General features: G+C 66.1%; 45 protein-coding genes and 1 CRISPR repeat array (1 of these 46 cut by a window edge). Of the genes, 22 read left to right on the top strand and 23 right to left on the bottom strand.

Annotation, left to right across the window (positions count from 1 at the left end):
* The 8 genes from ACOGXD_RS09145 to ACOGXD_RS09110 all read left to right on the top strand — a co-directional run.
* Nucleotides 1-746: the 3' portion of a nitrilase-related carbon-nitrogen hydrolase gene (locus ACOGXD_RS09145; protein WP_419914383.1), read on the top strand. 97 nt of this gene lie to the left of the window's left edge; 746 of the gene's 843 nt are visible here — the last part of the coding sequence; its start codon lies off the left edge, out of view; the stop codon is at nt 744-746.
* A 58-nt stretch (nt 747-804) separates the two neighbouring features.
* The gene (hydA, locus tag ACOGXD_RS09140) at nt 805-2,214 is read left to right on the top strand and encodes a dihydropyrimidinase (RefSeq protein ID WP_419914381.1); all 1,410 of its coding nucleotides are present in this window, start codon (nt 805-807) and stop codon (nt 2,212-2,214) included.
* Nucleotides 2,215-2,280: 66 nt separating this feature from the next.
* Complete coding sequence (locus ACOGXD_RS09135) at nt 2,281-3,282, top strand: TIGR03842 family LLM class F420-dependent oxidoreductase (RefSeq protein ID WP_419914379.1); 1,002 nt, start codon at nt 2,281-2,283, stop codon at nt 3,280-3,282.
* 43 nt (nt 3,283-3,325) lie between these two features.
* Nucleotides 3,326-4,321 (top strand): ABC transporter permease, encoded by a 996-nt coding sequence (locus ACOGXD_RS09130; protein ID WP_419914377.1) that lies wholly within the window; start codon nt 3,326-3,328, stop codon nt 4,319-4,321.
* Complete coding sequence (locus tag ACOGXD_RS09125; protein WP_419914375.1) at nt 4,318-5,106, top strand: ABC transporter ATP-binding protein; 789 nt, start codon at nt 4,318-4,320, stop codon at nt 5,104-5,106. The genes ACOGXD_RS09130 and ACOGXD_RS09125 overlap by 4 nt, the downstream gene beginning before the upstream one ends.
* Nucleotides 5,103-5,885: an ABC transporter permease gene (locus tag ACOGXD_RS09120; RefSeq protein ID WP_419914373.1), complete on the top strand. Its 783-nt coding sequence runs from the start codon at nt 5,103-5,105 to the stop codon at nt 5,883-5,885. Before ACOGXD_RS09125 ends, ACOGXD_RS09120 begins: the two co-directional genes overlap by 4 nt.
* 52 nt (nt 5,886-5,937) lie before the next feature.
* Nucleotides 5,938-7,062 (top strand): ABC transporter substrate-binding protein, encoded by a 1,125-nt coding sequence (locus ACOGXD_RS09115; RefSeq protein WP_419914371.1) that lies wholly within the window; start codon nt 5,938-5,940, stop codon nt 7,060-7,062.
* 230 nt (nt 7,063-7,292) lie between these two features.
* Nucleotides 7,293-8,288, top strand: coding sequence for a molybdopterin-dependent oxidoreductase (locus ACOGXD_RS09110; RefSeq protein ID WP_419914369.1), 996 nt, complete (start codon nt 7,293-7,295; stop codon nt 8,286-8,288).
* A 367-nt stretch (nt 8,289-8,655) separates the two neighbouring features.
* A CRISPR array of direct repeats spans nt 8,656-11,179; the repeat unit is 36 nt; unit sequence TCTTCAATGAAGGGCCGGAGATATCTCCGGCCAAAG.
* 170 nt (nt 11,180-11,349) lie between these two features.
* Here ACOGXD_RS09110 and cas2 read toward each other — a convergent pair.
* The 7 genes from cas2 to ACOGXD_RS09075 are packed head-to-tail and all read right to left on the bottom strand — an operon-like array spanning nt 11,350 to nt 20,663.
* Entirely contained in the window at nt 11,350-11,646 is a 297-nt protein-coding gene (gene cas2, locus ACOGXD_RS09105; RefSeq protein ID WP_419914367.1) for a CRISPR-associated endonuclease Cas2, read from the bottom strand.
* Between the two features lie 4 nt (nt 11,647-11,650).
* Entirely contained in the window at nt 11,651-13,291 is a 1,641-nt protein-coding gene (gene cas1 / locus ACOGXD_RS09100) for a CRISPR-associated endonuclease Cas1 (protein WP_419914365.1), read from the bottom strand.
* 10 nt (nt 13,292-13,301) lie between these two features.
* Nucleotides 13,302-14,699 (bottom strand): type I-U CRISPR-associated protein Csb2, encoded by a 1,398-nt coding sequence (csb2, locus tag ACOGXD_RS09095; RefSeq protein WP_419917382.1) that lies wholly within the window; start codon nt 14,697-14,699, stop codon nt 13,302-13,304.
* Nucleotides 14,696-15,649 (bottom strand): type I-U CRISPR-associated RAMP protein Csb1/Cas7u, encoded by a 954-nt coding sequence (cas7u, locus tag ACOGXD_RS09090; protein WP_419914363.1) that lies wholly within the window; start codon nt 15,647-15,649, stop codon nt 14,696-14,698. The genes csb2 and cas7u overlap by 4 nt, the downstream gene beginning before the upstream one ends.
* A 1-nt stretch (nt 15,650) precedes the next feature.
* On the bottom strand, nt 15,651-17,978 hold the full coding sequence (csx17, locus tag ACOGXD_RS09085; protein WP_419914361.1) for a type I-U CRISPR-associated protein Csx17: 2,328 nt from the start codon (nt 17,976-17,978) through the stop codon (nt 15,651-15,653).
* A complete protein-coding gene (locus tag ACOGXD_RS09080) occupies nt 17,975-20,362 on the bottom strand; it encodes a CRISPR-associated endonuclease Cas3'' (RefSeq protein WP_419914359.1) in 2,388 nt (795 codons plus the stop codon). The genes csx17 and ACOGXD_RS09080 overlap by 4 nt, the downstream gene beginning before the upstream one ends.
* Nucleotides 20,352-20,663 carry a hypothetical protein gene (locus tag ACOGXD_RS09075; protein WP_419914357.1) on the bottom strand — a complete coding sequence of 104 codons (312 nt, stop codon included), beginning with the start codon at nt 20,661-20,663 and terminating at the stop codon, nt 20,352-20,354. The genes ACOGXD_RS09080 and ACOGXD_RS09075 overlap by 11 nt, the downstream gene beginning before the upstream one ends.
* A gap of 191 nt (nt 20,664-20,854) precedes the next feature.
* On the opposite strand from ACOGXD_RS09075, the gene ACOGXD_RS09070 reads away from it, so the two are divergent.
* Nucleotides 20,855-22,072: an HNH endonuclease gene (locus tag ACOGXD_RS09070; protein ID WP_419914355.1), complete on the top strand. Its 1,218-nt coding sequence runs from the start codon at nt 20,855-20,857 to the stop codon at nt 22,070-22,072.
* 300 nt (nt 22,073-22,372) lie between these two features.
* Here ACOGXD_RS09070 and ACOGXD_RS09065 read toward each other — a convergent pair whose 3' ends face one another.
* Entirely contained in the window at nt 22,373-23,611 is a 1,239-nt protein-coding gene (locus tag ACOGXD_RS09065) for a cytochrome P450 (protein WP_419914353.1), read from the bottom strand.
* Nucleotides 23,612-23,754: 143 nt separating this feature from the next.
* Here ACOGXD_RS09065 and ACOGXD_RS09060 point away from each other — a divergent pair, with 143 nt between their 5' ends.
* From ACOGXD_RS09060 to ACOGXD_RS09050, 3 genes are all read left to right on the top strand, one after another.
* The gene (locus ACOGXD_RS09060; protein WP_419914351.1) at nt 23,755-24,333 is read left to right on the top strand and encodes a carboxymuconolactone decarboxylase family protein; all 579 of its coding nucleotides are present in this window, start codon (nt 23,755-23,757) and stop codon (nt 24,331-24,333) included.
* Nucleotides 24,334-24,462: 129 nt separating this feature from the next.
* Nucleotides 24,463-25,437, top strand: a complete 975-nt coding sequence (locus tag ACOGXD_RS09055; RefSeq protein WP_419914349.1) for a crotonase/enoyl-CoA hydratase family protein — start codon at nt 24,463-24,465, stop codon at nt 25,435-25,437.
* Between the two features lie 15 nt (nt 25,438-25,452).
* On the top strand, nt 25,453-26,307 hold the full coding sequence (locus tag ACOGXD_RS09050) for an alpha/beta fold hydrolase (RefSeq protein ID WP_419914346.1): 855 nt from the start codon (nt 25,453-25,455) through the stop codon (nt 26,305-26,307).
* Nucleotides 26,308-26,340: 33 nt separating this feature from the next.
* On the opposite strand, the gene ACOGXD_RS09045 is transcribed toward ACOGXD_RS09050, so the two are convergent.
* The 4 genes from ACOGXD_RS09045 to ACOGXD_RS09030 form a co-directional block, all read right to left on the bottom strand.
* Entirely contained in the window at nt 26,341-27,111 is a 771-nt protein-coding gene (locus ACOGXD_RS09045; protein ID WP_419914344.1) for an SDR family oxidoreductase, read from the bottom strand.
* Nucleotides 27,112-27,181: 70 nt separating this feature from the next.
* Nucleotides 27,182-28,432: an acyl-CoA dehydrogenase family protein gene (locus ACOGXD_RS09040; protein WP_419914342.1), complete on the bottom strand. Its 1,251-nt coding sequence runs from the start codon at nt 28,430-28,432 to the stop codon at nt 27,182-27,184.
* A 69-nt stretch (nt 28,433-28,501) separates the two neighbouring features.
* A complete protein-coding gene (locus ACOGXD_RS09035) occupies nt 28,502-30,052 on the bottom strand; it encodes an acyl-CoA carboxylase subunit beta (protein WP_419914340.1) in 1,551 nt (516 codons plus the stop codon).
* Nucleotides 30,053-30,157: 105 nt separating this feature from the next.
* Nucleotides 30,158-31,189 carry a zinc-dependent alcohol dehydrogenase gene (locus ACOGXD_RS09030; RefSeq protein WP_419914338.1) on the bottom strand — a complete coding sequence of 344 codons (1,032 nt, stop codon included), beginning with the start codon at nt 31,187-31,189 and terminating at the stop codon, nt 30,158-30,160.
* 98 nt (nt 31,190-31,287) lie between these two features.
* Here ACOGXD_RS09030 and ACOGXD_RS09025 point away from each other — a divergent pair, with 98 nt between their 5' ends.
* Nucleotides 31,288-32,073, top strand: coding sequence for an SDR family NAD(P)-dependent oxidoreductase (locus ACOGXD_RS09025; protein ID WP_419914336.1), 786 nt, complete (start codon nt 31,288-31,290; stop codon nt 32,071-32,073).
* A 104-nt stretch (nt 32,074-32,177) separates the two neighbouring features.
* Here ACOGXD_RS09025 and ACOGXD_RS09020 read toward each other — a convergent pair whose 3' ends face one another.
* Nucleotides 32,178-32,588 (bottom strand): acyl-CoA thioesterase, encoded by a 411-nt coding sequence (locus tag ACOGXD_RS09020; protein ID WP_419914334.1) that lies wholly within the window; start codon nt 32,586-32,588, stop codon nt 32,178-32,180.
* 99 nt (nt 32,589-32,687) lie between these two features.
* On the opposite strand from ACOGXD_RS09020, the gene ACOGXD_RS09015 reads away from it, so the two are divergent.
* Nucleotides 32,688-34,352, top strand: coding sequence for a Ppx/GppA phosphatase family protein (locus ACOGXD_RS09015; protein ID WP_419914332.1), 1,665 nt, complete (start codon nt 32,688-32,690; stop codon nt 34,350-34,352).
* On the opposite strand, the gene ACOGXD_RS09010 is transcribed toward ACOGXD_RS09015, so the two are convergent.
* Entirely contained in the window at nt 34,280-36,307 is a 2,028-nt protein-coding gene (locus tag ACOGXD_RS09010; RefSeq protein ID WP_419914330.1) for a 5'-nucleotidase C-terminal domain-containing protein, read from the bottom strand. The two genes, ACOGXD_RS09015 and ACOGXD_RS09010, sit on opposite strands and share 73 nt — an antisense overlap.
* Nucleotides 36,308-36,456: 149 nt before the next feature.
* Here ACOGXD_RS09010 and ACOGXD_RS09005 point away from each other — a divergent pair, with 149 nt between their 5' ends.
* Nucleotides 36,457-38,835 (top strand): MMPL family transporter, encoded by a 2,379-nt coding sequence (locus ACOGXD_RS09005; protein WP_419914328.1) that lies wholly within the window; start codon nt 36,457-36,459, stop codon nt 38,833-38,835.
* Between the two features lie 27 nt (nt 38,836-38,862).
* Here the strand turns inward: ACOGXD_RS09005 and ACOGXD_RS09000 are convergent, their stop codons facing one another.
* Together ACOGXD_RS09000 and ACOGXD_RS08995 are read right to left on the bottom strand one after the other, a co-directional pair.
* Complete coding sequence (locus ACOGXD_RS09000) at nt 38,863-39,378, bottom strand: YbaK/EbsC family protein (RefSeq protein ID WP_419914326.1); 516 nt, start codon at nt 39,376-39,378, stop codon at nt 38,863-38,865.
* A 9-nt stretch (nt 39,379-39,387) separates the two neighbouring features.
* Nucleotides 39,388-40,431 carry an LLM class F420-dependent oxidoreductase gene (locus ACOGXD_RS08995; RefSeq protein ID WP_419914324.1) on the bottom strand — a complete coding sequence of 348 codons (1,044 nt, stop codon included), beginning with the start codon at nt 40,429-40,431 and terminating at the stop codon, nt 39,388-39,390.
* A gap of 107 nt (nt 40,432-40,538) precedes the next feature.
* Here ACOGXD_RS08995 and ACOGXD_RS08990 point away from each other — a divergent pair, with 107 nt between their 5' ends.
* Together ACOGXD_RS08990 and ACOGXD_RS08985 are read left to right on the top strand one after the other, a co-directional pair.
* A complete protein-coding gene (locus tag ACOGXD_RS08990; protein ID WP_419914322.1) occupies nt 40,539-41,732 on the top strand; it encodes an acyl-CoA dehydrogenase family protein in 1,194 nt (397 codons plus the stop codon).
* Between the two features lie 94 nt (nt 41,733-41,826).
* Nucleotides 41,827-43,428 carry an FAD-binding oxidoreductase gene (locus ACOGXD_RS08985; protein ID WP_419914319.1) on the top strand — a complete coding sequence of 534 codons (1,602 nt, stop codon included), beginning with the start codon at nt 41,827-41,829 and terminating at the stop codon, nt 43,426-43,428.
* A gap of 74 nt (nt 43,429-43,502) precedes the next feature.
* Here the strand turns inward: ACOGXD_RS08985 and ACOGXD_RS08980 are convergent, their stop codons facing one another.
* On the bottom strand, nt 43,503-45,215 hold the full coding sequence (locus ACOGXD_RS08980) for an ABC transporter substrate-binding protein (protein ID WP_419914318.1): 1,713 nt from the start codon (nt 45,213-45,215) through the stop codon (nt 43,503-43,505).
* 173 nt (nt 45,216-45,388) lie between these two features.
* Nucleotides 45,389-47,098: an ABC transporter substrate-binding protein gene (locus ACOGXD_RS08975; RefSeq protein WP_419914316.1), complete on the bottom strand. Its 1,710-nt coding sequence runs from the start codon at nt 47,096-47,098 to the stop codon at nt 45,389-45,391.
* A 307-nt stretch (nt 47,099-47,405) separates the two neighbouring features.
* On the opposite strand from ACOGXD_RS08975, the gene ACOGXD_RS08970 reads away from it, so the two are divergent.
* Both ACOGXD_RS08970 and ACOGXD_RS08965 read left to right on the top strand, forming a co-directional pair.
* On the top strand, nt 47,406-48,323 hold the full coding sequence (locus ACOGXD_RS08970; RefSeq protein WP_419914314.1) for an LLM class F420-dependent oxidoreductase: 918 nt from the start codon (nt 47,406-47,408) through the stop codon (nt 48,321-48,323).
* 55 nt (nt 48,324-48,378) lie between these two features.
* Nucleotides 48,379-50,364 carry an ABC-F family ATP-binding cassette domain-containing protein gene (locus tag ACOGXD_RS08965; RefSeq protein ID WP_419914312.1) on the top strand — a complete coding sequence of 662 codons (1,986 nt, stop codon included), beginning with the start codon at nt 48,379-48,381 and terminating at the stop codon, nt 50,362-50,364.
* Nucleotides 50,365-50,374: 10 nt separating this feature from the next.
* Here ACOGXD_RS08965 and ACOGXD_RS08960 read toward each other — a convergent pair whose 3' ends face one another.
* Nucleotides 50,375-51,172 (bottom strand): metallophosphoesterase family protein, encoded by a 798-nt coding sequence (locus tag ACOGXD_RS08960; RefSeq protein ID WP_419914310.1) that lies wholly within the window; start codon nt 51,170-51,172, stop codon nt 50,375-50,377.
* Nucleotides 51,173-51,257: 85 nt separating this feature from the next.
* Between ACOGXD_RS08960 and surE the strand changes: the two genes are divergently transcribed.
* Entirely contained in the window at nt 51,258-52,073 is an 816-nt protein-coding gene (gene surE, locus ACOGXD_RS08955; RefSeq protein ID WP_419914308.1) for a 5'/3'-nucleotidase SurE, read from the top strand.
* An 81-nt stretch (nt 52,074-52,154) separates the two neighbouring features.
* Here surE and ACOGXD_RS08950 read toward each other — a convergent pair whose 3' ends face one another.
* Nucleotides 52,155-53,453, bottom strand: a complete 1,299-nt coding sequence (locus ACOGXD_RS08950) for an MFS transporter (protein WP_419914306.1) — start codon at nt 53,451-53,453, stop codon at nt 52,155-52,157.
* Between the two features lie 113 nt (nt 53,454-53,566).
* On the opposite strand from ACOGXD_RS08950, the gene ACOGXD_RS08945 reads away from it, so the two are divergent.
* Entirely contained in the window at nt 53,567-54,292 is a 726-nt protein-coding gene (locus ACOGXD_RS08945) for an SDR family NAD(P)-dependent oxidoreductase (RefSeq protein ID WP_419914304.1), read from the top strand.
* Between the two features lie 48 nt (nt 54,293-54,340).
* Here the strand turns inward: ACOGXD_RS08945 and ACOGXD_RS08940 are convergent, their stop codons facing one another.
* Nucleotides 54,341-55,294, bottom strand: a complete 954-nt coding sequence (locus tag ACOGXD_RS08940) for a sterol desaturase family protein (RefSeq protein WP_419914302.1) — start codon at nt 55,292-55,294, stop codon at nt 54,341-54,343.
* A 47-nt stretch (nt 55,295-55,341) separates the two neighbouring features.
* On the opposite strand from ACOGXD_RS08940, the gene ACOGXD_RS08935 reads away from it, so the two are divergent.
* Nucleotides 55,342-55,950, top strand: a complete 609-nt coding sequence (locus tag ACOGXD_RS08935; RefSeq protein ID WP_419914300.1) for a 5-formyltetrahydrofolate cyclo-ligase — start codon at nt 55,342-55,344, stop codon at nt 55,948-55,950.
* 21 nt (nt 55,951-55,971) lie between these two features.
* Here ACOGXD_RS08935 and ACOGXD_RS08930 read toward each other — a convergent pair whose 3' ends face one another.
* Nucleotides 55,972-56,616: a DNA-3-methyladenine glycosylase I gene (locus ACOGXD_RS08930; RefSeq protein ID WP_419914298.1), complete on the bottom strand. Its 645-nt coding sequence runs from the start codon at nt 56,614-56,616 to the stop codon at nt 55,972-55,974.
* Entirely contained in the window at nt 56,613-57,650 is a 1,038-nt protein-coding gene (locus ACOGXD_RS08925; protein WP_419914296.1) for a TIGR03617 family F420-dependent LLM class oxidoreductase, read from the bottom strand. Before ACOGXD_RS08925 ends, ACOGXD_RS08930 begins: the two co-directional genes overlap by 4 nt.
* Nucleotides 57,651-57,671 lie beyond the last annotated feature (21 nt).

Here is a 57,671-nt window from a genome sequence, read left to right as displayed (position 1 = left end):
CCGCGGCCGGTGCCCGGGTGATGTGCTTTCAGGAGCTGTTCTACGGGCCCTACTTCTGCCAGGTACAAGACGCCGAGTACTACTCCTACGCAGAAGCGATCCCCGACGGCCCGACCACCAAGCGCTTCTGCGAGCTCGCCGAACAGCACGAGATGGTGCTCGTGGTGCCCATGTACGAGCGGGAGCAGGCCGGCCTCCTCTACAACACCGCAGCCGTCATCGACGCCGACGGGACCTATCTCGGCAAGTACCGCAAGAACCACATCCCGCAGGTCAAGGGGTTCTGGGAGAAGTTCTACTTCCGGCCGGGCAATCTCGGCTATCCCGTCTTCGAGACCGCCGTGGGGACGGTCGGCGTCTACATCTGCTACGACCGTCACTTCCCCGAGGGCTGGCGCGCGCTCGGACTGGCCGGCGCGGAGATCGTGTTCAACCCCTCAGCCACGAGCCGAGGGCTGTCCGCATATCTGTGGCAACTCGAACAGACATCTTCCGCGGCGGCGAACATGTACTTCGTCGGGGCCATCAACCGGGTCGGCGTCGAACCGCTGGGCGACAACGACTTCTACGGCACGTCGTACTTCGCCAACCCCCGGGGGCAGATCGTTGACGGCGCCGCATCGGACCACGCCGAGGAGTTGGTCGTGCGTGAGCTGGACCTCGAGATGCTCGATGAGGTCCGCAACCAGTGGGCCTTCTACCGAGACCGCCGGCCCGAGTCGTACGAATCGCTCGTAGCGCCCTGAGGCGACGGGCCGAGACTGGCTGGGGCTTCACAGATCGCGACCTAGGGGGAACACCAAGATGACGACGCTGATCAAGGGGGGCACCGTTGTCAGCTCGACCGGGGCGGATCCGGCCGAGGTGCTGATCGACGGTGAGCAGATCGCAGCGGTGCTGCAACCCGGCAGCGATATCGCCGTCGCCGCCGAGCAGAGCGCTGAAGTCATCGATGCTTCCGGACGGCTCGTCGTGCCTGGCGGCGTGGACGTGCATACGCACATGGAGCTGCCCTTCGGCGGCACTTATGCCTCGGACACGTTCGAGACGGGAACGAGAGCCGCAGCGTGGGGCGGCACCACCACGATCGTGGATTTCGCCGTGCAGCGCTACGGCGAGAACGTGCGCGAGTGCCTCGATGAATGGATGGCCAAAGCCGAGGGCAACTGCGCGATCGACTTCGGCTTCCACATGATCGTCGGCGGCGTCGACAACGACTCGCTGAAGGAGTTGGACCTGCTGGTCAATGAGGGCATCACCAGCTTCAAGCTGTTCATGGCGTACCCGGGCGTTTTCTACTCCGATGACGGGCAGATCCTGCGAGCAATGCAACAAGCGGCCGGCAACGGCGGGCTGATCATGATGCACGCCGAGAATGGCCTGGCCATCGATGTGCTGGCCGACCAGGCGTTCGAGCGTGGCGAGACCTCGCCGGTCACCCATGGCTACGTGCGCCGCCCCGAGCTCGAATCCGAAGCCACTCACCGTGCGATCCAGCTGGCCAAGGTGGGCGCGGCTCCGCTGTACATCGTGCACCTCTCGGCCGCTGAGGCCCTCGAGCAAGTGGCGCTGGCACGCAACGCAGGCATGAACGTGTTCGCGGAGACCTGCCCGCAGTACCTGCACTTCAGTCTGGAGGACCACCTCGACCGGCCCGGTTTCGGGGGGGCCGCCTACGTGTGCTCGACGCCGCTTCGCTCCCGTGCAGACGGCCACCAGGACACCCTGTGGAAGGGGCTGCGGACCAACGATCTGGCCGTCGTGTCGACCGACCATTGCCCGTTCTGCATGAAGGAGCAGAAGGAGCTCGGGCTCAACGACTTCCGGGCCATCCCCAATGGCATCGGCGGCGTCGAACACCGCATGGACATGATCTACCAGGGCGTGGTGACCGGTGAGATCGGCCTTCCTCGCTGGATTGAGCTGTGCGCCACGACCCCTGCTCGCATGATGGGCATGTACCCGCGCAAGGGGATCATCGCCGCAGGTTCCGATGCCGACGTCGTCATCTACGACCCCAACAAGCAGTGGACGATCAGCGTCGACAACCACCACATGAACATCGACCACTCGGCCTATGAAGGGGTCGAGGTGACAGGACATGTCGACACGGTGTTCTCTCGGGGTCGCAAGATCATCGACGACAACCAGTACCTGGGCCGTGCCGGCGACGGCCAGTACCTGCGCCGGGGTCTCTGCCAGTACCTGCAGTAGGGGGCATCACCATGGCCCGACGCAACGGAGCGTTCGGGCAGCGGAACGGATCGGGGGACTGAGAACATGGATTTTGGCGTTGTTCTTCAGACCGATCCGCCCGCGTGGCGAGTGGTGGATCTCGCCCAGCGAGCCGAGACGCTGGGGTTCGACTACGGGTGGACCTTCGACAGCCACGTGCTGTGGCAAGAGCCCTACGTGATCTACAGCCAGATGCTGTCGGCCACGAACCGAATGATTGTCGGCCCGATGGTCACCAATCCGGGAACCCGGAACTGGACGGTCACGGCATCGCTGTTCGCGACGCTCAACGACATGTTCGGCAACCGGACGGTGTGCGGCATCGGCCGGGGCGACTCGGCTATGCGAGTGCTGGGACACCGTCCCACCAGCCTGGCCACGCTGTCGGAGTCGATGACGGTCATCAAGGGGTTGGCCGAAGGATGCGAGGTGACCTACAACGGCACCCGCCAGCAGATCCCGTGGTCGTCGGGCAGCCGGCTCGACATCTGGATGGCCGCGTACGGACCGAAGGCGCTGCAACTCTGCGGCGAGCAGGCCGACGGGTTCATCCTGCAGCTTGCCGATCCCCAGATCACCGAGTGGACCGTCGCCGCCGTCCGCCGGGCTGCGGCCGACGCCGGACGGAACCCCGACGACCTGTACATCTGTGTGGCGGCGCCCGCCTATGTCGGTGACAACCTTGCCCACCAACGCGACCAGTGCCGGTGGTTCGGCGGCATGGTCGGCAATCACGTGGCCGATCTCGTCGAGCGGTACGGCGACACCGGGGGCGCGGTGCCCCAAGCCCTCACCGACTACATCGCTGGGCGCGAGGGCTACGACTACGCCGAGCATGGAAAGGCAGGCAACGTCCACACCGACTTCGTGCCCGATGAGGTGATCGACCGGTTCTGCATACTCGGCGACGCCAGCAACCATGTCTCGCGCCTGCGCGAGCTGCGAGATCTCGGCGTGGACCAGTTCGCCATCTACCTGATGCACGATGCCAAGGACGAGACCCTGAACGCCTACGGCCAGCGGATCATTCCGGCGCTCGCGACCTGACTGGCGAGCCGTGCAAGCAGAGACCGCTCCACCATCGCATTCATTGGCGCCTTCCCCGGCGCATTCCCCGGGAGCCGGCCCGCCAGAGAGCGACGACCCGATCGTCCGCGACCAGTTCATTCGCTTGCAAGCTGCGCGCGAGCGTCGCCGAGCACGCACCCGCCGCATCATTCGCCAAGTCGTCGTATTGGCCGCTTTCGTGTGCCTGCTGGGCCTGGCGTACACCGCCTACAAGGCATTCGGCACCGCCATCGACGACGCCCAGTCCGGATGGCTGCTGATCGGGTCGTTCCTGCCGGAGACCACCGACCTCAAGATGCCGCCGGTGCTCGACATACTCGCGGGGATCTTCGAGGAGCCGCGAGGCACCGGCGACGCCTTCTGGACGATCATCGCCGGCGAAGCAGCGTTCACGCTGCGCGAAGCGGCGGTCGGTTTCGCAATCGGGGTCGTGGTGGGTCTGGGCATCGCCATCGCGCTCACCACCTCAGGGCGCTTGGAGCGAGCGCTGGTGCCCCACGTCATCGCCAGCCAAACGATCCCGCTGATCGCGATCGCTCCCATCATCGTGATCTGGGGACGCAAGAGCTTCGATTTCCTGCCATTCGAATGGCAGGACTGGATGTCGGTGTCGATCATCGCCACGTACTTGACGTTCTTCCCGGTGACGATCAACGGCCTGCGGGGCCTGCAGTCGCCCCGACCCGAGAATCTCGAGTTGATGGATTCCTACGCCGCGCCTTGGGGACAGACCCTGTGGCGGCTGCGCCTGCCGGCATCGCTGCCATACCTGTTTGCCGCGTTCAAGATCGCGGCGACCGCAAGCGTGGTAGGTGCCATCGTCGGCGAGATCTCCGCTGGCGTGAAGGGCGGGCTCGGCCGCCGGGTGCTGCTCGAAGCCCAGCGCTACACGACAGGACCCGAGCGCCTCTATGTCGCTGTGCTCGGCGCGGCCGCATTGGGGATCTTCGTGTTCGTGGTGATCTCGACGGTGGAGTACGCGCTGGTGGGACGCAAGGGCCGTGAGGCTGTGACATGAACATCGCGCCCGATGTCGCAGCCGTCGAATTGGACGGCGTGGGCAAGGTGTTCAACCCGGGTCGGTCCAACGAGGTGAATGCACTGACCGGCATCGATCTGCGCATCGCCTCGGGAGAGTTCGTCACGTTGATCGGCCCGTCGGGTTGCGGCAAGAGCACCTTGCTGCGGCTGATCGCTGCGCTGACCGACGTGACCGACGGCTCTGTCAGCGTCAACGGCAAGACGGCAGACCGGGCCCGGCTCGACCGCGACTACTCGATGGTGTTCCAGCGGGCCGGACTGTTCGACTGGCGCAACGTGTCGCGCAACATCGAGCTGCCGCTCGAGCTGATGGGCTGGAAAGCGGCCGACCGGCGGCAGCGATCGGCCGAGATGCTCGACCTGGTGAAGCTGAGCGAATTCGCTCGGCACCATCCCGCGGAGCTGTCGGGTGGCATGCAGCAGCGCGTCGCCATCGCCAGAGCGATGTCGTTCGACCCAAAGCTGCTGCTGATGGACGAACCGTTCGGCGCACTCGACGAAATGACCCGCGAGCACATGCAGAACGAGTTGCTGCGGATCTGGACTGAGACGCAGACCACGGTGATCTTCGTGACGCATTCCATCAGCGAGGCGGTGTTCCTGTCCACGAGGGTCGTGGTGATGTCGCCCCGACCGGGCAGGATCTCGGCGATCATCGACACCGACCTGGGCGAGCGCAGCGAGGCCACCCGCGACCATCCGGAGTACTTCGCCAACGTGACCGCAGTGCGTAACGCGCTGCGAGGAGACCACGCCTCGTGACCGCCGCGAAGGCTGTGCTGCGCGCATGGCTGCCCCCGGTGGTGGCAGCGGCGATCATGTTCGGCTGTTGGGAAGCCCTGCTGGCCGTGCTGAATCCCGACGGCTTCGTGCTGCCGCCGCCCTCGCGCATCGTCAGCGCCCTGTTCGGCGACTTCGACACGATCTCGACTGCGACGGGCATCACGGGATTCATCATCGTCACCGGCTTGATCGCCGGCGTGGTGGTAGGTGCATTGGCGGCAGTGCTCGTGACCGCGTTCCGATCGGCGCACGAGACGTTGACACCGCTGGCCGTGGCGATCAATGCGGTGCCGATCATCGCCCTGGCGCCCATCTTCAACGCCTGGTTCGGGATCCTGTCGCCCCGATCCAACCAAGCCGTCGTGGTGGTGCTGGTTTTCTTCCCGGTCTTCATCAACACGACCAGAGGGCTGGGGCAGGTCGAGCCCAGCCAGATCGAGCTCATGGAGTCCTACGGCGCCGGCAAGTGGCGGATCATGCGCGAGGTGCGCATTCCGAACGCGATGCCGTACTTCTTCACGGCGCTCAAGCTGGCGACCTCGCTGGCGGTGATCGCCGCCATCGTGGCCGAGTACTTCGGCGGCCGCCAGGACGCTTTGGGCAACATCATCACCAACTCGGCCGGCCTGACCCGCTACGACGACGCCTGGGCGGCCGTTCTGGCCGGCTCGCTGGTGGGCATCGGCCTCTACGCGATCGCTGTCGTGCTCGAACGGCTCGTCATGCCGTGGTACTTCGCAGCAAGGAGGGCGACATGACCTTGACCTTGGGCGTGAGCGCCCATTGGGTATCCCAACACGGGGGGAAAATATGAAGGTAAGAAAAACACTGATCCGGACGCTGGCGCCGCTGCTGGCGCTCGGCTTGCTAGCCGCGGCGTGCACCGGCGGCGACGACGCAGATGAGCCCGAATTCGAGCCCATCTCCGAGGTGTCGCTGCAGTTGCAGTGGTTCACGCAGGCACAGTTCGCCGGCTACTACGCGGCGCAGGCGCTCGGCTTCTACGAAGACGTCGGGCTCGACGTGACCATCCTCGAGGGCGGCGTCGACATCGTGCCGGCCTCGGTGCTCGACTCGGGTGCCGCGGAATTCGCAGTTTCGTGGGTGCCGAGGGGCCTTGTGCCACGAGAAGAGGGCGCCAACATCACCAACATTGCTCAGGTGTTCCAGCGAAGCGCCACCTTGCAGGTGTCCTTCGTGGACTCCGGCATCAACTCGGTGGCCGACCTCGAAGGCCGCACCGTGGGCAACTGGGGATTCGGCAACGAATTCGAGCTGCTGGCCGGGCTGCGTCGCAGCGGGCTGGATCCGGACTCCGACATCCAGCTGGTGCAGCAGAACTTCGACATGCTGGCGCTGATCTCCGGAGAGATCGATGCGGCGCAGGCGATGATCTACAACGAGTACGCGCAAGTGCTCGAGACGGTCAACCCTGCCACCGGTGAGCTCTACCAGCCGTCCGATCTCAACATCATCGACTGGAACGACGAGGGCACGGCGATGCTCCAGGACGCCCTGTGGGCTGATGCCGACCGCCTCGATGACGATCCTGCGTACTACGACGCGGCGGTCCGGTTCGTGGAGGCGTCGCTGCGCGGCTGGATCCACTGCCGGGACAACACCGAAGAGTGCGTGCAGATCGTGCTCGACAATGTCCCGACGCTGGGCCAGTCGCACCAGACGTGGCAGATGAACGAGATCAGCGCGCTGATCTGGCCGTCGCCGTTGGGTGCGGGCATCATGGATGCCGACCTGTGGGCACAGACGGTTGATGTGGCCACCAGCGAGGGCATCCTGGCCGCTGAGCCCGATGAGGGTGCCTACCGCACCGACATCGCCGAGGCGGCGGTCGCGAATCTGCGGGACGCCGGCGTCGATGTCGTGGGCGATGACTGGGAGCGGATCCCGGTCGTGCTGCTTGAGGGCGGCGAGTAGCCGCTCGCACGCCCACCAGACCGATTCGGGGTGGCGGCGGGCTCGCTGCCGCCACCCCGGTCGGCTAGCTCCAGCGCCGGACCGGTGCGAGCCACATGATGGATGCACTCGTCGCCGGGATCATCGAGCGCGCTGCGGGCGGGCCGCAATGGCCTCGCCGACAGACATGATGGAGCGATGAGTTCGCCGAGACCTCCGAGGGCGCGGTGGCCGACTCAGATCGACATGACGTGAGACGCGGCCCGTGGCTCACCGCCCGGCAGGTCGATGTGCTCCTGGCTGCTGCGGCGATCGTCGCGGTCGGGACGGGTCTGGCGTCGTGGGCCGTGGGTTCGGGCTGGTCACGCTGGTTGACCGTCACCCACGCCGTCGCCGGCTTGAGCCTGCTGGCGATGGCCCCGGCGAAGCTCCGGGGCTCGGTGCGCACCGGGCTGAAGCGCCGTCGAGCCACCCGGTGGCTGTCGATGCTGCTCGGCGCTCTCGTTGTCGCGACCGTCGGGCTCGGGGTGCTGCACGCCACTGGACTCTGGCACGGCGTGGGCTACTGGTCGGCGCTGTGGACCCATGTCCTGCTAGTCGCGCTCGTGGCCCCGCTGCTGGTGTGGCACATCGTCAGCCGGCCGGGCCGTCCCGGCATCGCCGACCTCAACCGCCGGGCATTCGTCGGCGGGGGCATCGCATTGGCGGCCGCGGGAGCTGCGTACTGGATCCAGCAACTGGTGGTGGGCGACAACCGGCGATTCACCGGTTCGCACGAGATCGGCTCGTTCAACCCCGCCGAGATGCCGACAACGATGTGGCTCAACGACCGGTCGCCCCGGGTAGCCGCTTCAGACTGGGAGCTCACCGTCGCAGGCGAGCCAGTGCCGCTGCAGACCCTCCACGACCGAGCCGCGCCGCTGACCGCCGACCTCGACTGCACTGGGGGATGGTGGAGCCGTCAGTCGTGGGACGCAGTGCCGCTGGCTGAGCTGCTGGGAGACACCGACGCGCCAACGCTGGAAATCACATCGCTGACCGGCTACAGCCGCCTCTTCCCCGCTCGAGACGCGGCCAACCTGTACCTAGCGGTCGGCTACGGCGGTGAGCCCCTGCGCCGGGGCCACGGCGCCCCGGTGCGGCTGGTGGCCCCTGGCAGGCGCGGCTTCTGGTGGGTCAAATGGGTGACCCGCGTCGACGCCGTCAGTCGCCCGTGGTGGCTCCAGCTCCCCTTCCCCGCCGAATAGCCGCCGAGACGCTTGCTGCCGCTGTCGCGGCGTGTCAAGCGGACCCAGATGCCAAGACGAGGACTCGCTTCAATGAAGGACCGGTCCTCAATAGACCGGCCAAACCTGGACGCAACGATCCACTGCCATGACCCGCTCGGCACGCTTCAATGAAGGGCCGACCAACTGATCGGCCGAACCAAGCCCGCTACGACGGCGCCAACTGAAATTTCCTGCTGCTTCAATGAGGGGCCGATCACTCGATCGGCCGAACCTTGACCGGTGAGCCTGAGCCGGTGCCGATGGTGGCCTTGCTTCAATGAAGGGCCGACCAACTGATCGGCCAGACGAGTTCGGTGCGCGAGATGGTGCGCCGCCGCCGCATCGTACTTCAATGAAGGGCCGAAGATATCTCCGGCCAAAGGCCCCGGTCTTGTGGCTGAGCCGTTCGTGGACTTCCCGCTTCAATGAAGGGCCGGAGATATCTCCGGCCAAAGGGCTTCAGGTTCGCTTCCGTATCGGTTGCCCAACTCATGCTTCAATGAAGGGCCGGAGATATCTCCGGCCAAAGGCGGCGCGTCGTCGTGTGCAGTCCCAGCAGAGACATCGCTTCAATGAAGGGCCGGAGATATCTCCGGCCAAAGCTGACCACCAGCCTCGAAGGCATCCTGCTTGTCGCCGCTTCAATGAAGGGCCGGAGATATCTCCGGCCAAAGTCGCGGTCACACTCCGGCGAATGGCGGAATGCTTCGAACCTTCAATGAAGGGCCGGAGATATCTCCGGCCAAAGCTCCCGCCGAGTTCCAGCCGCTCGACTACGAAGTGTCGCCTTCAATGAAGGGCCGGAGATATCTCCGGCCAAAGTGGATCAACGCCGGCCCAACCTCGATCACCGTATCCACATCCTTCAATGAAGGGCCGGAGATATCTCCGGCCAAAGCTAGTTCTCGAAGGTCAAGGCGATGTCCACGAAGTCCTTCAATGAAGGGCCGGAGATATCTCCGGCCAAAGTCCGCTGCTACGAGGCGGCGCGCGAACAGGTCACACCTTCAATGAAGGGCCGGAGATATCTCCGGCCAAAGAATCTCCGGACATGGCACTCGCACGACTGCTGTTCACCTTCAATGAAGGGCCGGAGATATCTCCGGCCAAAGGTCCCCGACGATTGGCTCACATGGCTCCGCACCGCATTTCTTCAATGAAGGGCCGGAGATATCTCCGGCCAAAGTGGCGGTGTCGGTCTCGTAGCTGCGGGTGGGTGCGACGTCTTCAATGAAGGGCCGGAGATATCTCCGGCCAAAGGCCGCATCGGCATCTCCAGCGTGCAGGACCGCACAGCCTCTTCAATGAAGGGCCGGAGATATCTCCGGCCAAAGCTATGCGATTTGCATTTGCATAGGGACATTCAGCGTCTTCAATGAAGGGCCGGAGATATCTCCGGCCAAAGGCGAACAACGGCCTGCTCATGCAAACCACCGACGACGATCTTCAATGAAGGGCCGGAGATATCTCCGGCCAAAGACGTTCGTCTATGCCAGCGTGCGCTCGCTCGGCCATTCTTCAATGAAGGGCCGGAGATATCTCCGGCCAAAGAGCGCCTCGCCGTCCTGCGATCGCAGGGCTTCACCTCTTCAATGAAGGGCCGGAGATATCTCCGGCCAAAGCTACTCTGACCGCCATGGCCACCGTCGCGCAGCTCCGTCTTCAATGAAGGGCCGGAGATATCTCCGGCCAAAGGAGCGCATCGAGGCTGTAGAGAAGCTGGCACTTGCCTGTCTTCAATGAAGGGCCGGAGATATCTCCGGCCAAAGGAGTGCCTGGCACTCGCGGAAGCGGCCGAACCGGGGTCTTCAATGAAGGGCCGGAGATATCTCCGGCCAAAGCAGGGTCACCGCTGGGTTCTTCGCGCATGAGCGTGACGTTCTTCAATGAAGGGCCGGAGATATCTCCGGCCAAAGCGGCTACGACGAGCAGACGAACCGGTGGGCTGAGATTCTTCAATGAAGGGCCGGAGATATCTCCGGCCAAAGACCCCCACCGACCCCTACGCCGCCGAGCCGGACCCGGTCTTCAATGAAGGGCCGGAGATATCTCCGGCCAAAGGCGCACGCATAGGCGCTGAGCGCACCCCCCCGACATGACTTCAATGAAGGGCCGGAGATATCTCCGGCCAAAGCCCGCATCGCCGGCGGAGACGCCGCCGAGAACAGCGAACTTCAATGAAGGGCCGGAGATATCTCCGGCCAAAGGACCCCCCCGCCGCCATCATCTACAGCCCCCCGTTCGGAACTTCAATGAAGGGCCGGAGATATCTCCGGCCAAAGGATGCGTGGTGCATCCGGTCGAGCCAGTGGCTGAGCGGACTTCAATGAAGGGCCGGAGATATCTCCGGCCAAAGGCGCGAGAGTCGCTGCGAAGGACGCAACGGCTTTCACGACTTCAATGAAGGGCCGGAGATATCTCCGGCCAAAGGCAGCCCCGTGCTGACCAAGGGCGAAGGCCTGCGCCTACTTCAATGAAGGGCCGGAGATATCTCCGGCCAAAGTCCGCCCCTGACGCGACCGCTTAGCGGTACAGTCACGACTTCAATGAAGGGCCGGAGATATCTCCGGCCAAAGCCTGGTGGCCGCCACCGGCACGTTCGGCTACTTGCTACTTCAATGAAGGGCCGGAGATATCTCCGGCCAAAGCCGAGAGACCGAGAGGAGACGGCGCAGCTAAGCAGCTGACTTCAATGAAGGGCCGGAGATATCTCCGGCCAAAGGCCGCCTGGCTGACGGGCAGGTCGCCGCGTTCGATGCCGACTTCAATGAAGGGCCGGAGATATCTCCGGCCAAAGCAGTCACAGCTTGCTGCGCGGCGGCTGCCCGCAACTGACTTCAATGAAGGGCCGGAGATATCTCCGGCCAAAGCGCTCTCGAAAACTACCGGCTGTGACCAGCGGTTTTGAGTGCGGTTGCGAGCGCTCCACGTGTAGGAGTGCTCGGGAAGCATAGGAATCTGTTGTCAAGGTGCATTTCAGGCCCGTACTTCAGGGCTGCGAGCGCTGCCCGGGCATCGGGGTCTGACCGGACCGCTCGCATCAGACGATTACCGGCCCGGATCGAGGCAGTGGCGGAGCTACTCCGAGAAAATCAAAGCAGTCTCGTCCGCGTTCTGTTGGCATTCCTAAGTCGATGAACGCAACTGTATCTTCTCCATGGTGGATCACTTCGCCGAGTTCGAACTTGAGATCTATCAACTCGATGCGGTCTAGATCGCTGATAAACACGCTGTAGTGCATCGGCCAGCCGTAGGCCTTCATGGCCTTGTGGACTTTGCGCAACCGCTTCGGATCTCGGATGTCGTATGAGACCAGGTACCGACGTCGATCACTCATGGCTCTACCTAGTCATGAAGGGGACGTACTCGGGAATCTCGCCGAGCATGCTTGCTGCGAGCATCCGTGCCTGCACTTCGAGCACACGACGGTAGGTGATCTTGTAGCCATACGTCGGGTGAGTGACCTCGTGGTCGAGGCGCCGCTCGTAGGCAGCGATGACCGCTCGGCGGGCGGGCTGCTCCAGCGCCACTCCCCCGGCTCGGACGACAAATCCGTTCTCAGCCACCTCGCCGTTGTTCACGGCGTTCACGACGACTGACTCAGCGATGATGGGGCGGAACTCCTCAGCCAGATCGAGCGCTAGCGCCGGCCTCCCGAATCTCGGCCGGTGATAGACGCCCAAATAGGGGTCGAAGCCGACCGAGAACGCCACCGCGGTGAGGTCCTTGACCAACAGGGCGTACAGGAACGACAGCAGGCAATTCACGGGATCGCGGGGAGGCCGCCGGTTGCGCCCGTTGAAGTCAAAGGTGCCGAGACGATCATTCTTCAGCATCGTTGCGAAGCTGCCGAAGTACGAGCGAGCGGCGGCGCCTTCGATCCCGAGCAGCGACTCGACCGAGTCAGCCTCGGCAGCCTTCGCGGTGAGCTCCTTCAGCTGCGCGACGGCTGAGTCCACCGGTTCACGAGAGTTGCGCATCAACAGCGTTCGGGAGTTGCGGATCTTGCCGACAATCATCTGACGTGCCAACGGCAGGCCGGCCTGGGCTGCCACGGCGACCTGGCGCCGCCGCAGTTCCACGTGCTTGGACGGCAGGCCGTGGGCCATCCCTTGGAACCATCCCCCGTAGCTGAACCAGCACACCGGGATGTCCTCCCGGAACGCTGCGTGGAGCAGCTGAGTGGACACCTGCACGTTGCCGGTGAGGTTGATCTGTGAGATATCGATCAGGCGCTCGCTGCTGACCACCTCGCGGTTGACCTTCACTTCAACCCGACGCTGACTGATGCCGAGCCGGGCGCCTTGCTGGCCGACATACAGCGGCCGCGCAGCCGAATCGCGAGGCGTCAGGCGTCGAGGGGTCCCGTCAACGCGACCGGTGTGGAAATTGGTCTCGTCGGGAAGGCAGATGCCCACCAACGAGCAACGCGGACACTTCGGGCTGTCCACCAGCGGCGGCGGAGGGTCATCGGTAGCGGCTACCTGGCGCAGCCGGTCGACGGTGTCGAGCGTCCGGTGAACCAAACGATCATCGAACTCGACAGTTGTGCGTTCGCGTGACGAGGCGAAATAGAACTGGCCGTGGTCACAGTCGTAACCGTTCTCGCGCAAGATCAGCCCGATCGCGGCTAACTGCACCAGCTCGGGCTCCCACGCGGGGCCGTGCTTCGGCGGCCGGCCCCGCTTGACCTCCACTGGCACGACCTTGCCGTCGGAACCCTCGACGATGTCCGTCTTCGCAATGAGGCCCAGACGCTCGGAACTCACGAGCACAGAGCGAGCGTCGCGAACAGGATCGTCCTCCGACGACTCACCCATGCGTCCGCCGCCCTTGTCCACGTTGCGATGCACATAGCGGCCGTGCACCGTGTCAGCGTTGTCCTCGAATCTGGCCTGGACCCATTCGAGGTAGAACAGCCGCGGGCAGTACACGAACTCGTTGACCATCCGGGCCGGCACGAGCTCAGGTACGTCAGTCACGTCGAGGGATCTACTCGATCGGCTTGAAGAGGCCAAGCCCAAAGTGGCTCAAAGAGCCGAGGGCGATGGGGCCTCTGACGGCATGTGCAAATCGGATTTCGACCATGGAGGCATACCGGCTGTTCGCCAGGCGTTCCTTGGGTGGCAAGCGATACCTGCGGAATCGCCGCGCGTCCCCGTTAATCACTTCGACTGAAACGGGAGACGGGTAGTCGCGGTAGGCCGTTAGCTCGCGTTCGATCTCGGCCGCTATGTGATCGGGCCACGTGATCCTCTTGCCGGGGTGCCTTCCCGGTGCGAACGGGGTGCACGAGGCCCAGACGGACGACGGCCCGACCATTTCGGGAGCGACTTCATCTATGTTTCCGAAGCTCTGAACTGCCACCGCGATGTCCGGAAAGCCTGATACGGCGCGGCCGGCGCGGAGCCAGTCGATCTGGGCAAGCGCTGCGAACTCGTCGCCGTTCAACCGTCGAGGTGCCCACACGAGCAGCGACTCGATCGGCGACGATGGTCCCGCTCGGTCTTGATCGGGAAGAGAAATGTAATGGGCGTGCTCATGCCTGCCCAATTGCCGCTCTCCAGTCGACCGCTTGCCGCTGAGGGTCGCGGACGGGACCCCGTGCTTGCTGAGTGAAGCGCGTCGCAGCAGTTCGCCCGCAACAACCGCATCGGCGAGCGTCGGTCGAGGTCGAGGATGAACTGCGAACCGCACTGCCGCGTGTGCCGGTCGCCAGTCATCGGCGGTGGCCGGGGCCATTGCCGACTCGGTCTTCCGGTAGCGCACGAGGTGGCTTCCTGTGGGGAATAGTCGTCTGTTTCTCCGGACGATGTCTGGACTCTGCATCAGGTCACTCAACTCGAGGGGCTGCTGGGCACACAGGATCTCAGCATCGGTCGGATCGTCTTTCGCTGCTGGTCGCCAGGAGACGGGGGCGCGGTCCTCGACTTCGTGCACCAACGCCACGTTGCAGATCGACTCGGACCTGCCTAGGTAGGGAATTCCGAGTGCCATCTCGTCGAGCGCCTTCCGTGCCGAAGGCGCCACGTCGACGTCCCACTCAATGAAGATCGACGCGCTGGGGCTCATCACAGCAAACGAGTCGAATGTGAGCGTCGTAGAGCGCCTGCCAACCGAACGATGAGTGATCTGAGGCATGTAATGGCGCAGGTGAGCAGGCTTCATCGCCGGGACGTGAATCGTCGGCGCACCAGCGAGCCGGCCCAAGGCCGCTCCGACATCCTCAGCTGGGAGATTCGGACAGCGGGTCTTCCATGAGGCGACCAGCGCTCGAAGAACGCGCCATGGCGATGGGGGCCACTCGGGCAGACCCTCGTTCACATTGCGGCCCCAAGGAGTGGCGTGATACCGACCCCAAGGAAACTCCAGCCGGAGAACCGTGGTCATCTTGAGCGCCGCTTCCCATCCGACCATCGGACGATCATGGGAGGCTCAGACGAGTCGGTGAACTCGGGGATTCCCCCGCTAAGGAGGGTTCGTATCTCCGACGCCAGGGTTTCGCCGTCAGCGAGTTCGATTGTCTCGTTGTCGTGTCGCGGTTCGAACTCGCAGGCTGTGCGGAGACGCAGACCGCTGTCAAGAAGTGTGCGGACTTCCCAGCGGGCGACGGCGAGCAAGAGGTTTGTTGCCTCCGGAGAGAGGCCATATGCCTCGATCTGCCCTACGTCGATCGACACATACAGCGTGATTGAGCGGGCGGTGTACTCGGTTCGGTGGTAAGGGACGTGTCCGTACCCTTCAGTGGACCCGCTGTCCCCTTCGCCGATCTTGTGCCGAACATCATCTCGCTTCACACCTCCGGAGTAGGCCTCTTTGACATCCACAGCCTCGATGAAGCCGGTGAGTGCGCGGGCAACCTTGGGCTGGCCAGGCCATTTCGCGTCAGCAAAGAAGACACCGTGGATCAGGCACAGCGGGTCCAAGGCGAAGATGGCAGCAGCTATGCGGTTCGCCGCGAGAGGGGTGTCGTCAGCCAGCTCAAGAAGGCCGCCGAGGCTGGTGACCATGTCCTCGCCTTTGGCATTCATCGATTCCTTGACGAACGCCGAAGCCAGTCGATGCGCCTCAGTGCGGCTCGACGTCAAGTATCGGTCGTCGTCTTCGGCTACGACCTTGATCCATGGCAATCCCTTGAGCGTTGATACCGGCTCCTGGAGTGCCTCACTCCAGCCCACGGCCTCAAACCGATTCGCCATGGACTGAGCCGATTCGACGAGGATGGCGTCGACCCACTCGCTGTTGCCGACCGGCTTCTCAAACTTGGCTGCGCCCAAATCTGGGAACCCGGTGGGTTGGAACCGATCCGAGGGCACGGCCCTCAACTCGATCGCGTGCATTTCACGTTTGCTCATTGCTTGACTCCTGACTCTCTCGACTCGCAACCCAGCGAGTTCCGACTGTGCATTGGTGGTTGAGCAGAAAACGAATCTGGCGCAGATCACCGTCGACCCGGCCTAGATGCAGCAACAGCGCCGCTGCCAACCGGCCCCGCTCGACATTGGACCGTTCGAAGCTGTCGACGATGAGCCTCCAGCCGCGCCCGCGCAGCAGTCGCGCAGCAGATCGTGCTGCGGCGTGGGCATGCCCAGTGCGGACTGCTCCGACCCACTCGGGTCGCGGGTGTACCGCGATTGATCGGTTGGGTCTTGGTTCTACGTCGGTCGGCGCGACCGGCAATCGCCCTGCGAAGAAGGGGGCGAGCACTACATAGGTGGGCTCGCTCGCGGCATGGAGTCGGGCAACCGGATCATCAGCAACAGCCAGACCGTTCCCGATGACGTTGAAGGAGTCCTTCCATTCCAGCAGCAGCAGGCCGCTGAGAATCGCACCTAGGCGTTCTTCGTTGACCTGCCCATGCAGGAGACGCCCGATGTCAGCAAGGCCGACGCCAAGCCCGTAATCGAATGCGAAGGGCAGACCTGCGACTTGATCCGAAGCCTCGATTCTTGATCGCGCAGAGCACGCAAGGGCAGCCCGAGCGCCCACGACATCGTTGAGGACATCGAACAGCGGGCGATGGCCCAAGTTCGGAACTCTCGGCCCGCCCTTCGCCCAGCCCAAACCGAATCGAGTCCGGACGACCGGACGAAGAAGCGTCAGAAGGCTCCCGCCGACAGCCTCCGCGGCGGTAGGCCGCCCCGCAGACATGCGATCGCGCAGGGAAGCGAGGCCTACTGCGATCCGAAACTCCACGGAATCATCGTTGAGCGTCGGCACCCACTCTCCGGCCGAAAGCCCCGAAATCGGTTCGAGACGTCGGTCCTGCCGATACTTGGCTGACCGGGACGCGGATTGTTCCGCCTCAGCAAGCACGGCAAGCACCGTCTGGAGACGGGCAGCACCACCAAATGTCGACACCGCGAACTGCTCCCGCTCCACAGCGTTCAGCGCCGACCTGACCGCTGCAGGTGCCCTGTTGGATCGTGCCTTGCCGACCCATCCATCGAGTTGGCGCAAGAGATCGGCCTCGGGCCTCGCCCGGTCGCGAACCCTGAATCGTCCGATCGGCACAGCTAGGACGTTCTGGCCATGACGAACGCTGACGAGGTATCGGACGAATTCGTCAATCGAGCGATCAACGCCAAGCGTCGCAGTCGCTCGAACGAAGTCAAGCCCTGTTCGGGCTTGGCCGCGGCCCCATTGGGATCGCCCCTCCGACATGACGTGTCGAATCTCGCGAAACGAAAGCTCATCGCGCCATAAGGGGGCCCACAGCTCGCCTCTTGGGTCTTCGGCTGTCGACACCGAGCCATACGCCGCCGCCGTCGCTGCGACCGTGAACGGCATGCTGGCCGTGCGAGCACCGACATAGCTCTCCGCGCTGAGCCGCCGAGAGGCTGCGCTGGCGAAGACCATGGCACCTTCCATGCCGAGCACGAAGCTCAGTGGGTTGGCGAGTTCATTGCCGACACCTGTGGACGAGCTGTTGGGGCCGCCCACGCCTCCAGGATCAAACTGACCGCTGCTGTCTCTGACGAGTCCAACATCGCCATCGCGGAACAGGGCATGGCGAAGAAGGGACTGTCTGTACTCCTGTTTGCTGCTGCCTCGCGCCGGAGCACCTTCTTGCTCATCCAAGAGTCCGGAGGCATCCAGATACTTAAGGAAGGCAAACGACGCGTCCAGACTGCCCATCACACCGCCTGCACCGCCCAGAATCAGGGGAAATGCGATGGCATCGTCGAGGAGAACCACCGTTGCATCAAGCCAAGAGAGCGCATCGTCGGGGAGCCTCGCTCTGCACAGCTCGACGAACTGGGCCTTTCGGTTGCTGGGGACCTTGCCTTCCTTGAGCAACTGGTGGCTGCGGGCCACTTCCCAGATGTCGCGAGCGGCCGCGATGGCACTGCGGTATGGCTCAAGCCGATCTGAATTGCCGCGCTCGACCTTCTGCACAATCTTCTCGGAAGGCCGCTCCATGCCGTCTTGAAACCCCCCGCGGCCATTCCACGGAGCGATGAGCGGGGTGGGTCGGTAGTCCTCCGAGAAGAACTCGACCAGCTTCGCGTCGTCGAGTTCCGAGCCAGCGATGACCAAGTGATCACTATCCCATCGAGCCGAGACTTCGGGATCGAGCTGTTCTGCAACCAAACGGACGACCCCGAGGCCCGCTAGGTAGGAAAGCAGGGGCTCGGCCCTGCACCCGTGCAAATGGACCCTGTTCATGAGGCTTGACCAACGTTGCGGCTCGCCCGCCAATCCGCGCAGCGAACGACCATCTCAAGGAATGCCAAGCGGAGCGGGCCGAGGTCAGGACGGTCTCGCAAGGCGAGCGCGCGTCGCTCATACCGATCGTGCCCCGTTGGAATCCTGAGACGACTCTCTGGAATCGTCCAATCGCCAAGGTTGACCTCCGGAAGTTCTGACCCGGGCGCAATGCCAAGCGTGGTGACGGCCCGATCATCGGTGCCGAGTTCTTCGGGTGGCCGCCGGATCGACAGACGGATGCGCCCGTGGTGCGACGCGACGAGGTAGATCACTAGATCGGTTTCTCGGTGGTCACCCAATGCCGACGCACCCTCACCCATCAGGGCCAAGGCCGACGCAAGCTCGTGCCGGAAGAAGGGTGGATCGAAGCGCAACGGCCTGCGGTTGCCCGTCTTGGCAAATGGGCCGTCGGATTGAAGATCGGCTCGCTCGTCATCGCTAGCAGTTGCCAGCGCCGCCTGTTGCCACACCTCCGATGCCTTTCCGATGTCGTGTAGCCGTCCGGCGACGATTGCGGCACGCTGCATCTCGGCGGTCAGACCGACAGTTCCAAACGCCTCGAGCAGCGTCGTGCACTCACGCTCGACATCGATGAGATGTTCGGCCAGCGGATACCAAGCATCAGCGAGTGACGCTGGTTCGTCAGCCACCGCGACATCTTCGTCAGGTGACAACCCAGCACTAACCGACGCCGAGTCGGGTGGTGTGACGACGGCCACCGACTCGGTGCTTCTTGGATTCCAGCCTGTTTCCGAGTCGTATCCACCCTTGCTCGCGTCGAGCACCACCTCGATGCCGTCACGCAGGTCGCGAGCGGTGCATCGCGCCCAGGGCTGGTCGCGGTCGCGAGCCAAGTGGTCGAGGAACCATGCCGAGTTGCCCTTCCGCAACCACTGCCCGAGTTCGGCAATCGGCACACCGCAGAGTTCACCCCTACGCGGCGATGCCCCCGAAGGCTGATTGTCGGCGATTTCGCGCCATGCCACCTGCACGGTGCGATCGTCTCGGTCACGAATGAACCGGGCGACGTCGACATCGTTGCCGCTCAGATCTGGAGTGGTGTCGAACAAGTCGATCAGATCCTTGCGCCGAATTACTGGCGTGATCCGCTCGGCTGTGTGCACGTCAGCGTCTTGCAATCGGGTAGTCGACACTCGTTCCCCGGCAAGCGAGCGAAGCGCTTCGGCCGACGCGTGCACGTCGTCTTCCTCATAGGGCGGAGACTTCGGCGGCATCGCCCACAACAACTGAGCGTCGTTTCGTGCGCCGTCTCGGTTGCAGCGCCCGGCGCGCTGCACGATCGATGGCCACGGTGCAGACTCGGTGAACAGGAGCGTCGCCGAGAGATCAATGCCGGCTTCCAGAACCTGCGTGCTGACAACGATCTTTCCTGCCGGACCCGGTGGCGACAGAGCTGCAGCCGTGCGGTCTTCCCGGTCAGCGGGCCGATAACGAGAATGCAAGAGAACCAGGTCGGCATCAGGGTCGCGCTTCTTCAGCGCCTCCCAGGCATCGATCGCCCGGTTCACTGTGTTGAACACAGCCAAGGTGAGGGTGCCTGGTTGGTGGCGGTCAATCAGGTGATCTGCGAGAGTTCGCTCCGGCCATTTCGCCGGCAGGGTGATCTCTGAGACGGTCCGGAGCGCATCCAAACGGTGACTCAGGGCACCACGGCGATCATGATCATCAAGTTCGATCTTGGCCCCGATGTCAGGCCGATCTACCGTGCACAGGAGCCGCTCATCCACAGTGGCAGACATCCACGTGCTCGACGTCGGTAGAGCCGTACCGAAAGAGTCACGGAAGGATTGGAGCTGGCGGGTGTTGGGAGCGGCGACATCCATTAGCTGGATCTCGTCGAACACCCAGTGCGCTCCGTTGTTGAATCCTCCGAATGCCATCGGCCAATGCCAGCGGCAGTCGGCGTACCCGCGATTGAGGGCCCGGGACAGCAGCATGTCGATGGTCCCAACGAACACAGCGTCACGATCAGGGCTGAGCCGCCAGTCGTCATCGCTCCAGCCAGCTCCACCCTGAACCTTGTGAAGGGCGATGTCACCATCCATGCCAAGGCGCTTGAGCCACGATTCGAATCGATTGGCGGTTTGCTCAACGAGGGTTCGCATCGGCAGCGCAACGACAAGCCAGTGGGGAGTGGCAGTGCGTACATAGGCGTCCGGGTGCAGGCGTCGGCGATAGAGCCATCCCAGACCAACGGCTTCCGTCTTGCCACAACCCGTCGGAACTTGAAGCAGCTCCGGAAGGCCTTCCGCAGCTACGCGCCGCTGAAATTCATAGGGCTTGAACCCGGTCGCTTCGGCGTACAGCTCTTCAACCAACACTTGGATTAATGCCGACGCTCTCGTGGCGGTGGTCGCTGCGGCTGTGATTCCTGAGATGTTCGTCGCGCCCGTCTGTTGGCGAGGGCACGTTGTCGATCACGATGACGTCCTGCGGAACGGCGTCATCGGGCGAGGCCCAACGCCGGTCGCGCTGGTAACGGCCGCCTTCGTAGACCGCCGGCTTGACCGGTGCTCCTGCCCCAGCGACAGGCTCTAGTTCGGACTCCAACAGCAAGCCGTCATCGAACGAGTCGTCCACGCAGCCTCGGAGGCTCCGGTCCAGTTCGAGCAGTTCAGTCACGCCCGCTCCTTCGCGATATGCATCTCGTTCATTTCTCTGTGCTCCGTTCGCGAACGTAGTTTCACGGTGTGACATGAATGCGGATGGACCCCCGTCGCGGCGATCTGCTGCAGTCGTGTTGTCGTGCTGCGTGGACTTCGGATCCGGCTCAGCGACGGTACTTGTAACACCCCCTTCGTACGGTTGTTCTCATGGAAATGGGCGGCGGCGACCGGGTTGGCGGCAGCGACTCCCCTGCTGCAGAGGCCACGCATGAGGCACCGGCCGGTGTCGAGGTGAGGGCCGATGCGGTTGCGGTGTCCGAGCTGTCCGATGCTGCGTTGCATCGCAGGCTGGCCGAGATCGGCCGGGCAACGTCGGCGTTGGCGGCGCTGCGCAGCGAGACACTGCGGGAACTGACCCGCCGTACCGACGCCGCTACGGCTGAACAGACGGCCAAGGACACGCTGAGAATTCCGGGGCGGGCGGCGCGCAGCGATGTGAAGCTCAGCGTGGCGCTCGGCGACCTCGACGCGACGCGCAGCGGCCTGGAGGAAGGCACGATTCCCGACGGGCACGCTCAGCTGATCGCTCGCGCGTCGACCGAGGGGCCCATCGACGAGGCATGGCTGGCTGAGCGGGCTCAGCGTGAGGGGTATGACCAGTTCCGCCGCACGGTCGCCCGCCATCAAGCTGAGGCGAGCAGCGATGACGGTGCCTCGCTGCTGGAGCGGCAGCGTCAGGCGCGTTCGGGGAAGATCTTCACCAGCCGGCACGACGGCATGGTGGTGCTCAATGCCCAGTTCGACCCCGTCACCGGTGCCCGACTGGCGACGGTGATCGCCGCGGCAGAACGGCGCCTCTACAGCAACGAGGACCCCAAGTCACGACCGTCGCACCCCCAGCGCACTGCGGATGCGATCGCAATGCTGATCCTCGAGCCCGACACCGCACGACCCGCGGGCACCTCGCTGCTGGTGGTGGCCGACTACGACGCGGTGAACCACCAGCTCACCAACGCCCGTCTGTCGGACGGCACCCCCATCCCCATCGGCGAGATCGGCCGCATCGCTGCCGATGCACGGGTGCTGCCGGCGATCTTCAATCACGCAACCGGCGATCTGCGCATGGGTCGTAGCCGCCGCACAGCCACCGATCTGCAGCGCGCCGCGCTCGCACTCCGCGACCAGGGCTGCATCGGCTGCGATGTGTCGCCCGACTACTGCCGGGCGCACCACATCATCGAATGGCAGCACGGTGGCCGGACCGACTACGACAACCTCGTGCTGGTCTGCAACGACTGCCACCACAAGATCCACGACCACGGCCACACCGTCGAACAGGTGCCCTGCACAGGCCGCTACGAACTGCGCGCTCCTGCGCCGCCCGCAACAGGCGACAGCACGGCCCCCAGAGCACCTCCGGCTTGAACGCCGAGGCGGCCGGGCGAAGGTCTGTCCCCGCAAGAGCGCTCAGCCTTGAGCGCCGCTGTCAAGGGTCGCGAGTCTGTCCGCACCCAGAGCCTTGAATTGTGGAGTCGGAGGCCGGAAATCTGGCAAAACGGAGGCACGGGATCCAGGGAATTGGAGCCCGGGTTTCTGGGGATTTGGAGGCACGGGACCCCTGGAATTGGAGCAGTGAAGTCAACCAGTCAGCGCGGCGATAGCTGCAACCGGTACGGGCTGGCGTGTTGGTCGCTTGACGCCAGATGTCGGCGTCAAGCCGGGGAATCAGATGCCGACGCGGATTTGCAGGTTGCGGGGGCCTCGGATCTGCGAGCCGCCCCATTCGGCGCTGCGGCCGTCGGCGTCGGTGGCGAGCTCGAAGTTGGGGAAGCGAGCGAGCCATTCTTCGAGCGCGACCTTGAGCTCCATGCGGGCAAGGTTCGAGCCCAGGCAGCGGTGGATGCCGATGCCGAAGGCGACGTGCCGGTTGTGGGCGCGATCTATGAGGACCTCATCGGGACGGTCGAACATGGCGGGGTCGCGATTGCTCGCACCGAACGGCAGGTACACCTTGTCGCCCTTGGGGACCGGGCAGCCGGCGATCTCGGCGTCGTCGGTGGCGCTGATCCGTGCCATGGTCACTGGTGCGTACGCCCGCAGGAACTCCTCGATGGCCGAGTCGAGCAGTTCCGGCTCGGCCAGCAGGCGTTCGCGGTCGTCGGGATGGGTCGCCAGGTGCAGCAGGCTGGCCGAGATCGAGCTCCACGTGGTGTCGATGCCGGCCAGCAGCAGCAGGAAACCGACACCGATGATGTGGCGGTTGGTAAGCGGGTCGCCGTTCGGCAACGGCGTGTCGATCAGCTTCGAGGGAAGATCATCCGCACGTTCCTCACGGCGAGCGTCGACGAGGTCGCCGAAGTACTTCAGCACTTCACGGGTCGCAAGGGCTCGGTGGTCATGCTCCTCGGGCGTCGCCTGCAGCACGGCGACCGCCCAGCGGGTGAACATCGGCTCGTCCAATTCGGGCAGTCCCAAAATGCGGGCGATCACGCGCACCGGGATGTACTTGGAGAAGGCGTCGGCGGCATCGATCACTCCCGAACCGCCCCGGTCTGCCCCCGTCTTGGCTGCGATGGCGTCGAGGCGCTCACGGGCGATGCTGCGCGTCACCTCCACAAGCTCCTCCACTGCCTTGGGCGAGAAGAACGGCAGCAGCATCCGGCGGGCGTCGGCATGGAACGGCGGATCGGACGTGATCGGCGGGGCCGAGATGAACGACGCGCCTTCGGGCGTCTGGGCCACCGAGCTGTCGCGGGAGCTGAAGTTGTCGGTGTCGTACGCCACCGCCGCGATGTCGTCCCAGGTAGTGGGCATCCACCCGCCGCCGTTCCGCTCACTGTGCGCGACGGGGCACTCGGTGCGCAGTTCGTCCCAGACCCGCGATGGGTCCGCGATGTACTCGTCGCTGAAGATGTCGAAGTCGCGCTCGACATCGCCGTGATCAACAGCGGTCGTCGTGCTCACGGCAGCCTCCTCACCCGAGGTTCGGCAGTCCCGGACGCTGCCAGCGTAGGTCGGACGCTCGGCGGGGGACCCGTGTTCGGCTTCAGTAATAGTATGAACTACCGACATGTACGGGTGAATGGAGCGAGCCCTACTCTCGGAGCATGCACTTCACCCGACCGTCTGATCCGCGGCTGGAGCCCCTGGAGTGGGCAGCCGAGCTCGCACGCGAAGCAATGAAGACGTCGCCCGCGAACGTGGTGAACATGCGGGCGACGATGGCGCACAATCGCCTCGTCTCCAAGGCGATGGGCATGTTCTCCCAGACCATCCTGCTGAAGTTCGAAGACGAACTCACCCGGCGAGACGTGGAGATCGCCGTGCTGCGGACGTGCTGGAACTGCGGCTCGGCGTACACGTTCGGCCAGCACGGTCTCGTGGCGCTGGTCGACGGCGTGACCGAAGCAGAGCTCTACTACGCGACGCGCCCCATATCCCAAGGCCACTGGACGCCCGCCGAGGCCGCCATGCTCCAGCTCGTCGACGATCTGTGTGCCGACGACTGCGTGTCCGACGCGGCCTGGGCCGCAGCGTCGCAGCACTACAGCGCCGCCGACATGTGCCAGCTGCTCGCCGTGTCGGGCTGCTACCGCATGGTGTGCGGCTTCAACAACAGCGCCGGCGTGCAACTCGAAGAAGGCGTCCCTGGCTGGCCCACGCCCCCCGCAGCATCCCAGTCCTGAGTCGGCCGGCTCGCACCGCCCGAAGCTCGCCCGTTTTCCGTCGCCGCACCGCCCGAGACACCCCGGTCCTCCGCCGCCCGCCGGCCCTCGCAGCCATGCGCTGGGGCGCGCGCAGCTAGCGTCCGCGCCATGAATACCGACGCGGGAGACGCGGGAACCGCCGGAGGGACTGAAGGCACCGGCGAGCCCGAGCCGGTGGTGCTCTATGACGAGGTCGACACGGTCGCGTTCATCACGCTGAACCGGCCCGAACGCATGAACACGCTGACCGAAGCCGTCATTGCCGGGGTGGCGGATGGCATCGACCGGGCGACAGCGTCCCGCAACGTTCGCTCGATCGTGCTCCGCGGCAACGGCCCCACGCTTACCGCCGGCTACGACCTGAATCCAGGCGGCGGCACCCCGACGGCGTCGGGACAGACCTCGAGCGGGGGCACGCACGACGAGCTGTACGACTCGTGGGGCAGCCCCTACAGCGCGCCAGGCCCCAAGCCGCGCGCAGGCGCCTGGGACCCGGTGCGCGACTGGCAGTTCATGGGCCACAACGTCAAGCGGTTCATGAAGATCTGGGAGTGCCCCAAGCCGGTGCTGGGCCAGATCCACGGCTGGGCGATCGGCGGCGCCACCGACATGATCCTGTGCTGCGATCTGCTGTTCATGGCCGATGACGCCCACATCGGCTACGCCCCATCCCGCATCTACGGCACGCCCACCACGATGATGTGGGTGTACCGGCTGGGCCTCGAGCACGCCAAGCAATTCCTGCTGTCGGGCGACGCCATCGACGCCGAAACCGCCCACCGCATCGGGCTCGTCGCCTACGTGCACCCGCCCGACGAGCTCAGCGAGCAGGTCGAGGCGTTCGCCCGGCGGTTGGCGCACATCCCTGCCAACCAGCTCGCGCTCAACAAGCTGCTGATCAACCAGGCCTACGAGAACATGGGCCTGCGCACCAGCCAACTACTCGGCACGTTCTTCGATGGCGTGACCCGCCACACCGAAGAGGCCTACCGCTGGGTGGAGGATTTCGAGACGAAGGGATTCCGCCAAGTGATCGCTGAGCGCGACGCTCCCCACGGCGACTACGGCGAGCGGCCCCGATGAGCACTCAAGACGGGCATGGCACTGCCCGCAGCCGCCTCAGGCAAAGCCAACCGCGGGTCGGGCGCTGCGATGGCTGAGCGGCCGGTGTTGGTGCTGCTGCACGGGCTCGGCGCCAACCGCCATGTGTGGGACGGCGTGGCCGAGCTGCTCAGCGTTCGCGGCACTTCAGTGCTGGCGCCAGACTTCCGAGGGCACGGACGGGCCGCGTGGACCGGCCATTACTCGTTCGGGGCGATGGCAGCCGACGTCGCAGCAGCGCTGCACAGCGAGTACGCAGCGGAGCCCTACGCCGTCGTCGGGCACTCCATGGGCGGCGCCGTTGCGCTCGCGCTCGCGTCAGGCTGGTTCGGTCCCGCTCCAGCATCGGCCGCCACAATCGGCGTCAAGATCCGCTGGTCCGACGAAGAGCTGGCCCGCATCGACGGTCTCGCTGCCCGGCCGCCGCGAGGGTTCGACGACCGCCAGGCAGCCGCTGAGTGGTTCTTGAAGCTGTCGGGTCTGTTCGGCGTGATCCCGGCCGACGATCCGCGCCTGGCGGCAGCGATTGACGCCGGCGTGGCCCACGACTCGGGCCAGGAACTGCCTTGGCGTGCGTCACAGGATCCCGCCACCGTGAGTGTCGGTCCGCCCGATCTCGCGGCATTGCTGCCGGCGACAAAGTGCCCGATCTCCATGGCGATCGGCGAGCGCGATCCGCTAGTCGCAGCCGACCATCACGACGATCTGGCCGCAGCAGCGTCAGCGAACCCGCTGACCGCAGGCGTTGCCGAGCCACATGTGTTCGGCGGCCTCGGCCACAACGCGATGGTCGAGGATCCCCGCGCAGTCGCCGGCTGGCTCGCGGCGCTGCCAGGGTTCGCCGCCGACTGACCAGCGGCTCAGCACAGGGTCAGAGCAGCCCGGCTAGCCCTCTTCGAGCGGCAGCTCTCCGGAGATCTTCACGCACTCGCCGCCGTCGATGTCCATGACGTGGCCGGTCAGCCATGTCGCAGCCGCCGAAAGAAACAGTGCTGCCTCGCCGATGTCGGACGGCTCGCCCAGCCGCTTCATCGGCAGCTGGTCGGCGATCATCTTGCCGCGCGGCCCGTCCCACAGCACCCGCGCAAAATCGGTGCGGATGAGCCCCGGAGCGATGCAGTTCACACGCACCTTCGGCCCCAGCTCGGCAGCGAGCTGGCGGGTCATGTGCATCAGCGCGTCCTTGAACATGCAGTACACGCCGAGCGCCTCGGAGGTGTGATGGCCGCCCACCGAGGCGATGTTGATGACGGAGCCGCCGTGCTCAGACATCCACATCTGCCATGCCGTCTGGGTCCACTGCAGCGGCGCCCGCAGGTTCACTTCGTAGGTCTTGTCGAGCCGCGGCACGTCGCAGTCGACCATGGGACCGGCCCACGGGTTGGTTGCCGCGTTGTTCACCAGGATGTCCAGCGAGCCATAGCGCTCGATGGTCGCGCCCAGCACCCGCTCAGCCTGGTCGAGATGGCCGATGTGCGCAGCGATGAAATCGCATTCGCCACCGATATCGGCCACAGCGGCCTCGCACTTGTCGGCCTTGCGGCTCGTGATCATCACGTTCGCGCCCGCATCGGCGAACGACTTCGCGATGCCCTTGCCGATGCCGGCTGAGCCGCCGGTCACCAGCGCGGTCTTGCCGTCAAGTCGCAATTCCATGATCAGTTCCCTTCAGTCGTGGGTGTGTGCGCGTGCGCGCCTCGTTCGTACAGGTCTCGTTCTGCCCGGATCAGTTCTTGCCGATCTGATTCCACGGGCCTCCGTCGGCACGCGGTTCACGCGGCAGCCCGAGCACCCGGTCGCCGACGATGTTGCGCTGCACCTCCGACGTGCCCGCGTAGATCGTGCCCGGACGGGCGCCCATGAACGTCTGGACCCACGACAGCGACGAGAACTCTGCTCCCACGGCATCGGTATTGATGCCGTTCGCCGCCGGATGGCCGCTGGGAGCCGTCGCCTCCATGCCCAGCAGGTCCAGAGACAGCTCGGTGACCCAGTGGTGATACTCGCTCCACAGGAGCTTGTGCAGCGACGACTCGGGCCCAGGTGCATTGCCGGCCAGCACGTTGGTGACGTTGCGCTGGCCCATCCACTTCATGATCTCGACCTTGGTGTGGGCCCGGGCGAGATCTTGGCGTACGAGCGGGTCGTCGTTGGCGCCCCGCTCCAATGCGACCTCAGTGATGCGATTGAGTTCATCGCGGAAGCGCAGCGCGTCGGTGGTGGCGCCGTGGCCCCGCTCAAATCCCAGCAGCACGTTCGCCACCCTCCAGCCGTCGTTCACGTCGCCGACCACGTTCTCCTTCGCCGTCTTGGCGTCGGTGAAGAAGACTTCGTTGAAGTCGTGCCGGTTGTTGATGTTGATGATCGGGCGCATCTCCACGCCGGGCTGATCCACCGGCACCAGCAGGAAGGAGATGCCCCGGTGCTTGGCCTCGGTGGGATTGGTGCGGCACAGCACGAAAATCCAGTTGGCGGTGTGCCCGCTGGAGGTCCAGATTTTCTGGCCGTTGATCACCCACTCGTCACCGTCGAGCACGGCGCGGGTGCCCAGGTTGGCGAGGTCCGAGCCGCTGTCGGGTTCGCTGTATCCCTGGCACCAGCGGTGCTCGCCCGAGATGATCTTGGGCAGGAAGTGGCGCTTCTGCTCTTCGGTGCCGCACTCGATGATGGCGTTGCCGACCATCGTGATGCTGAACCCGTCGTTGTCGCCCCCGGTGGGCACGCCAGCCTTGGCGAATTCCTCGGCCAGCACGATCCGCTCGACCTCGCTGAGCCCCGCTCCGCCGTACTCGACCGGCCACGAGACGGCCAGCAGCTGATTCTCCGACAGCAACGCCCGCCATTCCTCGCTGAAGCGGTCTGCAGCCTCGTCGTCGAGGGCGCCCATGCCGGACCAGTTCGAGGGCAGGTGCTCTGCCAGGAAGGCCTGGATCTTCTCCCGGTAGTCCTCGGCCTCGTCGGTGTAGGTCGGATCCATGGGCGCGCTCCCCTGCTTGGCTGACAGCTCAGCTCGTCGCTGAGTCTGCCACGCGACAGGGTGGTTGGCTCAGGGCCGGTAACCGAACGCAGACGGCCCGGGGCGGAGCGAGCGGCGGGCCAGGTCCACCCACTCGCACAGCACCGGACGGGTGTCGCGGGGGTCGATGATCTCCTCGATCTCGAAGAACTCCGCAGAGCGGTGCGGCGAGCGAACGCTGTTGAGCCGCTCACGGATTTCTTCGAGCAGCTCGTCGGGCGTCTCACTGTCGGCCAGGTCCTGCTTGTAGGCCACCTCGAGGCCGCCTTCGATGGGCAGCGAGCCCCAGTCGCCCGAGGGCCATGCCACCCGGAAGCTGCGGGCACCCGGCTTGTTGTTGGCCGCACCTGCGACGCCGAATGCCTTGCGGATGACCACACAGGCGAATGGCGCAGCCAGCTGACCGAGAGCGGCCAACGCCGCCGAACCGAATCGGATCGTCCCGCTCTCCTCAGATTCCTTGCCGATCAGAAAGCCCGGGCAGTCCGCGAGATGCACCACCGGCAGATGGAACGTGGAGGCGGTGTCGAGCAGCCGGATGAGCTTGCGGCAGCTGTCGGCCGTCCAGCCGCCGCCGTACACGTACGGATCCTCGCCGAAGATCGCCACCGGCCACCCGTCGAGGCGTGCCAGTCCAGTGATGATCGACCGCCCCCAGCGACTGCCGATCTCGAAGAAGCTGCCCTGGTCGCAGACCGACTCGATGATCGAGCGCATCTTGTAGACGCGCCGTGGCTCGCGGGGCACAATCGAGATCAGATCGTCGTCGCGCCGCTGCGGGCTGTCGCCGCTCAGCACACGCTCGGGCAGCTCGTCCACGTTGGCGGGCAGGTACGACAGGAAGCGGCGTGCGCGCTCGAACGCCTCGTCCTCGCTGTCGACTACATCGTCGATGGCGCCGTTGGCCGTGTGGATGTCGGCGTGGCCGAGTTCTTCCTTGCCGTGATCGCCCAGCGACGCCTGCTCGACCAGTGCCGGCCCGGCGATCATCATCTGCGCGGTGTCGCGCACGATGACCGAGTAGTGCGCTGTGGCCACACGGGCGGCACCGATGCCCGCCACCGAGCCCAGCGCCAGCGACACTGACGGTGCCACCGAGAGGTGGTTCACGATGACGTCCCAGCCCCGCAGCTCGGGGATGTACGTGCGGCCTGCCATCTCGATGGACTTGACCGAGCCGCCGCCGCCCATGCCGTCCACCAGGCGGATGTGCGGCAGTCGCATCTCATAGGCCATGGACTCGGCGGCGTTGCGCTTCTCGGGAATGGTGGCGTCCGAGGAGCCGCCGCGCACGGTGAAGTCGTCACCGGAAAGGACAACAGGCCGATCGTCGATGCGGGCGAGGCCGAAGATGAAGTTGGACGGCGTCAGGTGGACGAGATTGCCGTGATCGTCGTATTCGGCGACGCCGGCGGTCTTGCCGATCTCGTGGAACGAGCCCTTGTCCGCCATGACGTCGATGCGCTCGCGCACCGTCATCTTGCCGAAGAAGTGCTGGCGCTCGACCTTGTCGGGCCCGCCCAGCGCTTCAGCGAACGCTTCGCGGCGGCGCAGCTCAGCGATCTCAGGCTCCCAGCTCATGCGACCCCCGTTCTGGCTGCTCGCTCCGATTCAACAGATCTGCACAGAGCGTACGGCCGAGTTCGGGGTGCCTGCCGTTGAAGCCAGGAGAACATCCCGATCCGTTCAGCCGGCAGTGGGATCGACCAGCAGCTTGATCGCCGCATTGCGCCGCGTCGCGAGATCGTCAATCGTCTGCGGCAGCTCATCGAGCGTGATCGTGCCCTGCACCAGCGGGGCGACGCTGATGCGGCCATCGGCGATGAAGCCGGCCGCGGCGCGCATCTCGTCGAGCGTGAACGCCAGCGACGTGTCCACCGAAATCTCCTTGAACAGCCAGCGGTTCGGTCGGATCACCGCATCGCTGCCGGTCACGCCCACAATGCAGACCGAGCCGCCGTAGCGCACCATGTCCACCGACTGCTGGATCGTCTGCGGGATGCCGGCACAGTCGAATGCGATGTCGGCCCGCAAGCCACCGGTGACCTCATTCACCGCCTCGCGCATCTCTGCGCCGGGTTCCACAGCCATATCGGCCCCGACTTCGAACGCGAGGCGGCGCCGGTCGGCGTCGGGTTCGATCGCAATCACCGTCCCCGCTCCCGCGAGGCGAGCGCACTGGGCGACCAGCAGGCCGATCGGTCCGCAGCCCACGACGCACGTCACGTCGCCCGCTCGCATTCGGCTGCGACGTACCGCGTGCAACGCAACCGAAGCGGGCTCGATCACCGCAGCGTCGTCGTCGGTGAGCTCGTCGGGCACGCGCACCAGTCGGTCCGCGCTCGCCGCCATGTACGGCGCGAAACCTCCCGAGGCCGGCGCCTTCGGGCCCATGTAGTACGAGCGCGCTGTGGAGCAGTAGGCGGGGTGATCGGCGCGGCATTCCGGGCACTGGCCGCAGCCCGGTGCCAACCCGCCCGTGACGCGGTCGCCCATGCCCACTACCTGAACATCAGCATCCACAGCAACTACGTTGCCGACCCACTCGTGGCCGCAGATTCCCGGCGCGTAGGGCCAGCCTTCGGCATAGGCATGCACGTCGCTGCCGCAGATCCCGCAGAGCGAGATCTCCACCAGCGCCTCGCCCGGCCCGGGCGTCGGCTCGTCGACCTCCCGTAGCTCGAACTGTTCCTTGCCGGTCACCAGTCCCGTGCGCATGCCACATGGTCGCGCACGACTGGCCCCAGCGCACCGGGCCCGGTGGTCGGCAGCGCCCAGATTGAGCGCGAGACAGCGCCCACAAATATGGTGCGCGTATGGAATTGAGACTTGACGGCCGCACAGCGCTGATCACCGGGGGCAGCCGAGGTCTGGGACGGGCGATGGCCGAGACCTTTGCGGCTGCAGGTGCCGCGGTGGCGGTAGTCGCCCGCGACCAGGCGGTGCTTGATGACACGCTCGGCGCACTCCGAGCTGCAAACCCTGGCGCGGCTCACGCAGCCATTTCGGCCGACGTCCGGCGGGCCGACGAGGTTGCGCGGGCCCACACCGAGGCGGTGGAGGCCTGCGGCCCGATCGACATCCTCGTGAACAACTCCGGGACATCGAATGCGAAGCCATTTCTCGACATCGACGATGACGACTGGCAGGACGACCTCAATCTGAAGCTCTTCTCGGCAGTACGCCTCTGCCGACTTTGCATTCCCCACATGCGCGATCAGCGCTGGGGCCGCATCATCAACTCGCTGAACGTCGGTGCGAAGGCAGCGAGCGCGCAGACGTGCCCCACCTCAGCGAGTCGTGCCGCCGGCCTGGCGATGACCAAGGCGCTGGCGTCAGAATTTGCCCCTGACGGCGTGCTGGTGAATGCCCTCATCACCGGACTGCTGGTGACCCACCAGTGGCAGACACGCTGGGAACGCGAGGGTCACGACACCGCCTTCGAGGACTACACCGCGGCCATCGGGAATCGCATCCCCGTCGGGCGCATGGGCGACGCCCAAGAGTTCGCCAACCTGGCCCTGTTCCTCGCCAGCGACGCCGCCAGCTACGTCACCGGCACCGCAATCAACATCGACGGCGGATTGTCCCCGGTGGTCTGAGGCCAGTCCGCCGTCGCAACCAGCACGGGCGGCGGATTGTCCCCGGTGGTCTGAGGCCAGTCCGCCGTCGCAACCAGCACGGGCGGCGGATTGTCCCCGGTGGTCTAGCCGGGGGTCAGCGCGCCGAACTTGTCCATCAGGCCAGGAGGCGGGCGACGGGGCTTGCCGCTGTTGTCGCAGATGGCCGCTGTCAAGTGGCCCTCCACCAGCACCGCATCGTCGGACTCGCGGATGATCCGCTGCTGCCACCGCGTGCTCGCACGGCGACGCTCGACCAATTCAGTCTCGACGCGCAGCGTGTCGCGGGCGGTCGCAGGCGCCCGGAAGCGCACCTCAAGGTTCGTCACCACGATCTGGACATCTTGATCTGAGAGGTCCGGCAACGCGAGATCGGCGGATTCCAGCGCCAGGCAGCGGGCCGCTTCAAAATACGACACATAAACCGCGTGGTTGACGTGGTTGTACGGATCCAGCTCGCCGAATCGAGGCACGATCTGGGTCGCGTGTGTCGCCATCGGCGGAACGCTAGTGGGGCGTCATGGCGGGCCGACCGCAGCCATCTGCTGAGCCGACATCATCTGGGCCGCGCGCCGCTCCCTCTAGCGTTGCGATGCGTGAGCGTCATCGCGGCGATCGATGTCGGAACGAACTCGTTCCACCTCGTTGTCGCATCGGTCGACGCAGATGGCCATTTCGAAGTGCTGACACGCGAACGCGAGCCGGTCCGGCTGGGATCGGGCGGCGAGGACATGAAGCGCCTTACCGCCGATGCCATGGATCGCGGCATCGCGGTGCTCGACCGCATGCGGCGCATCGCTGATCACGCCGGCGCTGCCACCGTCACAGCCGTGGCCACCAGTGCGGTACGCGAGGCCGACAACCGAGGCGAGTTTGTGGCGCGGGCCCTCTCCGAGGCCGGCGTGGACATCCAAGTGGTCTCCGGCGTCGAGGAGGCCCGACTGATCCATCTGGGCGTGATGGCGGCCGTCCCGGTGCTCGACAAGCGGCACCTGGTCATCGACATCGGCGGCGGCTCCACTGAGTTCATCGTCGGCGACGGTGCCGAGCCGCTGCTGATGCGCAGTCTCAAGCTCGGCTCAATCCGGCTCACCGACCGCTTCTTCCCCGAGGGCCGCTCGCGTAAGCGTGCCGTTCGCGAGTGCCGCATCCACATCGAGTCGTTCCTCGGCCACTTGCCAGCCGAGATCGGTGAGCTCGGTTTCGAGACTGCTGTCGGCTCGTCGGGAACCATCATGGCCTTGGCGCGCATGTGCGCCATCCGGCGCGGCGATCGCGACAGCCGTACCGGCCGGCTGTCGTTCACAGGCAAGGAGCTGCGTTCCCTCACAGCAGATCTCGCCAATGCCACGACTCCGGCGCGCCGGCTCGACATCGAAGGGCTGGAGGAACGCCGAGCCGACATCATCGTGGGCGGCGCGCTGTTGCTGTCGGAGACGTTCAAGCTGCTTGGCATCAAGCGCATGGAAGTATCCGACTACGCCCTGCGGGAGGGGATCCTGTTCGAGCAGATGCGGCGAGCGGCTGCACCGGGGCTGGACCCATTCCACCGTCTCGAAGACCTGCGGCGCTCGGGAGTCATGTACGTGGCGAACAGCTACCACGAGGACCTGGGACACGCCGAGCACATCACCGACCTGGCACTGGAGTTGTTCGACGGCCTGAGTTCTCAGCACGGGCTCGGCGAAGAAGACCGGGAGCTGTTCGAGGCAGCCTCGCTGCTGCACAACGTGGGGATATTCATCTCCCACAGCGCCCACCACCGTCACAGCTACTACATCATCCGCAACAGCGAGCACCTCACGGGCTTCACCGAACGCGAGATCGAGATCATCGCCCAGGTCGCTCGCTATCACCGCAAGAGCGCGCCCAAGTCCAAGCACGCTGAATTCGCCTCGCTGGGTTCAGCAGACAAGAACAAGGTGCGCTGGATGGCGGCCATGCTGCGCGTGGCGATCGGCCTTGACCGCTCCAATCGTCAGGTGGTGACACGCATCCGCGTCGCGCACGAGCCTGGGGAGTCGGGCATGCAGCCCGACGGCGAACTCCGACTGGTCGCACGCGTCTCACCCGGTGTTGACACCTCCGTCGAACTCTTCACTGCCCGAGCCCGCAGCGAACTGCTCGAATCGGTCACCGGACGCACCGTGGTGATCGAGTCTGAAGTAGCCGAGACCGGTCGGGCCACTCACCCCACCAATGGGATGCGCAGCACCCAGCCCACCAGGATCACGTCCGGGTCGGTCAGCGCACCGCCATAGGCCTGCTCGCGGCCTTCGTTCGCCTCGAAGATGAGCGGCCAGCGTGCCCCGTGGCCCAGGTGCGCCGCCGCGATCTTCCAGAGGAAGTCGCCAGGTTGCACGGTGTAGAGCATGTAGTCGCCGTCCTCGGGCGCTTCCTCGGATGCCAGCGCCATCACCCGGTTGCCGCCGTCGACGGGGTACTGCTCAGCGCTGATCATTCCGTCCAGGTCTTCGGCGATGTAATCCGCCAATGCCTGCTGGTAGGTGACGCCCAGCCGCGTGAACGAGAGGTCATCGAGCGGGTAACAGTCGCCGCCGTTCGCCAAGAAGTCCAGAGTCGCCAAGGCCACCGGGTCACCCGGCACCACCTCGCCGCCCGTGACGATCAAGGTGCCGTCGTCCAAGGTCACCTCACGCAACCGCGTGCCAGCGGGTTCGATGAGCGCGCAGTCGCCGTCACGGTCGATGCCCTGCCCCGCGCCGTTGGGGTCGTAAACGACGGTCATGCCCGAGACATGCGGGAACTGTCCCGTCGCTCGCGGCAAGACGCTCAGCGCCCGCTCGAGCAGCTCGGCCAGCGTGGCACGCGGCACCTCGGCGGTCACGAGCACGTTATTGAAGGGGGCGATGTCCCAGGTGGTGCCCACGCTTACGGTGCCCGCACCGATGACCGAGTCGTTGCGGAGCCCGCCGCCATTGGTCACCGCCACCTGCGGGGCCGCCACGCCGAAGCCAGGGGCGAGATGCGCGCCGCGCACCCGCAACGCGTCGGCCATCAGGCTGCCGACGTTGGTGGACTGGGTGCGCAAAACCAGCTTGCGGCCTTCGAGATCGACGTCGCTCGTGCCGAGGGCGGTGCTGCCCACTAGGGCCACCTCTGCGGTCAGCGGCTCCACCACATCGGACTGCACCGTGGCATCGGGATCGCGGTCGAGCGCTATCCCGATCGAAGCGCCCACCGCGGCGGTGACGTTGCCGTCGGCGTCGAAGGTCACCTCCAGCTTGCCGATGCAGCGGTAGCCGCCGGGAGCGGTCACTACCGGCACCCGGCTGCCCGCTGCATCGTCGACCCACGTCGGGTACGGCCCCACCGGCTTCTCATCGGGCTGGCAGGTGTCGCCGGGGTTCGCCAGGAGGTCATCGCCGCCGCCGGCGATGATCACGTCCACGCCGGTGAGCCCGACAACCAGCGCCTCCTCTTCCCTCACGTCTTGCAGGTGGCTGACGAGGATGATCTTGTCAACGCCATCAGCGGTCAGGCGATCAGCTTCGGCCTGCACCGCGGGCAGCACTGCGCTCACCACCACCTTGCGCGGACTGGAGATGTTCGGGAGCCACGGCGTCACCGCGCCGATCACACCGATGCGCTCGCCGCCGGTCTCGATCACCGTCGACGGCGCCACCAATCCCCGTTCGGCTAGGGCCGCCAAGGCCGGTTCGGCTGACACGTCGATATTGGCGCTCAGGAACGGGATCGGCGGGTCGAACCCCTCGATGAAGCGGGCTGTCACGTCGGGTCCGAAATCGAAATCGTGGTTGCCGAGCGCCATGGCGTCGTAGATGCCGCTGAGCGCAACCGAGTCGTACATCGGACCGTCGCGGTCAAGCGACACGCCGAGTTCCAGCGATGCCAGGAAGTTGTCGCCAGACGTCAACGTCACCACCGGTCCGGTATCGGCGGCAGCGGCCTGCAGTTCGCGCATCGCAGCAACGAACCGCGCCACGCCTGGAAAGCCCGACTCGGAATCGGGCAGCAGCTTCGATTCGCCGTCGTTGTTGTGCAGGATCGTGAGCGTCACCGGACCCGCAGAGATGAGCGTGGGCGTTGCATCGCCGTCGTCATCGGCTTGGGCACCCGACGGCAACGCTGCCAGCGGCACCGCCAGCAACATGGCGATGGCCGCCGCGGCCCAGCGGACGAGCCCGACTCGATGTCGGCGCAGTCCTGCGTCGTTCAGCTTGGTCACAGCCACGTGCTGCCTCCTCGGTTCATTCGCTACGCAGTGTCGCAGCGCCGTGCGGCGGTAGCTTGCCCGGCTGACTCTCATTGAGGGCTGCGCACCGGGCACCAGCAGTCTCGCTGCGCCACAGCAACGCTCACCAGCACGGAAGGACGCCGACCATGTACATCGCGCTCGGTCAGTGGTGCTTCCGGAACCCGTGGCGTGTCTTTGTTGCATGGCTCGGATTCGCCGTCACGGTCGGCCTGCTGGCTGGAATCGTCGGGCCGTCATTCGGCGCAGCGCTCAACACCCCTGATTCCGAGAGCGACCGCGCCGCCGATGTGCTGTCCACACACTTCGGCGACATCGGAGCCAACATCGGCGGCTCAATCGTGGTCAGGTCGAGTTCCGGAGTGAACGACCCGGCCGTGCGATCAACGCTCACCGACCTGTTCGCCACTGTCGACGCCATCGACGAGGTGACGGTCAACTCCCCGTATGACCCTGGCGGACGCCAGTTCATCGCCCAGCAGGGCCCTCATGCGGGCCAGATCGCCGTTGCCGAGATCCAGATCAGCCGCTCGTTCAACATCGACGAGGCAGGCGGGCTCGGCGAGCACATCACCGAACTCATCGACCGCAGCGGGGTGCGAGACATCCCGGGCGTCCAGATAGAGGTCGGCGGCGCGTGGCTCGCCGGACAGGAGCCTCCCGAAACCGAGGCCATCGGGCTCGCGTTTGCCGTCTTCGTGCTGATTGCCGCCGTGGGCTCGGTGATGGCCATGGGCGTGACCGTCGGAACGGCGCTCATCGGCGTCGGCATCGGCGCGCTCACCATCACCATCCTCAGCAACCTGGCAACCGTTCCCGACATCGCCCCGACGCTCGGGGTGATGATCGGGCTCGGCGTCGGCATCGACTACGCGCTGATCATCCTCAACCGCTATCGAGAATGGGTCCGCAGCGGCTTCGGACCGCTCGATGCGGTGGGCGCTGCGCTGGACTCTGCGGGCCGTTCGGTGGTCTTCGCCGGCGCGACCGTGGTGGTGTCGCTGCTGGGACTACTGCTCATGGGGCTGCCATTCGTCGCAGGACTGGGGCTGTCTGCGGCGATCACCGTCGCGATCGTGATGGCAGGTTCGATGACCGTGCTGCCCGCCGTGCTGGGGTTGATGCGCAACCGGATGGCGACCACCCGGGTACGCGGCATGCTCGCCGCATCGCTGGTGGCGGTGGCGCTGCTGGGCTTCGGCCTCGGACTTCGCCCGCTGCTGGCCGGGCTGCCTGCGGCTGCCGCGGTCCTGATCGCTGGGGCGTTCGGCGGCCCCCGCAACCCGCTGAGGCGGATCCTGCACCACCGCCAGCCCAAGCCGCTGCGCGCCACCGCTTGGTACCGGCTCAGCCGGGTCGTGCAGCGCCGAGCGTGGCTGTTTGCGCTCGGCGGCACCGCCGTGCTGGTCCTGGCCGCCGCCCCGGTCTTCGCACTGCGGCTGGGCTTCTCCGATGAGGGCAACTTCCCGCCCGACAGCACAACACGCAAGGCCTATGACCTCATCGCCGATGGATTCGGCCCAGGCGCGAATGGCCCGTTGCTGATCGTGGCTGAGACCTCGGGCCGTCAGGACGTCCTCGCTCTGCTCGAGCTGACCGACTCCCTGAACCGCACCGATGGCGTCGTGGCCGCCTCCCCGCCGTTCCCGAGCCCCGACGGAGGGGCCGCGATGATCCGGGTGCTGCCCGCGACCGGTCCCCAGGACGCCGGCACCGAGACGCTCGTCCACACGTTGCGCGACCAGGTCATCGCGCCGACGATGAGCGGCACCGGCGTCGACGCTCTGGTCGGCGGCACGGTGGCCTTCCAGATCGACTTCAGCGACTACCTGGCCGGACGCATGTGGGTCTTCTTCGGAGCGGTGCTCGGGGCGTCGTTCCTGCTGTTGATGGCCGTATTCCGCTCGCTGGTGGTGCCGCTCAAAGCAGTCATCATGAACATGCTGTCCATCGGGGCGTCCTACGGGGTGCTCGTGGCCGTGTTCCAGTGGGGCTGGTTCGGCAGCGTGCTCGGCATCCAGCCGGCGCCGATCGAGCCGTTCATCCCGATGATGCTGTTCGCCGTGCTGTTCGGGCTGTCGATGGACTACGAGGTCTTCCTGCTCTCACGCATGAAGGAGGAGTACGAGCGCACCGGCGATCCGGTCAACTCCGTGGCCGACGGGCTGGCCGCGACGGCTCGGGTCATCACCGCGGCGGCGGCGATCATGATCGTGGTCTTCGGCAGCTTCGTGCTGGAGGAAGAACGGGTCGTCAAGCTGTTCGGCCTGGGCCTCGCCACGGCCATCGCCATCGACGCGACGCTCGTGCGCATGCTGATCGTGCCCTCCACCATGGAGCTGCTCGGCGCTCGCAACTGGTGGCTGCCGGCTTGGCTCGACCGCATCATCCCCAACCTGCGGGTCGAAGGCGAATTGCCCGACATCAGGCAGGCCGACGACGAGGATCTTGAACCCGAGCACGCTGAGCAGCCCGAACACGGCGAAGAGCCCGAGCACGCGGGCTGAGCGCGCGCACGGCTGAGCCCATCGCAGTCAGCCAGCGACGAAGTCAGCGACCTCCGCGCCGCTCGCATCCACGAGTTCGCCGGGCGTCAGCTCGAAAACCGTGTCGGGCGTACCTGCGGCAGCCCACACCGTCTCGTATGTCAGCAGCGCCCGGTCCACGACAGCCTGCAGCACCTGCGCGTGGCCGAACGGGGGTGTGCCGCCGATTGCGTAGCCGGTGGCCTCGCGCACACCCTCAGCATCGGCCCGGGTGATCTTGCCGCCGAGCAGCTCGCCCAACCGCCTCGTATCGACCCGATTCGCACCAGAGGTCAGCGCCAGCACTGGCTGACCATCGCACAGGAACACCAGCGACTTCACGATCTGGCCCAGCTCGCAGCCCACCGCCGCAGCCGCCTGCTCCGCAGTACGCGTGCCCTCGGGGAAACGCAGGATCTCCGGCGTCAAGCCCAGTGCTTCAGCGCCGGCCAGGAACCGCTCACGAGCGCTCAGGCGCGTGGCGCCGACTCGGTTGCCGTCGGTGTCATCGATGCCGGCCGCCACGGGTGTTGGCTACTCGGCCCAGGCCTTGACTTGAGAGATGACGTCGAGCGGCTTCTCGGTCTCGGGCGGGATGGTGATGTCGAGGTAGCTCACGCCCACCGAGCGGTACACCTCGATGCGTTCCTTCACGCGCTCGGGGTCGCCGGTGAGGCTGGCCCGGTCGACGTAGTCGTCGGGCACCGCCGCGAACGCCTCGTCACGCTTGCCGGTCAGGAACAGGTCCTGGATCTTCTCGGCCTCGTCCACGTAGCCGTAGCGCTTGAACAGGTCGTTGTAGAAGTTCCTGTCGCGGGCGCCCATGCCGCCGACGTAGAAGCCCACGTTGTCGCGCACGCCCTTGCGGACCGCGTCGACCATCGGGCCCGAGCCCATCGCCACGGTGCCGCCGGCCACGATCTGCAGGTCGGTCAGATCGTCGGAGCGCTTGGCACCGCCTGCCGCCAGCGCATCACCCCATACGTCGTTGAACTTCTCGGGTAGGAAGTGGATGGGCTGCCACACTTCGGCTAGCTCGGCGGTCATCTCCACGTTGCGCGGGCCGATCGATGCAACCGCGATCGGGATGTCGCGGCGGTGCGGTTTGGCCATGAGCTTGAGCGGCTTGCCCAGGCCCGTGCCCCCGTCATAGGGCAGGCTGACGGCGCTGCCGTCGTGGACCACCTTGTCGCCCGACCACACCTTGCGGCAGATCTCGATCACGTCGCGGGTCCGGCCCATCGGCTTGGAGAACGGCACGCCGTGCCAGCCCTCGATCACCTGCGGCCCTGAGGTGCCGAGCCCCAGGATGAACCGGCCTTCGGACAGCGTGTCGATGGTCATGGCGGTCTGGGCGATGATGGCGGGGCTGCGCGAGTAGATGGGCAGGATGCCGGTCATGAGCTGGATGCGCTCGGTCTTAGCGGCCACGTAGGCCAGCGTCGACACCAAGTCGAAGCCGTAGATCTCGCCGCCCCAGATCATGTCGACACCGGCCGCTTCGAGATCGGTCACGTGCTGGGTGAGACGCTTGGGGTCGAGGCTCGCGCCCGCTCCGATCGCCATGGATGTCTTCATCGTCGTACTCCGTCGTGCTCGCTGCTGCGTTCGGTCGGCGCGAATGCTAGGAGCAACGTCGTGTCGATGACGGGCAAGCATCGGCACGAACCATGTTGGGAGGATCGATGCACGACAACGACGAGGCCGCAGACGACGTCGCCGACGAGATCATCGAGACGCTGCGGCGCTGGGTTGACGAGGTGGTGGTACCCGAGTCGTCTGCTCTGGAGCTAGCCGACGAGTACCCCACCGCGATGGCCGAACAGATGGAGGAGTTCGGCCTGTTCGGCGCCACCATTCCCGAATCGCACGGCGGTCTCGACCTCGACCACGTCACCTACGCCCGGGTGATCGAGGAGCTCTCGCGAGGGTGGATGTCGCTGGCAGGCATCGTCAACAGCCACCTCATCTGCGCCAAGCTCATCTCCCGGTTCGGCACCGACGAACAGCGCGACCGCTCGCTGGCCGGCATGGCCACCGGCAAGCTGCGCGGCTGCTTCTCGCTGTCAGAGCCCGACAGCGGCTCCGACGCTGGCGCGCTGCGCTGCCGTGCGGTGCGAGACGGCGACGAGTTCGTCATCAACGGCACGAAGATGTGGGTTACCAACGGCGAGCGTGCGGGCATCGTGGCACTGCTGGCTCGGGTGCCCGAGGGCGACCCCTCGGGCAGCTCGGGCATCACCTGCTTCCTGGTCGACAAAACGCCGGGCAAGCACTCGGGCGGCATCACGGTCAGCCGCAAGATCGACAAGATCGGCTACCGCGGGTTGGAGACCGTCGAGATGTCCTACGTGGATCACCGGGTGCCGGCAGACCGGGTGCTGGGGGGCGACGGTCTCGATGGAGATGGCGGCATCGGCAACGGGCTCCGCTGGGCCCTCGCCGCGCTTGAACTCGGCCGCATCAACGTGGCGGCCCGGGGCGTGGGCGTAGCCCAGGCGGCCTATGACGCCGCTCTGGTGTACGCGAAACAGCGCGAAGCCTTCGGCAAGCCCATCGCCAAGCACCAGGCGATCGCCTTCAAGATCGCCGAGATGGCCACCAAACTGCACGCCGCACGGCTGATGACCTACGACGCCGCGCGCAAGGCAGATGCCGGCGAGCGGGTCGACCTAGCTGCAGGCATGGCCAAGCTGTTCGCTTCGGAGACCGCGGCCGAGCTGTCGCTCGACGCCATGCGCATCCACGGCGGCAACGGATTCTCCACCGAGTACCCGGTGGAGCGCTACTACCGCGACGCGCCGCTGATGATCATCGGCGAAGGCACGAGCGAGATCCAGAAGCTGGTCATCAGCCGGGCGCTGCTCGCGGAAGACTGAGACGCCGCGGCGGCGAGGGCGAAGGCGTCTCTTGCTGGGAGAAATGGGATACGGCGCGCCTAGGTTTGCGGGGGGCGCATCTGGAGGTAGTGCAATGGCAGACCGCAAGTCGTTCTGGGCGTGGTGCCTGGAGTCCGAAGAACCCAGTGACACCGAACGGGCTGAGCTGGCCAAGAAGCTCTCGGCGCAGTACGGCACCGAGATCGTGGCCAAGCCGGTGCCGTCGGTGGACGATGCCGACCTGCGTGCGCCACGCATCTCGATTCCTGACTCGGTGGCGGGCTGGTGCTCGGTCAGCACGTACGACCGGGCCCGCTATGCCTATGGCGCACACTTCACCGAGCGGGTGCGGGCGTTCAACCTCGACTTCCCGAACCCGCCGGACGTGGTGGCGCATCCCCGCGACGAGACCGAGGTGGAGGCCACGCTCGACTGGTGCGACGCCAACGGCTACATCGCCGTGCCCTACGGCGGCGGCTCGTCGGTGGTCTGGGGCCTGACTCCGCCTGAAGACCGCGGGCCCACGGTGGTCATCTCGCTGGACCAGCTCGACCAAGTGCTCGAGATCGACGACGTGTCCCGGGCCGCGCGCATCCAGGCGGGCGTGTTCGGGCCGCACCTCGAGGACCAACTGCGTCCCAGCGGGCACACGCTGCGCCATTTCCCCCAGTCGTTCCGCTTCTCGACCCTCGGCGGATGGATCGCCACACGCTCGGGCGGTCACTACGCCACCAACCACACCCACATCGACGACTTCGTCGAGTCGGCCCGGATGATCACGCCGTCGGGCTGGTGGGAGTCGCGGCGACTGCCCGGCTCAGGCGCGGGGCCCAGCCCCGACCGCATGGTCATCGGCTCCGAAGGCATCTACGGGATCATCACCGAAGCGTGGATGCGCATCCAGAAGCGCCCCACGTTCCGGGCCACCGCAGGCATCACGTTCCCCACATGGGAAGCCGGCTACGACGCTGTGCGGCACTTGGTGCAGGCCAAGCTGTGGCCCGCAAACCTGCGGATCCTCGACCCAGCCGAAGCCGGACGCGCCGCTGGGATGGACGGCGAGCGCGCGCTGGTCATCGTGTCGTTCGAATCGGCCGAGCTGACCCAGCGCCACAACGTCGCCCAGGCGGTCGAGATCGCACGCGGGTGCGACGGGCACGTGCCCGACGACGAGATCCAGGTCGACGACGGCACCGGCACGCCCACTGGCCGCGGCGGCGCAGTCGGCGCATGGCGCAACGCGTTCATCGGCGTGGGCAACGGCGTGGAGACCTCGCTGGGGCTGATCAACGACACCTTCGAAACCGCGATCACCTGGGACCGGTGGCCCGAATTCGACGCAGTGGTGCGCGAGAAGGTGGGGGCAGTGCTGGCGGAGGTGTTCGGCGACCATCACACGCTGTCGTGCCGCTTCACCCACGTCTACACCGACGGCCCCGCGCCGTACTACACGTGGTCGGGCATGGGCACCCCGGGCGGCGAGATCGAGCAATGGCAGATCGTCAAGGACGCCGCCAACGAGGCACTCGAAGCAGCCGGCGGCACCTGCACGCACCATCACGCAGTGGGCCGCATGCACCGCCCGAACGCGTATGACCGCCAGCGCCCCGAGCTCTTCGCCGAAGCGATCCGGGCCGCCAAGAAGCGGCTCGACCCCAACGGCATCCTCAACCCCGGCGTGCTGATCGATCCCTAGACGCGACGAGCGGCCGCCGCTGCCGGGATTGCTCCCGGCGGCGACGACCGCCCATATCGCTCAGTAGGGAAGGATCAGCGGCAGCCGCCGTTGTCCTTGTCCCAAGCGCAGTTCGGCGAGCCGCCGTTCACATCCACGATGTCGCCGACGATGTTCCACGTCTGCTCTGTGGCGTCGTACTGGCTGAAGTCGGAACCCTCGACGTAGTAGCCGTCCACCGCGCCGTCGGCAGCGAAGCTGATGCCGTCCAGCAGCAGCGGGTGGTAGATGTCGAGCGACCGCGCAGCCAGGATGAAGTTCGTCCTGGTCAGCCCACCCGGCAGCTCAGCGGCCACCCGGATCGCCTCCGTGTGCGGGTACGCGAAGTAGTAGCCCGTGCCCAGCAGCGAGATCTCGGGATCGAGACCGCGATCGGCCAGTTCGTTGCGCAGGAACGAGATGAACGGCTCGTCCACGTGCTTCGGGTCGGTGGTGTCCTTGACGCCGCCGCCCACGATCCACCAGTCGTCACTGGAGTCGCCCGCCGGCGCCATGTAGGCAGCCACGGCCTTGCAGACCGACGGCGTGAACGCCACCGACAGGTCGTCGAGCAGGCCCGACGCATCGACCTCTTGGATGGCCAGCAGGCACGGGTTGCCTGCGGTCATCGAGATGAACACGTTCGGACTCGCCGCAGCGATGGTGGTGACCTCGTTGGTCAGCGTGGGAGCGGCCGGATCATGGCGCACCGGGATGAACTCGCTGACGACATCAGGATTGGCATGGGCGTAGGCCTCGAAGCCCAGCTCATAGGCCAAGCCGAAGTCGTTGTCCATTACCAGGCCCGCCACTTTCACAGGCAGCTCGTCGGCCAGGTTCTCCTTGATCCAGTTGCCCCACAGGATCGCCTCGGTCGAGTACGACATCTGCAGGCCGGTCGTCCACGGGTGGTTCACCGGGTCGCCCCAGGCCGGGTGGCCCGTCGCGACCATCACCTGCGGGATGCACTCGTCGTTGATCTGGTCGTACACGGCCAGCGTGTTCGGCGAGCCCAGCGTGTGCAGGGCAAAGACGTTCTCCGACTCGATCAGCTCGTCAACGAACTCGATGGTCTGTGCGGCCACATAGCCATCGTCACGGGAGATCAGCACCATCTCCTTGCCGGCGACGCCGCCGGTTGCGTTGACGTACTCGTAGTAGTTCTCCCAGCCGACGGTGATGTCGCCGTAGGCGGCCAGGTTGCCCGACTTCACGGTCGTCTGGCCGATCCGGATTTCCGTGTCGGTGATGCCGGTGGTGTCCGACCAGTCCGACGGGCACTCGTTCATGTCGATCTCGAAGCCTGACGGTCCGCGCAGGATGCCATCGCTTCCGACGCCGTAGTCGCCGGCTTCGATACCGGCAGTCAGATTGCTGACGATGGCTGCACGCTGCGCCGCTGCCAGCTCCCAGATGCCGTCGATGGTGGACAGATCGAAGTCGTCGATGTTGACGCTCATCATCCCGTCGTCGGCCATGTCCTCATCGGCCATGTCACCCTCGTCTTCGGCGGCGTCGTCTTCCAGCGCCTCCTGGGTGATGCCGCCGCCGATGGAGCTTTCGTCCTCCGGCTCAGCCTCGTCGGCCATCTCCTCCTCATCAGCCATGGCCTCGTCATCGGCCATGTCCTCATCGGCGGTTTGTGTGCCTGCGTCGGTGGTGCCGTCGCCGGCATCGTCGTCGTCACCGCCGCCGCACGCAGCAGCTACCAGCGAGAACGCGAACAGCAGCGCTAGCAGGCGCCACAGCCGTCGGTGTGATCCGGTCATGGGTACTCCCTCTTGATGTATCCCCGCACCAGCGGCCGAACGGTCCCCTGGCGCCCAACAGTTCCGCCGAAGCTAATCGCTCGCCACACGCAGCACAGACGCGACGAGCGGCCGCCGCTGCCGGGATCGTCCCCGGCGGCGACGGCCGCTCAATGTCGCTCAGTCAGAAAGGACTAGCGGCAGCCGCCGTTGTCCTTGTCCCAGACGCAGTTGCCCGAAGCGCCGTTCACGTCAATGACGTTCGAGACAATCCAGGAATGCGTGGACGAGTCGTACTGGCTGATATCCGTGCCCTCGATCGGGAAGGCATCCGCGTTGCCGTTCATGGCGAACGTGATGCCGTCCAGGAAGATCGGGTGGTGGATGTCGATCGCCCGCACCGCCAGGATGAAGTTGGCCCGGTTCAGGCCTGCAGGGTTGTTCGCACTCGCAGGCAGCTCTGCGGCGATGCGCAGCGCCTCCACGTACGGGTAGCCCAGCATGTAGCCGTTGCCGAACATCGAGATGGTCGGATCGAGGTCATTGGCCTCGAGGCTCTCGATGATGAAGTCGATGAACGCATCGCTGCCGATCAGCGCCGGGTCGGTGGTGTCCTTGACGCCGCCGCCCACGATGTACCAGCCGTCGCCGTCGTCGCCGGCCGGGGAGACCCAGCTTGCGGGTGCCTTGCACACTGACGGCGTGAACGCTGCCGAGATGTCATCCTTCAGACCTGAGGCTGCGACCTCCTGGATGGCCAGCAGGCATGCATTGCCCGCGGTCATCGAGATATAGACGTCCGGATCGCTCGCGGCGATAGTCGTGATCTCGTTGGTGATCGTCGGCGATGCAGGGTCATGGCGTACCGGCACGAACTCCGACACCACGTCGGGGTTGTTGTGGGCGTACTCCTCGAAGCCCAGCTCGTAGGCCAAGCCGAAGTCGTTGTCCATCACCAGGCCAGCCACCACAACCGGCAGCTCATCGGCGAGGTTGTCCTTGATCCAGTTGCCCCACAGCACTGCCTCAGTGGAGTAGGACAGGATGCTGCCCGTCGTCCATGGGTGAATCTCGGGATCGCCCCAGGCCGGGTGGCCCGTCCACACGAACGGCTGCGGGATGCACTCGGCATTGAGCGTGTCGTACACGGCCAGCGTGTTCGGCGAGCCCAGCGTGTGGATCGCGAAGACGTTGTCGTTCTCGATCAGCTCGTCGACGAACTCGATGGTCTGTGCAGCCACGTACGCGTCGTCGTAGGACTTCATGACCACATCGCGGCCTGCGATGCCACCTTCGGCATTCACATGCAGGAGGTAGGTCTGCCAGCCCAGACGGGCGTTGCCGTACAGCGCCAGGGTGCCCGACTGCGGGCCGGTCTGGCCGAGACGGATCTCGGTGTCGGTGATGCCCTCAGTGTTGGACCAGTCATCGGGACACTCGTTGAGGTCGATGGTGAAGCCTTCGGGGCCGCGGAGGACGTTGTCGTCGCCAACGCCCCACTCGCCAGCCTCGATCTGAGCGGTGATGCGCTCGACAACCTTGGCCCGCCGGAATTCGGCCTCTTCGAAGATGCCCTCCATGGTGGAGCGGTCAAACTCCATCATCTCCTCTTCGTCCATCATCTCGTCGTCGGCCATCTCCTCTTCTTCGGCCGCCTGCTCGATGACTTCCTGGCTGAGACCGCCGGCCTCTTCCTCGGGCTCGTCGGCGGCCATCTCATCCTCTTCGTGGTCGTGGCCGTCGTCCTCGTCGTGGTCGTCCGCTTCCTCCTCGGCCATGGCCTCGGTGGTCTGGGTCTCGCCGGCGTCGTCGTCGCCATCGTCACCACCGCAGGCGGCCGCGACGAGCGAAAATGCGAAGAGCAGCGCTAGCAAGCGCAAAAGGCGGTTCTTGGATAGTTGCATGGGTCCCCTCCTGGGTGGAACAGCAGCCACCGCGGCGTCGCAAGCCGACAATCAGCAGCCGAAGCCCCCGACTGTCTCCCCATGACCGCTGCGGCGGTGCGCGCGAGAGTAATCGCGCCGCGCCGGGCCGTTCTCAGCTCGGGTACGACGATCGCGTGACAATCGCCTAGAGCCACAGGCACAGATGCGGTAGCTGTGGAGGCGGCAGGAAACTCTGCGACGTTGCGACCTGCTGGATCGCTGGTCGCTGGTCGCTGAGGGTCCTGCCGCCTGCGCAGCGGGCGCGGGAGGCATAGCGTGTCGGCCCATGGAATGGGGAGTCACTCTGCCGCACTTGGGCCGCATCGGATCTCGCGATGGGCTCATCACGTTCGCATCGGAAGTCGACCAGCTCGGATTCGCTTCGGGCTGGGCGTCCGACCATGTCTGCTGGCCCGCCGAGCTGGTGTCGAAGTACCCGTACTCCGACGACGGCTCGTTCCCGGCGCCGCCGAAGACGGGATGGCTCGACCCCATCGGCACACTGCTCTTCGTCGCCGCCGTCACCGAGAACCTGCGCCTGGGCTTCAGCGTGCTGATCCTGCCGTACCGGCCGCCGGTGGAAACGGCGAAGCGTCTCGCAACCATCGACGTGCTCTCGGACGGCCGGCTGATCCTGGGCGTGGGCGTGGGCTGGATGCGCGAGGAGGCCGAAGTACTGGGTATGCCGTGGGATCGCCGTGGCAAGCGCTCTGACGAGCAGCTCGAAGTGTTCCGCACGCTGTTCACCGAGAACGACCCGAGTTTCGACGGCGAGTTCTATTCGTTCCCCGCCGTCGGCTTCGAGCCCAAGCCGGTGCAAGACCCGGTGCCGGTGTGGGTCGGCGGCAATACGACTGCCGCATACCGGCGGGTGGCGCAGTATGGGCACGGCTTCCATGCAGCATTCGAGACGGTCGACGAGGTTGCTTCGGGTTGGAGCCAGGTGGGCGAGGCGTGCGACGCCGCGGGCCGCGACCGCGGCGAGATCACGCTGTCGCTGCGCTACTACCTCGATCCGGCATCGGCCATGAAGCCTGAGGTGTCGATCGCCGGCAGCACCGAGCAGATGATCGACAGCGTCGGTCGCGTTGCGGAGGCCGGGGTGACGCATTTCGTGCTCGACCCGGTGGCACGCGGCGGCATCGAGGGCCGCCTCGACGCGCTGCGTGCCTTCATGGCCAACGTGGCACCTCACTTCGCCTAGCGCCTGACACGAGATTCAGCCGCTCGATCGGGCGACCCTGCGGCAGACTCGCTGCGTGCTGTGGGGTTCCTCGCTCGCCAAGTCGTACCCGCCGCGGCGGCTGTTCGCTGACGTCAGCGTGCAGCTGGCGCCTGGCCGGCGGGTGGCGCTGGTCGGCGGCAACGGGATCGGAAAGACGACCTTGCTGGAGATCCTGGCTGGCATCAACGAACCCGACGAAGGCGAGGTCCACCGCCAGAGCGGGCTGACGATCGGCTACCTGCCCCAGGAGCTCGCCGAGATCGCCGACGGCACGGTGCTCGAAGCGACGCTGGCCGGGGCGGGTGACATCACCGCTATGACAGCCGAGCTTCGATCGCTGGAGGCGAGGCTGGCCGATGTCGACGCTGCCGACCATCACGACGTGCTCGCCCGCTACGGCGAGCTGGAGGCTCACTTTCGCCAGATCGGCGGCTACGGCTTCGAAGCGGAAGCTCACCGGGTGCTCGCTGGCCTGGGCTTTGCAGCCGATGATGCGCAACGCCCGGTGGCGCAGCTGTCGGGCGGCTGGCGGATGCGGGTCGCGCTCGCCCAGCTGCTGCTGGCGAAGCCCGACGTGCTGCTGGCTGACGAGCCCACGAACCACCTCGATGTCGACTCTGTGGCCTGGTTGGAAGACCAGCTCGCTGCCTGGGAGGGCGGGCTGCTGTTCGTCAGCCACGACCGTGACTTCATCGACGCCGTTGCCAACCGCGTGATCGAGATGGACGGCACGACCACGCACGAGCACGTCGGCGGCTTCGCCGAGTTCGTTGTGGCCCGCGAAGAGCGGATTGCGGCTGCCGAGGCAGCTGCGGCACAACAAGCTCGCAGGCGGGCTCACACGGAGCGATTCATCGAGCGATTCCGCTACAAGGCCACCAAGGCCCGCCAAGTGCAGAGCCGGATCAAGGCGTTGGCGAAGCTCGAGCCGGTCGAGGTCCCGAGTCGCAAGGAGCTGGCGGCCCGTTTTGGCTTCGGCACCCCACGGCGCTCATCGCGGGTCGTTGTGGAGATGATCGACGCTTCGGTGGGATACGCCGACGGCGACGCTCCGGTGCTCGAAGGCGTAGACCTCGTCATCGAACGCGGCACCAAGGTGGGCGTGGTCGGTCCGAATGGCGCTGGCAAGACGACGCTGCTGCGGGTGTTGCAGGGCGAATTGGGCATTCTCGACGGCGAGCTGCACCGCGGCCGCAATGTGGACATGGCCACGTTCGCTCAGCACCTCGCCGAGGTCATGGATCCTCGACGCTCGGTGGTGGAGGAGTTCACTGCCTCGGTGGGCGATCAGCCCGGGCGGAATGTGCGCACGATGCTCGGCGGCTTCGGCTTTCCGGGCGACGCTGCGGACCGCAAGGTGGCGGATCTCTCCGGCGGCGAGCGCACCCGGCTGGCGCTCGGCATCACGATGGCGAACCCGGTGAACCTGCTGGTGCTCGACGAGCCCACCAACCACCTCGATCTGCCGAGCTGCGATCTGCTGGAGGATGCGCTGTCGGTGTACCCGGGCACGGTGCTGCTGGTGACCCACGACCGCCACCTCATCCGAAGCGTGGCCGACTCGCTGATCGTGGTGCGTGACGGCACCGCCACCCTGCACCCGGGCGTCGACGAGGATCTGCTGCGACCGCCAGGGCTGAGCACGAGACGGACCGCTGGCGGCAGCACCGCGGGAACCACCGGCACCGTGAGCGGTCGGGGCACTGACACCGATGCGCCGACATCGCGAGCGGCAGCAGCCGAGCGGCGCCGCGCAGGGGCCAGCAAGCGTCAAGCCGCGCATGACGCAACAGCCGACCTGCGCCGGGAACTCGCTGCGGCCGAGCGGTTGTGGGAAGCGGCCGAGCACCGCGTCGCAGAGCTGCAGGCACTGCTCGGTGAGCCCGAGACCTACGACGACCCCGATCGTGCGCGCCAGGTCGCCGAGGACTACGGCGCTGCCAAGTCCGATGCGATGCGCCACATGTCCGCATGCGAGGCGCTGCAGCGCCGCATCGAACGCGCCGCCGCGGAACTCTGAGCAGCCGCCGCTAGGCGCAGCCGTCGGCAGGCGCGGCCACGGGCACATGCGACACCGCGACGGAGCGGTCGGCGCCATCGGCACCCTGCGAGAACGTGACGAGGGAGGCAGTGCCATTCGACGGGACGCCCATGGGCGCCCCCGGGTACCAAGCGACGACGTCGCCGACCGAGACATCGGTGGTCACATGCCAGTGGCCGAGCGCCACGTAGTCGGCGCCGGTGGCTTCGATCTCTTCGGCGGCGATCGGCGATGACCGGTGCGCATCGTCGGCCGTGCGCTGGAAATGACCGTGCCCGGCGGCGATGAACCAACCGTCGTCAGGGCGTGCCGGTACGCCTGCGAGGGGTCGGTACTCGGAGTGGTGCAGGTCCATCGCCCGACCCCACAGCGTCAGGTCGTGCTCGCCGAAGTGCAGGGTCGCACCCTCGGGATCGTCCAGGAAGATCACGCCGGCGCCGGTGACCTCGAGCCGGTGCTCGTGGTCGGCATGGGTGCCCCACAGCGACTGCTCGTCATGGACATCGTGGTTGCCGGGGATGATGACGACTGACGCATCGACGCTGCCGAGCAGCTCCATCGTGTGCGCGACATCGGAGCGCTTCAGCCGGGCATGGTCGAACAGGTCTCCCGCGATCAGCAGGATGTCGGCTGCATGGGCGACTGCGGTTGCGGCGAGGGCATGGATCGGGCATTGGCATACGTCTCGGTGACTGCCGTGCGGCCCGCGTACATGCCCGATGTGCACATCGGACGTGTGCAGGACGCGCAACTGGCGCTCGCTGCCCGTTTCAGCCCACTCCTTCACAGCGAGACAGCTTGCCACGGCACCGACACTCCCCGTTCGGGAGCCATACATCCACGCTTCACCTGCGGGCGGTACCTTCGACACGGTGCGGATCCTGGTGACCAACGATGACGGAATCGAGTCCGAAGGACTGCACGTACTTGCGAGCGCCATGACCGCTCATGGCGATGTGGTTGTGGTGGCGCCAGATTCCGAATACTCAGGCGCAGGCGCCGCGATCGGTCCGCTGCATCTCATGGATCCCCAAGTGCACAAGGTGCGTTTCGAAGGCGTCACCGATGCCTGGGCCGTCTCGGGAGCGCCAGCGCTGTGCGTGATGTTCGCCCGGCTGGGCGCCTTCGGCCCGGTGGACTTGGTGGTGTCGGGGATCAACCCGGGCGCGAACGTCGGCCGATCCGTGTACCACTCCGGCACCGTCGGCGCGGTGCTGACAGGCCGCAATGGCAATATCCCGGGCTTGGCGGTCAGCCAGACCGTCGAGGGATTCGGGGTTGAGGGCCAAGGCTGGGAAGATGCCATCGCCGACCAGAAGTGGCATGCGGCGGCCGAGGTTGCCAGCGTCGTGCTCAGCGGTCTGCTCGCGGACGAACACGACTCGGCATGGGCAGTCAACCTCAATGTGCCGAATCGTGAAGTCGCCGACATGAAGGGCTGGCGGTTCACCGAGGTCGGCACCCTGCCGCCGCGTTCGATCACCTCGGTGACCCTTGAGCCGCATCCCGACAACGCTGACGCGTTCCGGGTCGCCATGGAGTGGGGCGACGCTGTCGACATGCCCGCCGACGTCGACACCGGCGCCGTCATGGGCGACTTCGTCTCGGTGTCGTTCCTGTCGCGTCTCACTGCGCAAGCGCCGGCAGCCGACGCCAAGCTGACTGCCTGCCTCAACGGCCTGTTCTGAGACCACGAGCTCGCGTCAGTACCTGCGCGCGCTGGGGAGGCGCCAGAATCCTCTGCTCTAGCAGCGGCGCTGAGCCGCGGATCAAGCTGTGAAGCGCCGAGTCACCCGGAAGTTCCGTACCAGCATCACGACCGCCGCGATGCCGAGCGCTACGGCCACCCACGCTCCCCAGTTCGCCAGATCGGCATAGGAGCGATGCTCCACTGCCAGGCCTGAGCTCACGCCGGCGGCGGCGCCGAGTGCGGTCATCAACACGTCCGCGGTGGCCTGCACGCTGACGCGGCGCTCCACCGGGAACGACGACGTCAGCAGCGAGCTTGCGGCCACGACGCAGCAGCTCCAGCCGATGCCGATGAGAAACAGCCCGAACAGCAGACCGGTGGCGTGCTCGGCGTCGGTGTTCGCGGCTATCGCGGAGCCGACCGCGAGCACGAGCGCGCCTGCGACGATGACGATCTGGCCGCCGACTCGGTCCACCAGCCAGCCCACATACGGCGAGAACGCAAACATCCCGGCGATGTGCAGCGAGAGCATGATGCTGATGATCAGCAAGTTCTGGTCGCCCTGGGACATGTGAATGGGCGACACCGTCATGACGCCCACCATCACGGCCTGCGACAGCATCATCCCGATGAGCGCGATGGACGCCACGGGATGGGCCAGGATGCGGCCGGCCTCGGCCAAGCTCGGCAGCTTGATGCCTGTCGAGCCCGCTTCGGCAGCCACCACATGCAGCGGATCGGGCCGGAGCCGGAGCGAGATGTTGACCGCAGCGAGGAGGAAGAGTCCGAGCGCCAACGCGTACGGCAATGCAAATCCGCTGAGCCCCTCGGTATCGGCGAAGAAGTGTTTGAGACCGAGCCCCGCCATGGGTCCCAAGACCGAGCCGACCGTGCTTGCCCACAGCACCAAGCTGATCGAGCGGGCCCGGTTCTCGTCGGTGGCCAGATCGGCGCCGGCGTAGCGAGACGCCAGGTTCGCCGCTTGACCGGTGCCGATCATCACCATGCCCCCAACGAGCATCGAGTACCTGCCGGCCAACGCGGACAGCAAGGCGAGCGTGGCGCCTGCTGCACCGATCAGGTAGCCGGCCGACAGGCCAGTCCGGCGGCCGTGGCGGGCCATCAGCGCAGCCAGCGGGATGCCGGCGAGGGTGCCGCCGATGCTGAGGCAGACGGCGGCAAGCGAGGCCTTGGTCTCGCTGCCCGTCATCTGGTCGGCCAGCAGTGTCGAAGCTGCGAACGACGCCGTCATGGCCAACCCGCCGGGGATCACCCCGAGCTGCAGGACCCCGATGGTGCGGCGTGCCAGTTCGTCGCGTTCGGGCGAACCCGGGAGGTATGCAGCTCCCCCGCTGCCCTCCGACAAACTCTGCACCATCGACCTAGCCTCCGGATCGGCCTGCCGGCTGCGGGCGAGGCCGATTGCGAACGCTACTGCGGGTCACCGAAGCGCGTCGGGATGACCCGACTGCCCGGCAGGAGGAGTACGAGATGCGAGACATCACCGGCTGCGTGGCGATGATCAGCGGTGCCAATCGCGGCATCGGCGAGGCCATCGCCGCGGCTCTGCATGCCGATGGCTGGGCGCTGTCGCTGGGCGCACGCGATATGGCCGCGCTCGAAGCCTCAGCGGCTGAGTACCGGACCGACGGCGGCGGCCCCGCGGTGAGCTTGCACCGCCACGACGCCACCGATCCCGAGGCTGCCGAGCGCTGGACCGCCGAGACGATTGTGGCGCACGGTCGGATCGACTGCCTCGTGAACAACGCCGGCGTCGCCTATCCCGATGTGTTCGAAGAGCTGACCGAGGACACGCTCGACGAGATGTGGGAGGTCAACGCGAAGGGGCCGTTCCGCATGCTCCGCGCCACGCTCGACCACCTGCGCCACAGCGGCGAGGGCCGCATCGTGAACGTGATCTCGATGTCGGGCAAGCGAGTGCGCGGCACCTTCGCACCCGGTTATGCGATGAGCAAGCACGCCGCGATGGCGCTGCATCACTCGGTCCGCCACCTCACCTTTCCTGACGGGATCCGGTGCACGGCCGTGTGTCCGGGCTATGTGCAGACCGACATGACCTCGGGTTTCGGCGTGGACCCGTCGATCATGATCCAAGCCGACGATCTGGCCCAGGCCCTGGCCACGATCCTGCGGCTGCCGAACACCGCGTCGGTGGCCGAACTGCTCGTCACCACCGAACCCGAGACCATTGCCTGAGTCTGCCGCCCAGCGGGCTCGCGGATCCTGTTCGCCCGACGGGAGCTCCTAGCGGGCTGCCAGACGGCGGCGCCGTTCGACTATGCGGTCGGTGGCTTCCTGGCTGCCGTCGTGAAAGGTGCCGAACCACTTGTCGAGCGGCACGATCGCCGTTCCGTAGTTGCAGTCGAAATAGCGGTGGTGGAGCGTGTGGAACCGGTCCCCGCCGGCCACGGTGCGACCGCCAGCTACCACGAAGCGGTCGAAACCCGAATGCGACGCAGCCGGTGACAGCAGGAAATACGTGGTCGTCAGGGTGATCAAGTACGGGTTCGCCGGGATCACCAGGAAGACCAGCGGCACCGAGAGGTACAGCACGTGCTCGAGCGGATGCATCGACACGCCCGACCACGGGCCGATGTTGACGTTGCGATGGTGCAGCGAGTGCGCCCAGCGGTACAGGTGCTTGGTGTGGAGCAGCCGGTGGTTGGCATAGAAGTGCACCGAGCCCAGCGGGAAAATCAGCAGCGTCAGCGCCGCTGTGTAGCCGAAGCTGGCGAGGCTGCCCGTTGCCGGAACGGTCCAGATGTGGTCGTTGGCATACAGCCAGAGCATCAGCGTCTCGTACAGCGCTGCGATGGAGCAGGCGCTGGCGAGCGACCAGAAGACGTTGTCGCGGGTCTGGTTTCTGAACAGGAACGGCCTGCGCCCAGCCGACTGCCAGCGCTCGTCGTACTTGTGCTGGGTTCCCTGACTGCGCCGGATGAACAGCCACCAATGCAGGCCGCCGGCCACGGCAATCATGAGCGCCACGTTGCGCAGGTACACCGCTGCGGCGGCCCACGCCGCTGGGGTCGCGAAGCTCTCGATCGACGGCGTGAGCCAGTTCCACGCCGCGATGCCGACGGCGATCCACAGGCCGCCCTGCCACCAGAGGAACTTGGTGATCGTCCAGCGCGCCATCGCGAAGGGACGAGGCGGCCGGTCGTACAGCGGCGGGAGGGTCACCTCCCCAATCCCCACGACGCGAATTGTATGGCTGCGGGTGCGAGACACCTAGCGTCGTTGAGATGAGCGGCGAGCCTGGACCGGGGTCTTCGAAGGACGCTTGGCGCCGGTGGATCCGAGAACAGCGCCAACCGGTTTCAGCAGCGTCGACAGTCGCCGTCGTAGCGGGCCTGCGGGAGTTCATCGGGGCGTTCGACGAAGGCTCGACTGCCGTTGCCGGCGCGCCGGTGCCCTCGGGGGCCAACCTGATCCTCTTCTACCGGGCAATGGCGAATGAGCTGTCGCTCGACGGGCTCGCCGACGCCGTCGGCTGGCAGCGCTTCGCCGTGACGCGCACTCCCCCGGACGGCCCGCTCACGCTGCATCCGGCGATCGGTGCCATGGAGCAGCACCGCTACGGCTTCCCCCAGCCCACCGCGGATGCGTTCGAGTTGCAGCCCCGCCACATCTCGCTGGCGCTGGTGCCTGGCGTGGCCTTCGACCGTCACGGCACCCGGCTCGGCCACGGTGTGGGCTACTACGACGAGTTGCTGGCTCGGTTGCCCGAGGATTGCCCGCGCGTCGGCGTCGCATGCCGCGACATCGTCTTCGACCAGCTTCTGTCCGAACCCCATGACGTGCCGATGACCCACCTCGCCACCGAGGACGGCGTCATCGTCATCGGCGCTTGACTCATCGCCGGCTGACGCGATTCACGGTCGGATCAGCCCTGCGCGGGCGGCCTCGATGATTGGCCGGCGGTGGCAGCCTTCGAGGTGGTCGTTGACGATGCCTGAGGCCTGCATGAGCGCATAGCAGGTGGTGGGGCCGACAAAGCGCCAGCCCAACTTGCGCAGTGCCTTGCTGAGGGCGGTCGATTCAGGCGTTGAGGTCATCGAGGCGAGCGTGCGGTAGTCGATGGTTGCCGGCCGATCCTCTGGCTGCGGCTCGAACGACCAGAAGAAGGCCGCCAGGCTGTCGTGTGCATCGATGGTGCCGAGGGCGGCGCGGGCGTTGTTGATGGTGGCTTCGATCTTGCCGCGATGGCGCACGATGCCTGCGTCGCCGAGGAGGCGCTCGACATCGGCGTCGCCGAAGCCCGCCACGACCTCGAAGTCAAACCCGCAGAATGCGGCTCGAAAGTTCTCCCGCTTGCGCAGGATCGTCAGCCATGACAGTCCCGATTGGAAGCCCTCGAGGCACATCTTCTCGTACAGGCGCACGTCGTCGGTGACCGGCAGACCCCACTCGGCGTCGTGATACGCCTCGTAGTCGTCGTGGCCCTCGCCCCACCAGCACGCCAGCGTCACGTCAGCTCGCCGCCTCAGCCCCTCAGGCACAGCGGACGGCTGGCTCATGCGCCGTTGGCGGCTGCTACGGCTTCGGCGATGGCGTCGTTGGTGGGTGTCGGGCCATAGAACATCATCGTGGTGCGGTCGGCGAAGGTGTTGCGCTCGGCGACTCGCGCACCCACCTCCGACGGAGTGCCCGACACCACGACGAGATCCAGCAGATCGTCGTCGATGAGGTCGCTCATCTCGCGCCAGTCGCCTTGCTTGGACAGCGTGTTCAGGCGTGGCTGCAGTTCGCCGTAGCCGTGGTGGTCGAGCGCACCCGCGTAGGCAGGCGTCGACCCGTAGAACGCGAGCTGCCCTGCCGCTGAGCGGCGCGCCTTGTCGATCTGTTCGTCGTTCTCGCCCATGGCGACGATGGTCAGGCAGGCAACGGTGACCTCGCCGACGTCGCGTCCGGCCGATTCGGCACCGGCCGCCATGGCCGGGAGGGTGACATCGGTCATGAACTGCGCGGTGTGGAACGGATGCACGAAGAATCCGTCCGCCGTCGCACCGATCACCTCGACCATGCGCGGGCCGACGCCGGCCACGTAGATCGCTGGCTGCGCCATGCCGATCGGACCTGGGTTGAAGAACGGCGTCATCAGGGTGTGGGTGTAGAACTCGCCCCGGTGGTTGAGCCGCTCGCCGGTCTCGAAGGTGTGCCAGATGGCGCGCACCGCCTCGATGTACTCGCGCATCCGCTCAGCAGGACGTGACCACTGCTCGCTGTAGCGCTTGGTGATGTGGGGCTTGATCTGCGTTCCAAGCCCCAGGATGAAGCGTCCACCGCTGTGGCGCTGCAGGTCCCACGCAGTGACGGCGCATGTCATCGGGTTGCGGGCGAATGCCACGGCAATGGCCGTGCCGAGCTCGATGTTCTCGGTGCGCTCTGCTGCCAGCGCCAACGGCAGGAACGGATCGTGGGACGCCTCGAACGACCACGCCGCCGAGAGCCCCATCTCCTCGAACTGCGCTGCTTCGTCTGCACAGCCCCCCGGTGTCGACGCAGTCGTCGCCCCGTCAATCCGATGTTGCGCTGTTTCGGTCGTGTTCATTGTGCAGGTCTCCTGAACGCT

The sequence above is a fragment of the Candidatus Poriferisodalis sp. genome, assembly GCF_965204125.1.
Lineage (GTDB): Bacteria > Actinomycetota > Acidimicrobiia > Acidimicrobiales > Poriferisodalaceae > Poriferisodalis.
The sequence above is the reverse complement of the archived record's forward strand: the minus strand, read 5'-3'. Positions and strand labels throughout refer to the sequence as shown.

What these genes read in the sequence shown, in the direction of transcription:
- hydA (WP_419914381.1), top strand. Translation starts at nt 805, where the DNA reads ATGACGACGCTGATCAAGGGGGGCACCGTTGTCAGCTCGACCGGGGCG.
- ACOGXD_RS09135 (WP_419914379.1), top strand. Translation starts at nt 2,281, where the DNA reads ATGGATTTTGGCGTTGTTCTTCAGACCGATCCGCCCGCGTGGCGAGTG.
- ACOGXD_RS09125 (WP_419914375.1), top strand. Translation starts at nt 4,318, where the DNA reads ATGAACATCGCGCCCGATGTCGCAGCCGTCGAATTGGACGGCGTGGGC.
- ACOGXD_RS09115 (WP_419914371.1), top strand. Translation starts at nt 5,938, where the DNA reads ATGAAGGTAAGAAAAACACTGATCCGGACGCTGGCGCCGCTGCTGGCG.
- cas2 (WP_419914367.1), bottom strand. Translation starts at nt 11,646, where the DNA reads ATGAGTGATCGACGTCGGTACCTGGTCTCATACGACATCCGAGATCCG.
- csb2 (WP_419917382.1), bottom strand. Translation starts at nt 14,699, where the DNA reads ATGACCACGGTTCTCCGGCTGGAGTTTCCTTGGGGTCGGTATCACGCC.
- cas7u (WP_419914363.1), bottom strand. Translation starts at nt 15,649, where the DNA reads ATGCACGCGATCGAGTTGAGGGCCGTGCCCTCGGATCGGTTCCAACCC.
- csx17 (WP_419914361.1), bottom strand. Translation starts at nt 17,978, where the DNA reads ATGAACAGGGTCCATTTGCACGGGTGCAGGGCCGAGCCCCTGCTTTCC.
- ACOGXD_RS09070 (WP_419914355.1), top strand. Translation starts at nt 20,855, where the DNA reads ATGGAAATGGGCGGCGGCGACCGGGTTGGCGGCAGCGACTCCCCTGCT.
- ACOGXD_RS09060 (WP_419914351.1), top strand. Translation starts at nt 23,755, where the DNA reads ATGCACTTCACCCGACCGTCTGATCCGCGGCTGGAGCCCCTGGAGTGG.
- ACOGXD_RS09055 (WP_419914349.1), top strand. Translation starts at nt 24,463, where the DNA reads ATGAATACCGACGCGGGAGACGCGGGAACCGCCGGAGGGACTGAAGGC.
- ACOGXD_RS09050 (WP_419914346.1), top strand. Translation starts at nt 25,453, where the DNA reads ATGGCACTGCCCGCAGCCGCCTCAGGCAAAGCCAACCGCGGGTCGGGC.
- ACOGXD_RS09045 (WP_419914344.1), bottom strand. Translation starts at nt 27,111, where the DNA reads ATGGAATTGCGACTTGACGGCAAGACCGCGCTGGTGACCGGCGGCTCA.
- ACOGXD_RS09040 (WP_419914342.1), bottom strand. Translation starts at nt 28,432, where the DNA reads ATGGATCCGACCTACACCGACGAGGCCGAGGACTACCGGGAGAAGATC.
- ACOGXD_RS09035 (WP_419914340.1), bottom strand. Translation starts at nt 30,052, where the DNA reads ATGAGCTGGGAGCCTGAGATCGCTGAGCTGCGCCGCCGCGAAGCGTTC.
- ACOGXD_RS09030 (WP_419914338.1), bottom strand. Translation starts at nt 31,189, where the DNA reads ATGCGCACGGGACTGGTGACCGGCAAGGAACAGTTCGAGCTACGGGAG.
- ACOGXD_RS09025 (WP_419914336.1), top strand. Translation starts at nt 31,288, where the DNA reads ATGGAATTGAGACTTGACGGCCGCACAGCGCTGATCACCGGGGGCAGC.
- ACOGXD_RS09020 (WP_419914334.1), bottom strand. Translation starts at nt 32,588, where the DNA reads ATGGCGACACACGCGACCCAGATCGTGCCTCGATTCGGCGAGCTGGAT.
- ACOGXD_RS09005 (WP_419914328.1), top strand. Translation starts at nt 36,457, where the DNA reads ATGTACATCGCGCTCGGTCAGTGGTGCTTCCGGAACCCGTGGCGTGTC.
- ACOGXD_RS08995 (WP_419914324.1), bottom strand. Translation starts at nt 40,431, where the DNA reads ATGAAGACATCCATGGCGATCGGAGCGGGCGCGAGCCTCGACCCCAAG.
- ACOGXD_RS08990 (WP_419914322.1), top strand. Translation starts at nt 40,539, where the DNA reads ATGCACGACAACGACGAGGCCGCAGACGACGTCGCCGACGAGATCATC.
- ACOGXD_RS08985 (WP_419914319.1), top strand. Translation starts at nt 41,827, where the DNA reads ATGGCAGACCGCAAGTCGTTCTGGGCGTGGTGCCTGGAGTCCGAAGAA.
- ACOGXD_RS08980 (WP_419914318.1), bottom strand. Translation starts at nt 45,215, where the DNA reads ATGACCGGATCACACCGACGGCTGTGGCGCCTGCTAGCGCTGCTGTTC.
- ACOGXD_RS08975 (WP_419914316.1), bottom strand. Translation starts at nt 47,098, where the DNA reads ATGCAACTATCCAAGAACCGCCTTTTGCGCTTGCTAGCGCTGCTCTTC.
- ACOGXD_RS08970 (WP_419914314.1), top strand. Translation starts at nt 47,406, where the DNA reads ATGGAATGGGGAGTCACTCTGCCGCACTTGGGCCGCATCGGATCTCGC.
- ACOGXD_RS08950 (WP_419914306.1), bottom strand. Translation starts at nt 53,453, where the DNA reads ATGGTGCAGAGTTTGTCGGAGGGCAGCGGGGGAGCTGCATACCTCCCG.
- ACOGXD_RS08945 (WP_419914304.1), top strand. Translation starts at nt 53,567, where the DNA reads ATGCGAGACATCACCGGCTGCGTGGCGATGATCAGCGGTGCCAATCGC.
- ACOGXD_RS08935 (WP_419914300.1), top strand. Translation starts at nt 55,342, where the DNA reads ATGAGCGGCGAGCCTGGACCGGGGTCTTCGAAGGACGCTTGGCGCCGG.
- ACOGXD_RS08930 (WP_419914298.1), bottom strand. Translation starts at nt 56,616, where the DNA reads ATGAGCCAGCCGTCCGCTGTGCCTGAGGGGCTGAGGCGGCGAGCTGAC.
- ACOGXD_RS08925 (WP_419914296.1), bottom strand. Translation starts at nt 57,650, where the DNA reads ATGAACACGACCGAAACAGCGCAACATCGGATTGACGGGGCGACGACT.